The 52,518-nt window shown below is 67.9% G+C and carries 59 protein-coding genes and 1 tRNA gene (1 of these 60 cut by a window edge); 38 read left to right on the forward strand and 22 right to left on the reverse strand.

Annotation, left to right across the window (positions count from 1 at the left end; all coding sequences use genetic code 11):
* A protein-coding gene (locus tag PJB24_RS02750; RefSeq protein ID WP_273842433.1) for a DHA2 family efflux MFS transporter permease subunit crosses the window boundary here: on the reverse strand, nt 1-1,408 show its 5' portion. The gene continues 227 nt to the left of window position 1, outside the view; the window shows 1,408 of its 1,635 coding nt (coding positions 1-1,408); its start codon is at nt 1,406-1,408; its stop codon lies off the left edge, out of view.
* A gap of 171 nt (nt 1,409-1,579) precedes the next feature.
* The gene (locus tag PJB24_RS02755; protein ID WP_273842435.1) at nt 1,580-2,053 is read right to left on the reverse strand and encodes a nitroreductase/quinone reductase family protein; all 474 of its coding nucleotides are present in this window, start codon (nt 2,051-2,053) and stop codon (nt 1,580-1,582) included.
* Nucleotides 2,054-2,163: 110 nt separating this feature from the next.
* Here PJB24_RS02755 and PJB24_RS02760 point away from each other — a divergent pair, with 110 nt between their 5' ends.
* A complete protein-coding gene (locus PJB24_RS02760; RefSeq protein WP_273842437.1) occupies nt 2,164-3,252 on the forward strand; it encodes a MarR family winged helix-turn-helix transcriptional regulator in 1,089 nt (362 codons plus the stop codon).
* Here the strand turns inward: PJB24_RS02760 and selD are convergent.
* The gene (selD, locus tag PJB24_RS02765; protein WP_273842439.1) at nt 3,249-4,283 is read right to left on the reverse strand and encodes a selenide, water dikinase SelD; all 1,035 of its coding nucleotides are present in this window, start codon (nt 4,281-4,283) and stop codon (nt 3,249-3,251) included. The two genes, PJB24_RS02760 and selD, sit on opposite strands and share 4 nt — an antisense overlap.
* A 157-nt stretch (nt 4,284-4,440) precedes the next feature.
* Here selD and PJB24_RS02770 point away from each other — a divergent pair, with 157 nt between their 5' ends.
* From PJB24_RS02770 to PJB24_RS02805, 8 genes are all read left to right on the forward strand, one after another.
* Entirely contained in the window at nt 4,441-5,061 is a 621-nt protein-coding gene (locus PJB24_RS02770; RefSeq protein WP_273842441.1) for a glycerol-3-phosphate responsive antiterminator, read from the forward strand.
* 261 nt (nt 5,062-5,322) lie between these two features.
* Nucleotides 5,323-6,846, forward strand: a complete 1,524-nt coding sequence (gene glpK / locus PJB24_RS02775; protein ID WP_273842443.1) for a glycerol kinase GlpK — start codon at nt 5,323-5,325, stop codon at nt 6,844-6,846.
* Between the two features lie 11 nt (nt 6,847-6,857).
* Complete coding sequence (gene dhaK / locus PJB24_RS02780; protein ID WP_273842445.1) at nt 6,858-7,859, forward strand: dihydroxyacetone kinase subunit DhaK; 1,002 nt, start codon at nt 6,858-6,860, stop codon at nt 7,857-7,859.
* A 15-nt stretch (nt 7,860-7,874) separates the two neighbouring features.
* On the forward strand, nt 7,875-8,855 hold the full coding sequence (locus PJB24_RS02785; protein WP_273842447.1) for an MIP/aquaporin family protein: 981 nt from the start codon (nt 7,875-7,877) through the stop codon (nt 8,853-8,855).
* A gap of 139 nt (nt 8,856-8,994) precedes the next feature.
* The gene (gene dhaL / locus PJB24_RS02790) at nt 8,995-9,585 is read left to right on the forward strand and encodes a dihydroxyacetone kinase subunit DhaL (RefSeq protein ID WP_420541876.1); all 591 of its coding nucleotides are present in this window, start codon (nt 8,995-8,997) and stop codon (nt 9,583-9,585) included.
* The gene (gene dhaM / locus PJB24_RS02795) at nt 9,585-9,977 is read left to right on the forward strand and encodes a dihydroxyacetone kinase phosphoryl donor subunit DhaM (protein WP_273842453.1); all 393 of its coding nucleotides are present in this window, start codon (nt 9,585-9,587) and stop codon (nt 9,975-9,977) included. Before dhaL ends, dhaM begins: the two co-directional genes overlap by 1 nt.
* Nucleotides 9,978-10,054: 77 nt before the next feature.
* The gene (glpD, locus tag PJB24_RS02800) at nt 10,055-11,719 is read left to right on the forward strand and encodes a glycerol-3-phosphate dehydrogenase (RefSeq protein ID WP_273842455.1); all 1,665 of its coding nucleotides are present in this window, start codon (nt 10,055-10,057) and stop codon (nt 11,717-11,719) included.
* A gap of 88 nt (nt 11,720-11,807) precedes the next feature.
* Nucleotides 11,808-12,317 (forward strand): ferritin-like domain-containing protein, encoded by a 510-nt coding sequence (locus PJB24_RS02805; RefSeq protein WP_273842456.1) that lies wholly within the window; start codon nt 11,808-11,810, stop codon nt 12,315-12,317.
* A 58-nt stretch (nt 12,318-12,375) separates the two neighbouring features.
* Here PJB24_RS02805 and PJB24_RS02810 read toward each other — a convergent pair whose 3' ends face one another.
* Both PJB24_RS02810 and PJB24_RS15865 read right to left on the reverse strand, forming a co-directional pair.
* Nucleotides 12,376-12,978: a cyclin-dependent kinase inhibitor 3 family protein gene (locus PJB24_RS02810; protein WP_273842459.1), complete on the reverse strand. Its 603-nt coding sequence runs from the start codon at nt 12,976-12,978 to the stop codon at nt 12,376-12,378.
* 94 nt (nt 12,979-13,072) lie between these two features.
* Nucleotides 13,073-13,486: a COG4315 family predicted lipoprotein gene (locus PJB24_RS15865; RefSeq protein ID WP_420541867.1), complete on the reverse strand. Its 414-nt coding sequence runs from the start codon at nt 13,484-13,486 to the stop codon at nt 13,073-13,075.
* Nucleotides 13,487-13,664: 178 nt separating this feature from the next.
* Here PJB24_RS15865 and PJB24_RS02815 point away from each other — a divergent pair, with 178 nt between their 5' ends.
* From PJB24_RS02815 to PJB24_RS02875, 13 genes are all read left to right on the forward strand, one after another.
* On the forward strand, nt 13,665-14,075 hold the full coding sequence (locus PJB24_RS02815) for a hypothetical protein (RefSeq protein WP_273842460.1): 411 nt from the start codon (nt 13,665-13,667) through the stop codon (nt 14,073-14,075).
* A gap of 193 nt (nt 14,076-14,268) precedes the next feature.
* Complete coding sequence (locus PJB24_RS02820; protein WP_273842462.1) at nt 14,269-14,472, forward strand: cold-shock protein; 204 nt, start codon at nt 14,269-14,271, stop codon at nt 14,470-14,472.
* Nucleotides 14,473-14,583: 111 nt separating this feature from the next.
* Entirely contained in the window at nt 14,584-15,465 is an 882-nt protein-coding gene (locus PJB24_RS02825) for a DMT family transporter (RefSeq protein ID WP_273842464.1), read from the forward strand.
* 73 nt (nt 15,466-15,538) lie between these two features.
* Complete coding sequence (locus PJB24_RS02830) at nt 15,539-16,726, forward strand: acyl-CoA dehydrogenase family protein (protein WP_273842466.1); 1,188 nt, start codon at nt 15,539-15,541, stop codon at nt 16,724-16,726.
* 10 nt (nt 16,727-16,736) lie between these two features.
* On the forward strand, nt 16,737-17,513 hold the full coding sequence (locus PJB24_RS02835; RefSeq protein ID WP_273842468.1) for an enoyl-CoA hydratase/isomerase family protein: 777 nt from the start codon (nt 16,737-16,739) through the stop codon (nt 17,511-17,513).
* Nucleotides 17,514-17,517: 4 nt separating this feature from the next.
* On the forward strand, nt 17,518-18,414 hold the full coding sequence (locus PJB24_RS02840) for a 3-hydroxyacyl-CoA dehydrogenase family protein (RefSeq protein ID WP_273842470.1): 897 nt from the start codon (nt 17,518-17,520) through the stop codon (nt 18,412-18,414).
* Nucleotides 18,415-18,426: 12 nt separating this feature from the next.
* On the forward strand, nt 18,427-19,977 hold the full coding sequence (locus PJB24_RS02845) for a long-chain-fatty-acid--CoA ligase (protein WP_273842472.1): 1,551 nt from the start codon (nt 18,427-18,429) through the stop codon (nt 19,975-19,977).
* 213 nt (nt 19,978-20,190) lie between these two features.
* Nucleotides 20,191-21,639 carry an FAD-linked oxidase C-terminal domain-containing protein gene (locus PJB24_RS02850; protein WP_273842473.1) on the forward strand — a complete coding sequence of 483 codons (1,449 nt, stop codon included), beginning with the start codon at nt 20,191-20,193 and terminating at the stop codon, nt 21,637-21,639.
* Nucleotides 21,639-22,886: an FAD-binding oxidoreductase gene (locus tag PJB24_RS02855; RefSeq protein ID WP_273842474.1), complete on the forward strand. Its 1,248-nt coding sequence runs from the start codon at nt 21,639-21,641 to the stop codon at nt 22,884-22,886. Before PJB24_RS02850 ends, PJB24_RS02855 begins: the two co-directional genes overlap by 1 nt.
* 160 nt (nt 22,887-23,046) lie before the next feature.
* Entirely contained in the window at nt 23,047-24,348 is a 1,302-nt protein-coding gene (locus tag PJB24_RS02860) for a (Fe-S)-binding protein (RefSeq protein WP_420541877.1), read from the forward strand.
* A gap of 1 nt (nt 24,349) precedes the next feature.
* Nucleotides 24,350-25,249 carry an HpcH/HpaI aldolase/citrate lyase family protein gene (locus tag PJB24_RS02865; protein WP_273842478.1) on the forward strand — a complete coding sequence of 300 codons (900 nt, stop codon included), beginning with the start codon at nt 24,350-24,352 and terminating at the stop codon, nt 25,247-25,249.
* A gap of 77 nt (nt 25,250-25,326) precedes the next feature.
* A complete protein-coding gene (locus tag PJB24_RS02870) occupies nt 25,327-25,890 on the forward strand; it encodes a thymidine kinase (protein WP_420541878.1) in 564 nt (187 codons plus the stop codon).
* Nucleotides 25,891-25,915: 25 nt separating this feature from the next.
* Entirely contained in the window at nt 25,916-27,274 is a 1,359-nt protein-coding gene (locus tag PJB24_RS02875) for a sn-glycerol-1-phosphate dehydrogenase (RefSeq protein ID WP_273842481.1), read from the forward strand.
* 3 nt (nt 27,275-27,277) lie between these two features.
* Here PJB24_RS02875 and purK read toward each other — a convergent pair whose 3' ends face one another.
* From purK to PJB24_RS02920, 9 genes are all read right to left on the reverse strand, one after another.
* Nucleotides 27,278-28,456 carry a 5-(carboxyamino)imidazole ribonucleotide synthase gene (gene purK, locus PJB24_RS02880; RefSeq protein WP_273842483.1) on the reverse strand — a complete coding sequence of 393 codons (1,179 nt, stop codon included), beginning with the start codon at nt 28,454-28,456 and terminating at the stop codon, nt 27,278-27,280.
* Nucleotides 28,453-28,938, reverse strand: coding sequence for a 5-(carboxyamino)imidazole ribonucleotide mutase (gene purE, locus PJB24_RS02885; protein ID WP_273842486.1), 486 nt, complete (start codon nt 28,936-28,938; stop codon nt 28,453-28,455). Before purE ends, purK begins: the two co-directional genes overlap by 4 nt.
* A gap of 131 nt (nt 28,939-29,069) precedes the next feature.
* Complete coding sequence (locus tag PJB24_RS02890; protein WP_273842488.1) at nt 29,070-29,486, reverse strand: (R)-mandelonitrile lyase; 417 nt, start codon at nt 29,484-29,486, stop codon at nt 29,070-29,072.
* A 48-nt stretch (nt 29,487-29,534) separates the two neighbouring features.
* A complete protein-coding gene (locus tag PJB24_RS02895) occupies nt 29,535-30,536 on the reverse strand; it encodes an aldo/keto reductase (protein WP_273842490.1) in 1,002 nt (333 codons plus the stop codon).
* A gap of 62 nt (nt 30,537-30,598) precedes the next feature.
* Nucleotides 30,599-30,991: a nitroreductase family deazaflavin-dependent oxidoreductase gene (locus PJB24_RS02900; protein ID WP_273842492.1), complete on the reverse strand. Its 393-nt coding sequence runs from the start codon at nt 30,989-30,991 to the stop codon at nt 30,599-30,601.
* Nucleotides 30,992-31,007: 16 nt separating this feature from the next.
* The gene (locus PJB24_RS02905; protein ID WP_273842494.1) at nt 31,008-31,889 is read right to left on the reverse strand and encodes an aldo/keto reductase; all 882 of its coding nucleotides are present in this window, start codon (nt 31,887-31,889) and stop codon (nt 31,008-31,010) included.
* 38 nt (nt 31,890-31,927) lie between these two features.
* Nucleotides 31,928-32,305 (reverse strand): DUF2255 family protein, encoded by a 378-nt coding sequence (locus PJB24_RS02910; RefSeq protein WP_273842496.1) that lies wholly within the window; start codon nt 32,303-32,305, stop codon nt 31,928-31,930.
* Nucleotides 32,302-33,075 carry an SDR family NAD(P)-dependent oxidoreductase gene (locus tag PJB24_RS02915; protein ID WP_273842497.1) on the reverse strand — a complete coding sequence of 258 codons (774 nt, stop codon included), beginning with the start codon at nt 33,073-33,075 and terminating at the stop codon, nt 32,302-32,304. Before PJB24_RS02915 ends, PJB24_RS02910 begins: the two co-directional genes overlap by 4 nt.
* A 135-nt stretch (nt 33,076-33,210) precedes the next feature.
* Nucleotides 33,211-34,233, reverse strand: coding sequence for a zinc-dependent alcohol dehydrogenase family protein (locus PJB24_RS02920; protein WP_273842499.1), 1,023 nt, complete (start codon nt 34,231-34,233; stop codon nt 33,211-33,213).
* A 210-nt stretch (nt 34,234-34,443) separates the two neighbouring features.
* On the opposite strand from PJB24_RS02920, the gene PJB24_RS02925 reads away from it, so the two are divergent.
* Nucleotides 34,444-35,376 (forward strand): AraC family transcriptional regulator, encoded by a 933-nt coding sequence (locus PJB24_RS02925; protein ID WP_273842562.1) that lies wholly within the window; start codon nt 34,444-34,446, stop codon nt 35,374-35,376.
* A 12-nt stretch (nt 35,377-35,388) separates the two neighbouring features.
* On the opposite strand, the gene PJB24_RS02930 is transcribed toward PJB24_RS02925, so the two are convergent.
* Nucleotides 35,389-36,033, reverse strand: a complete 645-nt coding sequence (locus tag PJB24_RS02930; RefSeq protein WP_273842500.1) for a trimeric intracellular cation channel family protein — start codon at nt 36,031-36,033, stop codon at nt 35,389-35,391.
* A gap of 61 nt (nt 36,034-36,094) precedes the next feature.
* On the opposite strand from PJB24_RS02930, the gene PJB24_RS02935 reads away from it, so the two are divergent.
* Together PJB24_RS02935 and PJB24_RS02940 are read left to right on the forward strand one after the other, a co-directional pair.
* Nucleotides 36,095-36,898 (forward strand): cyclase family protein, encoded by an 804-nt coding sequence (locus PJB24_RS02935; protein WP_273842503.1) that lies wholly within the window; start codon nt 36,095-36,097, stop codon nt 36,896-36,898.
* A 213-nt stretch (nt 36,899-37,111) separates the two neighbouring features.
* Nucleotides 37,112-37,546: an iron chaperone gene (locus PJB24_RS02940; protein WP_273842505.1), complete on the forward strand. Its 435-nt coding sequence runs from the start codon at nt 37,112-37,114 to the stop codon at nt 37,544-37,546.
* Between the two features lie 41 nt (nt 37,547-37,587).
* Here the strand turns inward: PJB24_RS02940 and PJB24_RS02945 are convergent.
* A tRNA-Lys gene (locus tag PJB24_RS02945) sits at nt 37,588-37,660 on the reverse strand.
* Between the two features lie 262 nt (nt 37,661-37,922).
* Between PJB24_RS02945 and PJB24_RS02950 the strand changes: the two genes are divergently transcribed.
* Nucleotides 37,923-38,414, forward strand: coding sequence for a GNAT family N-acetyltransferase (locus tag PJB24_RS02950; RefSeq protein WP_273842507.1), 492 nt, complete (start codon nt 37,923-37,925; stop codon nt 38,412-38,414).
* Here the strand turns inward: PJB24_RS02950 and PJB24_RS02955 are convergent.
* Nucleotides 38,387-39,676: an acyl-CoA thioesterase/bile acid-CoA:amino acid N-acyltransferase family protein gene (locus PJB24_RS02955; RefSeq protein ID WP_273842565.1), complete on the reverse strand. Its 1,290-nt coding sequence runs from the start codon at nt 39,674-39,676 to the stop codon at nt 38,387-38,389. The genes PJB24_RS02950 and PJB24_RS02955 overlap by 28 nt on opposite strands.
* 90 nt (nt 39,677-39,766) lie before the next feature.
* On the opposite strand from PJB24_RS02955, the gene PJB24_RS02960 reads away from it, so the two are divergent.
* The 7 genes from PJB24_RS02960 to thyX all read left to right on the forward strand — a co-directional run bounded on the left by PJB24_RS02960 (nt 39,767) and on the right by thyX (nt 44,339).
* On the forward strand, nt 39,767-40,690 hold the full coding sequence (locus PJB24_RS02960) for an ATP-binding protein (RefSeq protein ID WP_273842508.1): 924 nt from the start codon (nt 39,767-39,769) through the stop codon (nt 40,688-40,690).
* Nucleotides 40,691-40,762: 72 nt separating this feature from the next.
* Entirely contained in the window at nt 40,763-41,344 is a 582-nt protein-coding gene (locus tag PJB24_RS02965) for a winged helix-turn-helix transcriptional regulator (RefSeq protein WP_273842510.1), read from the forward strand.
* Nucleotides 41,345-41,405: 61 nt separating this feature from the next.
* Nucleotides 41,406-41,960: a hypothetical protein gene (locus PJB24_RS02970; RefSeq protein WP_273842514.1), complete on the forward strand. Its 555-nt coding sequence runs from the start codon at nt 41,406-41,408 to the stop codon at nt 41,958-41,960.
* Nucleotides 41,961-42,170, forward strand: coding sequence for a hypothetical protein (locus tag PJB24_RS02975; RefSeq protein ID WP_273842516.1), 210 nt, complete (start codon nt 41,961-41,963; stop codon nt 42,168-42,170).
* 31 nt (nt 42,171-42,201) lie between these two features.
* A complete protein-coding gene (locus PJB24_RS02980) occupies nt 42,202-42,480 on the forward strand; it encodes a hypothetical protein (protein WP_273842517.1) in 279 nt (92 codons plus the stop codon).
* A gap of 12 nt (nt 42,481-42,492) precedes the next feature.
* Nucleotides 42,493-43,335 (forward strand): sigma-70 family RNA polymerase sigma factor, encoded by an 843-nt coding sequence (locus PJB24_RS02985; RefSeq protein WP_273842519.1) that lies wholly within the window; start codon nt 42,493-42,495, stop codon nt 43,333-43,335.
* An 86-nt stretch (nt 43,336-43,421) separates the two neighbouring features.
* Nucleotides 43,422-44,339 (forward strand): FAD-dependent thymidylate synthase, encoded by a 918-nt coding sequence (gene thyX / locus PJB24_RS02990; RefSeq protein ID WP_273842568.1) that lies wholly within the window; start codon nt 43,422-43,424, stop codon nt 44,337-44,339.
* A 16-nt stretch (nt 44,340-44,355) separates the two neighbouring features.
* Here the strand turns inward: thyX and metG are convergent, their stop codons facing one another.
* A complete protein-coding gene (gene metG / locus PJB24_RS02995; RefSeq protein ID WP_273842520.1) occupies nt 44,356-46,074 on the reverse strand; it encodes a methionine--tRNA ligase in 1,719 nt (572 codons plus the stop codon).
* 104 nt (nt 46,075-46,178) lie between these two features.
* Here metG and dut point away from each other — a divergent pair, with 104 nt between their 5' ends.
* From dut to PJB24_RS03015, 4 genes are read left to right on the forward strand one after another with little or no spacing between them, the layout of a single operon-like run.
* Nucleotides 46,179-46,652: a dUTP diphosphatase gene (gene dut, locus PJB24_RS03000; RefSeq protein ID WP_273842522.1), complete on the forward strand. Its 474-nt coding sequence runs from the start codon at nt 46,179-46,181 to the stop codon at nt 46,650-46,652.
* Nucleotides 46,649-47,116 (forward strand): Mut7-C RNAse domain-containing protein, encoded by a 468-nt coding sequence (locus PJB24_RS03005; protein ID WP_273842523.1) that lies wholly within the window; start codon nt 46,649-46,651, stop codon nt 47,114-47,116. The genes dut and PJB24_RS03005 overlap by 4 nt, the downstream gene beginning before the upstream one ends.
* Nucleotides 47,113-48,267: a glycosyltransferase family 4 protein gene (locus PJB24_RS03010; protein WP_273842525.1), complete on the forward strand. Its 1,155-nt coding sequence runs from the start codon at nt 47,113-47,115 to the stop codon at nt 48,265-48,267. Before PJB24_RS03005 ends, PJB24_RS03010 begins: the two co-directional genes overlap by 4 nt.
* Nucleotides 48,264-48,815: a metal-dependent hydrolase gene (locus tag PJB24_RS03015; protein ID WP_273842527.1), complete on the forward strand. Its 552-nt coding sequence runs from the start codon at nt 48,264-48,266 to the stop codon at nt 48,813-48,815. The genes PJB24_RS03010 and PJB24_RS03015 overlap by 4 nt, the downstream gene beginning before the upstream one ends.
* On the opposite strand, the gene yqeK is transcribed toward PJB24_RS03015, so the two are convergent.
* A complete protein-coding gene (gene yqeK / locus PJB24_RS03020; RefSeq protein ID WP_273842529.1) occupies nt 48,780-49,373 on the reverse strand; it encodes a bis(5'-nucleosyl)-tetraphosphatase (symmetrical) YqeK in 594 nt (197 codons plus the stop codon). The two genes, PJB24_RS03015 and yqeK, sit on opposite strands and share 36 nt — an antisense overlap.
* A gap of 25 nt (nt 49,374-49,398) precedes the next feature.
* Here yqeK and PJB24_RS03025 point away from each other — a divergent pair, with 25 nt between their 5' ends.
* A complete protein-coding gene (locus PJB24_RS03025) occupies nt 49,399-50,664 on the forward strand; it encodes a competence/damage-inducible protein A (RefSeq protein WP_273842531.1) in 1,266 nt (421 codons plus the stop codon).
* 283 nt (nt 50,665-50,947) lie between these two features.
* Here PJB24_RS03025 and PJB24_RS03030 read toward each other — a convergent pair whose 3' ends face one another.
* The 3 genes from PJB24_RS03030 to PJB24_RS03040 form a co-directional block, all read right to left on the reverse strand.
* Entirely contained in the window at nt 50,948-51,250 is a 303-nt protein-coding gene (locus PJB24_RS03030) for a hypothetical protein (protein ID WP_273842533.1), read from the reverse strand.
* Between the two features lie 121 nt (nt 51,251-51,371).
* A complete protein-coding gene (locus tag PJB24_RS03035; protein ID WP_273842535.1) occupies nt 51,372-51,776 on the reverse strand; it encodes a response regulator in 405 nt (134 codons plus the stop codon).
* 71 nt (nt 51,777-51,847) lie between these two features.
* A complete protein-coding gene (locus PJB24_RS03040; protein ID WP_273842537.1) occupies nt 51,848-52,366 on the reverse strand; it encodes a hypothetical protein in 519 nt (172 codons plus the stop codon).
* Between the last annotated feature and the right edge of the window lie 152 nt (nt 52,367-52,518).

A 52,518-nucleotide genomic window follows, 5' to 3' on the forward strand; every position in this document is an offset into this window, starting at 1 on the left:
GGCCGGCTCCCACCTCGAAGCCTCTCTTCGCGGCGTGACCGAAACCCGCCACGAAGCGGTCGCGGACCTGCGGCGGGAGCTGCGAGGAGCGGCTTGTGGCCTGGTCGTGGAGGGCTGAGGCGAGGCGGTTCTGAAGGAGGGCGCCGACGGCTGCGCCGGCGATGACGCCGCCGAGCTCCTGGGTGGTGTTGAGCACCCCGGATGCCGCACCTGCGAGCTCGGGCCTGAGGTTCCGGGTAGCGATGCTGTAGACCGGGCCCCAGACGCAGGCGAGCCCTGCGCCGCTCGCGATCAGGCCGGGCAGGAAGATCCAGCGGGGGGAGCCTGCGTGGGCGACCCAGTCTATGTAGCCCACTCCGGAGGCGAAGACCGGGAGGCCGAAGAGGAGGACGTACTTGCCGCCCATCCTGTCTGCGAGGATGCCAGCGAAGGGGGAGACGAGCATCATCGCGAGAGGTTGCGGCGCTATGGTGAGCCCGGCCGCGAGCGCGCTGTAGCCCAGGACCGACTGCAGGTAGATCGTCAGGGGGAGGTAGACGCCGAGCATCGCGAAGCCTATCGCCGCCAGGACGAGCGTCATCAGGGTGAAGTTGCGGTCCCTGAAGACGGCGAAGGGTACGAGCGGCTCGCTGTTCTGGTGGAAGCGCTGGTGGATGAGGAAGATGGCGAGGAGAGACGCGCCCGCGCAGATGATCTCGGGTATGGTTATGAAAGAGTAGACCTTCCCCCAGTCGTGGCGCTCGCCTTCGATGAGGCCGAAGACGACGCCGAGGAGTCCGGCGGTGGCTAGGAGGACTCCGGTGAGGTCGAGCCGGTGGCGGCGTCCGGGCCGGAGGTCGGGGACGAGGGCGAAGGCGAGGGCGATGACGGCGAGGCCCACGGGCACATTGACGTAGAAGATCCAACGCCACCCCAGATGGGTGACGATGAAGCCGCCCAAGGTCGGCCCGGCGAGTACTGCGAGCCCACTCACTATGCCGTTTAGAGCGAAGACGGCCCCGCGCTGTCCGGGCGGGAAGAGGCTGGTCATGAGGGGGAGACCCTGCGGGGCCAGGAGCGCGGCCCCGAGCCCCTGCAGCGCGCGGGCGGCGATGAGCTGGGCCGGGTCCCGGGCGAGGCCGCTTGCGACCGAGGCCGCGGTGAAGAGGGCGATGCCCGCGATGAACAGGTTGCGCGGCCCGAGGATATCGCCGAGCCTTCCGGCGGTGATGAGCAGCACCGCGTAGAGCAGGCTGTAGGCGTTGAGGACCCACAGAACCTCATCGAGCGAGGCCCCGATGCCGTCTATGATCCTCGGTATGGCGATGTTGACGATGGTCAGGTCGAGCAACGTCATGAAGAGGCCCAGAACGAGCACCGCCATCACCGCCCAGCGGTTGCCCCGCACCCGGCCTTTCTGGTCAGACATCTCTCTGCTGGCTCCTTCCTGATGAATGGAGTTCATCTGCTACCCTGCGGAGCCTGCGACCTGCTATGCTTGAGGGTACGCACGACCCCGACGGTCCGCTCCGCAGGGCTGTTACGGGGAACGTCCGGCCCCGGCGGGTGTGGCCGCACCCGCCGGGGCCTCTCTGTCTACTCAAACCATCTTTCCTCCCTCGATCCTGAATACCGGGCACCGCGGCGCCAGGCCCGCGAACTCCTCCGGAGACCCGGAGATGCCGTACAGGCGCCGGAAGAACGTTACGCCGCCCGGCACCTTCTCCGGGAACTCCCTGAGGATGGGGACGCGCTCCTCGACGGGCAGCTCGACCAGCCTCACGCGCTCCTCGCGGCGCCCGCGGGAGAGGATCGCCCACCCCGCCCTTCGGGCATTCTCCACCCAATCCGCCTCCCCGGTGCCGGCGACCACGTAGCGCCGGCCGTCCACCACCAGCAGGGAGACCGGCGTCGTGCGCATCCTGCCGCTCCTGCGGCCCGGGACCGAGATCAGACACATCGGCCCAACCACCAATCCCAGCCGCTGCAGAAAAGCGACCACCGGGTTGACCAGGCTCAACCAGCCGGGCAACCCCAGCTCCTCCAGACGCCTCCTCTTCCCGCTGCCCGCCATCAGCCTCCTTCCGTCACCGTGCTACACTGCAATAAGTTTAGTTGCTAATGGGAAATTAAAAAAATATTTTAGATGGTAAACTAATAGCAGCATAAACGGAGGTGAGGAAGTTGTCAAGTGGGTCACCGAAAAAACGCGAGGAGTTGCTGGTGGAGCTGGAGAGGGAGGTCCGCCAGACGAACGTGCTCGGGGAGTTCTTCTTCCGGGCCATAGCGGACAGGGTCGGGTTGAACGCGATAGATCTGCAGGTCGTGAACATACTGGACATCACCGGGCCGGTGACGGCGGGTGAGCTCGCGGAGATGACGGGGGTGACGACCGGGGCGATCACGGGTCTTATCAACCGGCTGGAGAGGGTTGGGCTGGTGCGGCGGGAGAGGGACCCGGGCGACCGCCGGCGGGTGATCGTCCGGCTGGTTCCGAACGAGGAGTTCATGCGTAAGGCCGGTCCGATCTTCGACTCCATCGGGAGGTCCTGGGCCGGGCTGGTCTCCGACTACGACGACGAGCAGCTGGCCTTCCTGGTGGACTTCCTGAGGCGGAGCAACGCGATGACCAGGGCTGAGATCTACAAGCTGCGAGGGGGGGAGGGAGGGGAGTTCGTATCACCGCTCGGTGGGGTGGAGCGCGGGAAGCTGGTGTTCGCGGCCGGGGCGTCGCGGGTGATCATCAGCGCCGACCCGGACCTGGAGGAACTTTACCGGGCGCACTTCGAGGGGCCCTCTCCCGAGGTGAGGGAGAAGGGCGGCACCGTCACCATCCGCTATCCGCGGCGCTTCAGGCCGATGGAGTGGCGCAGGAGGTCCGGGAGGGTCACGCTGAACGCCGGAATACCGTGGGAGATCGAGGTTCGGGGAGGGGCTTCGGAGCTCGTGGCGGACCTCGCGGTTCTCAAGCTCTCCTCGCTCGAGATCAAAGGCGGAGCCAGCAAGGTAGAGGTCTCTCTACCCGAACTGGAGGGCACGGTGCCGGTGCGCATCTCCGGCGGGGCGAGCGGCATAACGTTGAGCCGCCCGCAGGGGGCGGCCGCGCGGCTGGTCGTGAAGGGAGGGGTCAGCGGGCTGAATTTCGACGACCAGCACCTCGGCGCGGTGGGAGGGACGCTAAGGCTGCAGAGTAAGGGTTACGAGAGCTCGGAAGACCGCTACGAGATCGTGCTCTCCGGCGGGGCGAGCAGGCTGGACGTTGTCATCCGCTAGGGGATCACCCTGACTCCGGAGTCTTCCGTGACCTCCCCGATGATGTTCGCGAGCTCCCCGCGGGCCTTCAGCGCCTGCACCAGCTCTCCGGCTCTCTCCGCCGGGACCGAGAGCAGGAGGCCTCCGCTCGTCTGCGGGTCGTAGAGCGGCAGGAGGTCTTCCTCCGATACACCGTCCGGGTGCACCTTCTCCTGCAGATAGGTGCGGTTGTTGTTCAGGCCGCCGGGGTAACAGCCCTCTGCGGCGAGCGAAGAGGCGCGATCGAGCAACGGGACGCTACGCCGGTGCACGATCGCTCCTGTCCCGCTCGCCTCCATCATCTCCAGGAGGTGTCCGAGCAGCCCGTAGCCGGTGACGTCCGTGGCGGCGGAGACGCCGACCTCGCGGGCCGCGTCGCGGGCGCCGCGGTTGAGGCGGGTGGCCCACCGCACGGTCTCCTCGAGGTGCTTCTCCGGGAGCAGGTCGCGTTTGAGGGCGGTGGTCAGGATGCCGGTGCCCAGAGGTTTGGTAAGTACGAGAGCGTCGCCGGGGCGTGCCCCGGTGTTCCTGGTGACCCGATCCTCTTCCACCCAGCCGGTGACAGAGAGGCCGTACTTCGGTTCGTCGTCCTGTACCGAGTGCCCGCCGCAGAGCCTGGCTCCGGCCTCCTCTATCTTCGAGAGCCCACCGGCGAGGATCTCCCGCAGTATGCCGAGGTCGAGCGAGCAGGGGAAGGCGACCAGGTTCATCGCGGTAAGGGGCTCGCCGCCCATCGCGTAGACATCCGAGAGGGCGTTGGCCGCGGCGATCTGGCCGAATCGGTACGGATCGTCCACGATCGGGGTGAAGAAGTCTGCCGTCTGCAGCAAGAGACCACCCCCGAACGGGATGTAGCCTGCATCGTCGCGGCTCTCTATCCCGCTCACGAGTCCGCCGGCGTCGCCGGGAACGAGTCCCGAGAGTGCCTGCTCCAGGTCCCCCGGAGCGAACTTCGACGCTCAACCGGCCTTGGTGGAGTACCTGGTGAGCCTTATCCTCGTTCGCTCGTCCATCTCGCGGAGAGTATAACTCCCCGGCAGGAGGCTCCGCCGCCGGCGTTGACCGGCACCGATCGGTGGGTTAAGCTCGAAGCGATGCCGGTCTCATGCGCCCGGCCGTCTCTGTCGCCGACGGCTGCCGCGCTGAGCGGGGTAGTGGAGGAGAACCATGGTGAAGCAAGCCGAGAGAACGGAGCCCAAGCCGCTCGTGCGCCGGCTGCTCCTCGCGCTTTCCAAAAACCCCGTGATACCCGCGGTGCGCGCCCCGGACGAAACGCTGGAGGAACTGCTCGCCGGGGACCACCCGGCCATCTTCGTCCTCGGCGGGGATGTCTTCAAGATCGTCGAGCTCTGTCGTCGCGCCCGGCGTCGGCCCCCGGTCTGCATAAACGTGGACATGGTAGGCGGGATAGCCTCCGATGCCAGCGGGCTCGGGTTCCTCTCCGGCAGGGTGGATGGGATCATCTCAACCCACCGCCACGTCATAGAGATCGCCAGGCAGACCAACCTCATCACCATCCAGCGCCTCTTCGCCATAGACTCCAGCGCGGTCCGGAGGGGGATGAAGCTCATCCGCCAGGCCGACCCGGACGGCGTGGAGATACTGCCCGGCGTCGTATACCCGGAGATCGCCGCCGAGTACGCCGGTACCCTCAAGCCGCTCACCCTGGCCGGCGGGCTCGTCCGGGACCGGGGGACCGTGCGCGCTATCGTGGACGCCGGCGCAGCCGGCGTCTCGACCAGCACCAGGGCGCTCTGGCGCTCCCTTGACGTGGAGCCCGCGAACCTGTAAAGTGAATGCGCATAAATAGTAATCTGCGTTGCGCAGGGCGCAGAGAGAAGAGAGAGCCCCGCGCAGAGCTGCGATAGGTTTGCCGTGCGGCTGCCGCGTCGCGGCTTTGCGCGGGGCTCTCTAGCTTTAGGTGGAGAACCGCGGGGCGGTATGCTGGGTACGAGGAAAGAGGAGGTGGGGAAGGCGGATTAGGGGTGATCTTTAGACGTGTGACGGAGGCCTTTTGGTCTGGCAGCAGCGGGGAGGGAGAGGAGGAAGTGTATGCCGGGAGAATACGTACTGGCGGTCGATCAGGGGACCACTAGCTCCAGGGCGATAGTCTTCAACCACGACAGCGCCACGGTCGGTGAGGCGCAGAGGGAATTCACCCAGCACTACCCGCGTCCCGGGTGGGTCGAGCACGACGCGAACGAGATCTGGGAGGTCACGCTCGGGGTCATAAGGGACGCGCTCGAAGATGCCGGGGTCTCGGCCGGCTCGCTCGCGGGGATAGGGATAACCAACCAGCGCGAGACGGTGGTGATGTGGGATCGCAGGACAGGGGAGCCGGTGCACCGGGCCATCGTCTGGCAGGACCGGAGGGGCGCGGGGATCTGCGACGATCTCGTCGCGCGCGGCTACGAGAAGCTGGTACGGGACAAAGCCGGGCTTACGGTCGACGCCTACTTCTCCGGTTCGAAGGTCAAGTGGCTTCTGGACAACGTCGAGGGTCTGAGGGAGAAGGCCAGGTCCGGGGAGATCTGCTTCGGCACGATAGACTCCTGGCTCGTCTACAGGCTCACCGGGGGGCGAGAGCACATAACCGACTACTCGAACGCCTCGCGCACGATGCTCTACAACATCTACGACCTCAGGTGGGACGACGAGCTTTTGGAGATGCTCGACGTGCCGCGCGAGATCCTGCCCGAGGTCATGCCCTCCTCTTACGTCTACGGGAAGACCGATCCGGACGTCATGTTCGGGGCCGAGGTTCCGATCGCCGGGATCGCCGGAGACCAGCAGGCGGCGCTCTTCGGGGAGGTCGCCTACGAGAGGGGGCTCACCAAGAACACCTACGGTACGGGATCGTTCGCGCTGATGAACACCGGCACCGAGGGCATCCGCAGCGGTGGGGATCTGCTGACCACCATAGCCTGGAAGCTCGGGGACGAGCCGGTCGAGTACGCGCTGGAGGGTGCGATCTTCATCACCGGGGCTGCCGTGCAGTGGCTGCGGGACGGGCTCGGGATAATCCAGAACGCGGCCGAGACCGAAGATCTCGCCCGCAGCCTGGATTCCAACGACGACGTGTACTTCGTCCCGGCGCTCGTGGGGCTCGGGGCCCCGCACTGGGACTCCTACGCCCGGGGGACCATCGTCGGGATCACCCGCGGTACCACCAGGGCGCACCTGGCGCGGGCCGCGCTCGAGAGCATGTGCTACCAGACACGCGACGTGGTCGAGGCCATGGAGAAAGATTCCGGGATAAAGCTCCCGAGCTTCAAGGCCGACGGTGGGGCCGCGGCGAACCGCTGGATGATGCAGTTCCAGGCGGACATTCTCGGCGTTCCGGTCGAGGTCCCAGAGACGCTCGAGACCACCGCGCTCGGGGCGGCTTACCTCGCCGGGCTCGCCACCGGCTTCTGGGAGAATAAGGAAGAGCTGGTGAACCGCTGGCGCCTCAGGCGGCGCTACGAGCCGCAGATGGGCGAGGAGGAGCGTGAGCGGCTCTACGCCCGGTGGAAGGAAGCTCTCGAGCGCTCCCGGCGGTGGGCCAAAGAAGCCGTCGAGTCGCCGCTGGCCTGAGGAGGCGGAAGATGAAGAAGATCATCAACGCCCCCGAGCGCGTCGTAGAGGAGATGCTGCGGGGGATGGAGCTCGCCAACCCGGGTCTGATCCGGCTGATCCCCGAGCACAACGTCGTCGTCCGGGCCGACGCCCCCGTCGAAGGCAAGGTCGCGCTCGTCTCCGGCGGCGGTTCGGGGCACGAACCGACCCACGGCGGGTACGTCGGGCCCGGGATGCTCGACGCCGCCTGCGCCGGGGCCGTCTTCACCAGCCCCACCCCCGAGCAGATGCTCGAGGCCACCAAGGCCGTGAACGGCGGGGCCGGGGTGTTCTACGTCGTCAAGAACTACACCGGGGACGTCTTGAACTTCGAGATGGCCGGGGAGCTCGCCGAGGCCGAGGGGATAGAGACCGACTACGTCGTCACCAACGACGACGTGGCCGTCGAGGACTCCACCTACACCAGCGGGCGGCGCGGGATCGCGGGTACGATCTTCGTGCACAAGATCTGCGGCGCCGCGGCCGACGACGGCAAGAAGCTCCCCGAGATAAAGGAACTCGCCGAGAGGGTCAACGCCAACGTCCGCTCGATGGGGATGGCCCTAACCAGCTGCACGCCGCCGGAGGCCGGGGAGCCCATCTTCCAGATCGCGGACGACGAGATGGAGATCGGGATCGGCATCCACGGCGAACCCGGAGCCGAGCGCAGGAAGATAGAACCCGCCGACAGGATAGTCGATCGGATGCTCGAGAAGATCCTCGGCGACTCGGTGGACTACTCCGGTTCCGAAGTCGCCGTGATCGTCAACGGGCTCGGCGGCACGCCGTTGATGGAACTCTACGTCGCCTACCAGCACGTACACGACGTGCTGAAGAGGGAGGGTATCGAGGTCTGGAGGAGGCCTTACATCGGGGACTACATGACGTCTCTCGAGATGGCGGGCTTCTCGATAACGCTCCTGAAGCTGGATGAAGAGATGAAGCGCTACCTCGCCGCACCCTGCACGGTCGCGGCGGGCAGGCCGTTCTAGAGGAAAGGAGTAGCTATGGCACAGGCTGCAGCACCACCCAGGCGAGGCTGGCGTTCCACGGTGTGGGGCGAGCTCTCGGCCGAGTTTCTGGGCACTTTCGTTCTGATAGCCTTCGGAGACGGCGTGGTCGCGATGGCGGTCGCCGCGCTCAACCAGTCGGGCCGGGCGGAGAACGGGCACACCATCTTCCTGGCCTCCGGCGACTGGTTGCTCATAACCTGGGGCTGGGCGATGGCGGTCGCCTTCGGCGTCTACGTCGCTGGAGGGATAAGCGGGGCCCACCTGAACCCGGCGGTGACGCTCGCGCTGGCGGCGAAGAGAGACTTCCCGTGGCGCAAGGTTATACCGTACATGGTGGCTCAGGTGGTAGGGGCGTTCGTGGGCGCCGCCCTGGTGTATCTCGTCTACCACAACGCGATAGCTAGCTTCGAGCAGGCGAACCACATAACCAGGGGCGATCCGGCTTCCAACACGACCTTCTCGATCTTCGCGACCTTCCCCGCCCCGTACTTCCACGGCAGCATGGTGGGACCGCTCATCGACCAGATCGTGGGCACGATGTTCCTCGTCATGTTCGTCTTCGCGCTCACCGACGACCGCAACCAGCCCCCGCTGTCCAACATGGCCCCGTTCCTCGTCGGCATGGCGGTAGCGGCGATAGGTATGTCCTACGGGGCGAACGCGGGTTATGCGATAAACCCGGCCCGTGACTTCGGACCCAGGCTGCTGGCTTGGTTCGCCGGCTGGGGGCAGGTGGCGATGCCGGGTACGGTAAAGGGGTCGTTCAGCAACTACTTCTGGGTTCCGATAGTCGGACCGCTGGTTGGAGGGGTGATCGGCGCCTACGTCTACGACTTCTTCATCCGGAACGTGCTCCTCTCCAGAGGACAGCCGCCGACGCCGGCCGTGGAGGCCCAGGGGGAGACCAACGTTGATCAGCGCGGAGCGGACACCGGACGCGAGGCCGAGCCCCGGGGGAGGACTGTAAAGGAGTAGGATGTTCTACCGGTGCGGGGCTGGAGGCGGAGGTCCGGCGCGAGGCGGCCGGACCTCCGCCTTCCCCGGGATGTGATGGTTCCCTGAGAAAGGAGTTTTCTTGAGTTCCGCTGAGTCTACGATCGCGGTCGTGAGGGCGATGGCCGCCGCGGTGGAGGAGCACCGGCAGGAGCTGACCCGGCTCGACTCGAAGATCGGCGACGGCGACCACGGGACGAACATGCACCGGGGCTTTCAGGCCGCGCTGGAGCGTCTGGAGACAGACGCTCCGTCCACACCCTCCGACGTGCTCAAGGCCGTCTCGATGGCGCTGATCAGTAAGGTGGGCGGGGCCGCCGGCCCGCTCTACGGCACGGCTTTTCTCAGGGCTTCCTCCGCGCTCTCAGGCAAGGAAGAGCCGGATGCTTCGGACGCGGTGGAGGCGATGGAGGCGGCCCTCGCTGGCATCAAGCAGAGGGGCAAGGCCGAGGTGGGTGACAAGACTATGGTCGACGCGCTCGAGCCCGCGGTCGAGGCGGCTAGGAAGGAGGCCGGGTCCTCGGGGGACGTGGGCCGGGTGCTCCGGGCGGCGGCCGAGGCGGCAGCCCAGGGGGCGGAGTCGACTGTTCCGCTCGCCGCCCGGCGCGGGAGGGCGAGCTACCTCGGTCAGCGGGCCGCAGGGCACAAGGACCCCGGGGCGGCCTCCATGCACCTGCTGCTGGACGCCGCGGCCCTGGCTTTGGAGGCGTGATGGCAACGGGCCTGGTGCTCGTCTCCCACAGCCCCGAGATAGCTTCGGGCACGGCGGAGCTGGTGCGGCAGATGGCCGGAGATGTCGAGGTCCGGGCCGTCGGGGGGGATCCGGACGGCGCCCTCGGAACCGACCCGGACAGGATAGGGAACGCCATAGAGGAGATCGGGACGGACGAAATCCTCATCTTTATGGATATCGGGAGCGCGGTCCTCTCGGCCGAGGCGGTGATTGAGATGCTCGACGAGGGACTCAGGGAGCGGGTCCATCTGGTCGACGCCCCATTCGTCGAGGGGGCGTTCGCAGCCGGGGTGGTCGCCTCCGCAGGCGCCGACGCCCGGGAGTGCATGGAGGCGGCCCGGCAGGCCAGGACGGAGCCGAAGCTGCATTAGGGGATGTGCTTGCTCTTCCTGACCTCCGCCGGTGAGCCGGGTACAAAATGAATGTGCAGCCAGAGGAAGGAGCGGGTATGACGCGCAAGGTACCGGGTGACATAGAGCAGTACCCCTTTGATCTCATCGTCGTCGGGGCCGGGATAAACGGGGCCGGGATCGCCCGCGACGCGGCGATGCGAGGTCTACGCGTGCTGCTCCTGGACAAGGGGGACATCTCCAACGGGACCACCCAGTGGGCGACCAGGCTCATCCACGGGGGGCTCAGGTACCTGGAGTACTACGAGGTGGCTCTGGTGCGCGAGTCGCTGCACGACAGGGAGATCCTGCTGCGCATAGCCCCGCACCTGGTCAGGCCGCTCGGGTTCATGGTCCCGATCTACGAGCGCTCCAGGCGCGGGCCGCGCATGATCCGGCTGGGGATGATCGCCTACGACATCCTCTCCTACGAGAAGAGCATGCCGCGCCACAGGATGTTTGACCGGGAGGGGGCGCTTGAGCGCGAGCCGGGCCTCAACCCCGATGGTCTGCTCGGTGCCGCCTTCTACTACGACGCGCAGGCCGAGTACGCCGAGCGGCTGGCGGTCGAGAACGCCATCAGCGCGCGAGAGCACGGGGCGATGGTCATCACCTACGCGAAGGTCGAGCGGCTCTTGCGCGAGGGAAAGAACGTGGTCGGGGTGGAGTTCTCCGACCTGCTCGACGGCGGCAGGCGCCGCGTCGCCCGCGCCCCGGTCACGGTCAACGTCTCGGGGCCGTGGGTGGACGAGGTGCTGGGCAACCTCTCCCCGAAGCGCATGATCGGCGGCACCAAGGGCAGTCACCTGGTCGTCGACCCGTTCCCCGGGGCGCCCAGGAACGAGGCGCTCTACGTCGAAGCCCGCAGGGACGGGCGTCCCTACTTCATCGTGCCCTGGAACGGGCGCTACCTCATCGGCACGACCGACATCCCCTACGAGGGGGACCTCGACTACGTCTCGGCCGAGGAGTGGGAGATAGAGTACCTGCTCGAAGAGACCAACCACGTCATCCCGCAGGCGGGTCTCACCCGCCAGGACGTACTCTACACCTACGCCGGCGTCCGGCCGCTGCCCTACGAGCCCGACGCCGACGCCGGCAGCATCACGAGGAGTCACATCGTCTACGATCACGCCCGGCACGAACCGCGTCTGGAGGGCCTCATCTCGATCATAGGGGGCAAGCTCACCACCTACCGTAACCTCGGGCGTCAGACGACGGACATGGTCTACAGGAAGCTCGGGCAGAAGCCGCCGAAGAGCGCGACCTCCATCGTCCCCCTGCCCGGCGGCAGGACCGGCGACTTCGAGTCGTTCTCGGAGCGCTTCAAGGCCGAGAGCGGGCTCCTGCCCCAGATCTCCGAGCGGCTGCTCAAGCTCTACGGGGCCCGGGCGTGGGACGTGCTCGAGATGGCCGGGGAAGACCCTTCGCTCAGGGAGCCGCTCGTCACGCCCGCCACCGTGCAGAACGGGCTCATCGGGGCCGAGGTACTCTACTCCTTCGAGCGGGAGATGGCCGAGAAGCTCTCCGACGTGCTCCTCAGGAGGAGCATGGCCGCGCTCGACCGGGAGGCCGGGCTCGACGTCGACGAGGCGGCGGCGAAGGTGGCGGCGAGGCACTTCGGGTGGGACGAGGAGCGTACGGAAGGCGAGGTGGAGGAGTACCGCGATTACATCCGGCGCTACCACCCGAAGGCCCTGCAGGAAACCTCGGGACGCAGATAAGCACCCCGATCTCCAAGTTTACGCCCGGCCGTTTCCGGGAAGTTAGGTAGCGGTGTTTCAACAGTAAATCGCAGGAGGTCGGGAAGCCATGGAGACCGGACGCGGAACCCAGGGCATATTCTCTGAGGAGATGCGCCAGAAGAGAGAAGAGATAATCGAGCTCCTCAAGAAGGCATACTTCATGGAGCTTGAGACGGTGATGAACTACGTCACCAACTCCGTCAACCCTGACGGGGTGAGGGCCCAGGAGATCAAGGAATCCCTCGAGGAGGACATCCAGGAGGAGCTCGGTCACGCCCAGCAGTTCGCCGCCAGGATCAAGGAACTCTACGGGGTGGTTCCGGGCTCGATGGATTTCAAACCCGAGCAGAGCTACCTGCAGCCCCCCGAAGAGCAGACCGACGTCGTGAGCATCATAAAGGGCGTCATCGAGGCCGAGACGGGCGCGATAGAGCACTACACACGCATCGTCGAGGAGACCGAGGGTGTCGACCACGTCACCCAGGACATGGTGATAGACATCCTGCACGACGAGCAGGAGCACCGCCGGCTCTTCGAGGGGTTCCTGCGCGAGTACCAGGCAGAGGGGCTCGCCTAGAAGGGGCGGGAAAAAAGAAGCTGGGAGCGCCGGCAGGATACCGGCGCTCCTTTTGTTGCTAGTGCCGTTCTCCCTCCATCCTCTGCGCGAAGGCGTGGACGAACTCCACCTGCGAGGGGGTCTGCAGAGCACCGGGCCTCGCCAGCCTTACGGCTTCTATGGCCTCCTCCGGGGTGTGGCGTCCCAGCGCGGCGAGGACACACGCTGCGACCGTCCCGCTCCTCCCGAGCCCGGCGCGGCAGTGTAAGACCGTGTTGTTGCCTTCGCCGAGGTTTCGGATGATCTTCTGCACCAGATCTCCGAAACGTTCCGCCTCTGCTTCGCGTGGCACGTCCACGTCCCGGATCGGGAAGCGCTCTATCTTCACCCCTTGGAGCAGGGAGCTTCTCGACAGCTCGGGGACCCCGAAGGCGTGGTACTCGTGATCCTGCATGAGCGAGACGAGCAGTCGCGTGTCGTAGACCTCCTTCAGCCTGAGGAGATCCGCCCGCAGGTTGCGGTCCCAGCTCCGGCCGTCGAGCTCGGGATCCTTGAGCCCGGGGCACATGCACAGTCCGAGGTGGCCGGGAAGGGGAAGATCTTCCCGGCGGAGGAAGTCCACGTGCAGTGGATGCGAACTGGAGGTGTAGGGTTTCCCGCTCTCGTTCTGCTTCCTCTCCATCGGGGTTATGCTACACCGAGAGCCGTGGATGGTCCGGGTGCCCCCGACTGGTAGCTCTCTCCACCGTAGCCGCCTGAACTCTCACCCTTGTTCTCTACCGGGTGTCCGTTCGGAGAGAATGCGTACCACTCTCCGCCGAAGCTCTCATCCCTTCTCCCCTGACGTCTCCGGTCTTGCCGTCCGGTGCGTAATAGGGGGTGCCCGTCGCAGGTGGCTTGCAACAGGCCACCTTTCCTTGGGCTCGTGACGAGCCTGTTCCGTGGCTCGTGAGGGGCGGGCAGGTTTCGGCGCAGGCGCCCGAGCAGGCAGATCCGCCGTTCCTGTCCGCGGTGAACAGATAGAGCGTATGCCCGTTCGGGCCAGCAAGGATCCTGCCCGGCTTCGGGTTCGTGCCGACTCGGACGATGGCATTCCGCTGACCGCCGCCGTTGCCTGATGAGGATGGGGTGCTGCCACCGGATGAGGCCTGGGAGGCGGAGCCTCCGCAGCCGGTAAGCAGCAGGGTCACCGGGGATCAGTGCCGCGACAAACCACGTCCTTACAGGTTTCTTTCTGGATATCGCAGATCAGCCTTTCTCCTGGCTCGGTGTGGTTCATGGCGCGCGGTTATACGGTGGGGTGTCGGATCGGTTCAGCTGGGAGGGCGGGAGGATTGAATCGCTGCTTCCCCGGGGATAACTGCCAACGTGGAGGGCAGGAACATCTCGGAAAGGAGCGACGTGCCGGACGAGAGAGGTGAGCGGAGTCCCAGGCAGGAGACCTTCGGGCCCGGGAGGGGACCGCAGGCTCTCGCCCAGCTTCAGGCGACCGGAGCCGAGGTTCTGGGCCCCGACGGTATCAAGATCGGCAGGCTCAAGAAGGTCTACGGGAGCAACTTTTCCGTGGACCGGGGGCTGCTCAGGCGCGAGATATACGTGCCGGTGAGACACGTAAAGGAGATAGACGCCCAGGAGAACATAGTGCTCGACGTCACGGCCGAACAGGCCGGTGAGATGGGTTGGGAGAAAGGTGGGGGACGTCCGAACCCTCCGACCAGCTCTTCGGAAAGTGACAGGGTCGAGAAAGGGACCTGGGAGATCAGACGCGAACAGAGCTGAAAGCCTGCCCCTGGAAGAGGGATTAATTTTCCCGACTTTTCCCCCATCGGGTGACCCCGGGCGCGCTCTGGGGTATACTCCCAATGGTAAGTTGCAGGATACGAGGTCGCGCTGACCCGAGCGTCACCCCGATCGAGGAGACATTCCCGGTCGCCGCGGTCTCGTAAGAAGAGAAAGGTGGGCTTAAGGTAGTATGGCCCAGGGTACCGTAAAGTGGTTCAGCGCCGAGAAAGGCTACGGCTTCATCAAGCCCGACGACGGTGGTGAGGATGTCTTCGTGCATCACACCGGCATCGCGGGCTCCGGATTCAAGAGCCTGGAAGAAGGCGAGCAGGTAAGCTTCGAGACCGAGCAGGGACGCAAGGGCCTGCAGGCGAAGAACGTAACCCGGATCTGAAGCACTAAAAGCAGCGGAGGCTCGTACTCCGCGCACGCCGAAGAGAGGGACCCCAGACGGGGTCCCTCTCTTTCGTTTCTGAGAGGGTGAAAGGGACGTAGAATCCGTCCCGTGAAGGACGCGTCGCACAGGGATTTTCTCTCCGAAGCCTCGCTCCTCGCGGCGGTATTCTTCCTCGGGACCAACCCGGTTGCGGTCAAGTACGCGATCCTCGAGATCCCTCCCCTCGTCTTCGTCGCGCTGCGCTTCACGCTGGCGGGGCTTCTGCTGTGGACCTTCCGGAAGGCTGTAGGGGCCAGGGAGCCGCTCGGCGCGCGCGAGCTTCTCCGGATGGCCGGGGTGGGGGCTTTCGGTGTCGGGCTTAACAACGTGCTCTTCACGCTCGGGGTGAGCATGACGAGTGCCTCGGAGACGGCTTTGATCTACGCCACGCCCCCTCTCTGGGGGATGCTGCTCGGGTTTCTGCTCGGGCAGGAGCGCCCGACGAAAAGGGGTGTGACGGGTGTGGCTATCGCCATGGTGGGGGTGACGGTGGTCGTCTCGGGTGGGATGGGCTCCGCGGCCCCGTCCTTCGCGGGGGACCTGCTGGTAATGTGTGGAGCCGTGTGCTGGGGGGCCTACACTGTGCTCGGGATGCGGTTGTTGAGGCGCCACCCACCTCTCACCGTTGCCGCGTACACGACCCTCTCTGGCGGGCTCGCCACCCTGCCGCTCGGGGCCTTGTCGTTCTTCAGGAGTTCCGGGGGGCATCCCGGCGGGCTCGTCTGGGCTGCCGTGGCATACTCCACCTTTCTCGTCGCCGCCTACGGGTTCTTCGCCTGGCAGAGAGGGATCTTTCGCCTGGGGGCTAACCGGGTTCTCGTCTACCAGTATCTCATCACGCTCGTAGGCGTCATCTCCGGCATCCTCGCCCTCGGGGAACGCCTCGGCCCAGCGCAGATTATCGGGGGAGCCGTGATCCTCGCCGGTGTGTTCGCCGCGAGGAAACAGTAGCCGCCGGACGTGTGGCTGCCTCCGGAGAGGCTAGAATGCGCCTGGTAGGAACGGAAACTGGAGGTTTGCCTTAATGAGCGAGCGCAGGAAAGGGGGGCGGGGGCCTGATCCCGGCGACTTCCTCGACCTCGACACGCTCCTCTCCGAGGAGGAGAAGCGCGTGCGCGAGAGGGTGCGGGAGTTCGTGGATCGCAGGATTCGACCCAACATAAACGAGTGGTACGAGCGGGCCGTCTTCCCGCGCGAGCTCGCGCCGGAGCTCGGTGAGCTCGGGGTGCTCGGGATGCACCTGAAAGGATACGGCTGCCCGGGAAGGAGCGCCGTCGAGTACGGGCTCGCGTGCATGGAGCTCGAGGCCGGGGACTCGGGGCTGAGGACCTTCGTCAGCGTGCAGGGATCGCTCGCGATGAGCGCGATCCACAGGTTCGGGAGCGAGGAGCAGAAGAACGGGTGGCTGCCCCGCATGGCCAGGGGCGAGGCCATAGGCTGCTTCGGGCTCACCGAACCCGGCGCCGGGAGCGACCCGGCGAGCATGCAGACGCGGGCGCGCAAGGAAGGGTCCCATTGGATCCTGAACGGAACGAAGCGCTGGATCGGGCTCGGTTCGATCGCCGATGTAGCCGTGGTCTGGGCGAAGACCGACGACGGCATCAGGGGGTTTCTCGTCCCCACCGACACCCCCGGATTCTCCGCGACGAACATCGAGCCCAAGCTCTCGATGCGCGCCTCGGTGCAGTGCGAGCTGCATCTGGAGGAGGTGCGGCTTCCGGAGGATGCGATGCTACCGGGCGTCAAAGGGCTGCGCGGGCCCTTCTCCTGCCTCAACGAGGCCCGTTACGGGATCATCTGGGGTGCGATGGGGGCGGCGCGCGACTGCTACGAGTCGGCGCTCGCCTACGCGAAGGAGAGGGAGCAGTTCGGGAAGCCCATAGCCTCCTTCCAGCTCGTGCAGAAGAAGCTCGTGGACATGATGATCGAGATCCAGAAAGGCACGCTGCTCGCGCTGCACATCGGGCGGATGAAGGACTCGGGGACCCTGAAGCACCAGCAGATCTCCTTCGGCAAGCTGAACAACGTGCGCGCGGCGATAGAGATAGCGCGCGAGGCCCGCACCGTCTTCGGCGGGAACGGCGTGACCCTCGACCACCCTCCCCTGAGGCACGCCAGCAACCTGGAGAGCGTGCGCACCTACGAGGGGACCGACGAGGTGCACACCCTCATCCTCGGGGAGACGATAACCGGAATAGAGGCGTTCAGATAGGGGGTTTGTCTTGGCTTACGAGACCATCCTGACCGAGAACCGCGACGGCGTCGGCGTCGTCACGATAAACCGGCCCGAGGTCAGAAACGCGATGAACGCGCAGGTCACCCGGGAGCTGCGCGACGCGCTCGAGCGCTTCCGGGAGGATGACGGGATCGGGGCCGTCGTCTTCACCGGGGCCGGGGAGAGGGCCTTCGTCGCCGGGGCGGACATCGGCGACCTGAGGGAGAGGACGATGCTCGACGGGATCGCGGCCCCGATGCAGCGGCTCTACGACGAGGTGGAGGAGTTCGAGAAGCCGACCGTCGCGGCGGTCAACGGATACGCCCTGGGTGGGGGGTGCGAGCTCGCGATGGCCTGCGACATCCGGCTCGCCTCGGAGAACGCCCGCTTCGGGCTGCCGGAGACGGGGCTTTCGATCATCCCGGGGGCCGGCGGCACCCAGCGTCTGGCACGCCTGGTCGGGAAGGGAAGGGCGGTCGAGATGATCCTGACCGGACGCATCATCGACGCGGTCGAGGCTCGCGACATCGGGCTCGTCTCGCGGGTCGTGCGCCCGCAGGAGCTGATGGACGCCGCGCTCGAGACCTGCCGCACGATCCTCTCCAAGGGCCCGCTCGCTGTGCGGCTCGCCAAGCTCGCCGTCAAGCACGGCTTCGAGACCGACCAGGGCACCGGGATGCTCATCGAGCGCCTCGCGCAGGCGATCCTGCTCTCCACCGAGGACAAGCTCGAGGGGATGAGCGCCTTTCTGGAGAAGCGCGAGCCGAACTTCAAGGGGAGGTAACCCGGTGGCAGAGCCGAACATAGAGAACGTCCGCAGGATACTCGTCGTCGGTTCCGGGGCTATGGGATCCCAGATCGGGATGGTCTGCGCCCTGGCCGGCTACGAGGTCACCCTGCAGGATATCGAGGAGGAGATGCTCGGGCGGGCGCGGGAAGAGCTCGAGCGGCGCATGGGCCGCAACGTCGAGAAGGGCCGGATGGGCCGCGAAGAGGTCGAGGCGGCCTTCGGCCGGATGACCTTCACCACCGACCTGGAGGGCCCGGCCTCGGAGGCGGACTTCGTCATAGAGGCCGTCGTCGAGCGGCTCGACGTGAAGCGCGAGGTCTTCCGGCGCCTCGACCGGGCGGCGCCCGGGCATGCCGTCCTCGCGACCAACTCCTCGACGATCGTCTCCTCGCGCATCGCCGATGCGACCGGCCGCCCCGAGCTGGTCTGCAACATGCACTTCTTCAACCCGGCGCTGGTGATGCGCTGCGTCGAGGTGGTCAGAAACCCGAAGACCTCCGACGCCACGGTAAAGACCACGGCGGAGCTGGCCCGCCGGGTGGGCAAGGAACCCGTCGTCATAAACAAGGAGGTTCCCGGCTTCGTCGCCAACCGCATCCTGCACGCGATCCGCTCCGAGGCGCTCTGGCTCTATGAGAACGGGGTCGCCTCCTTCGAGGACATAGACGCCGCCTGCCGCACCGCGCTCGGGCACCCGATGGGCCCCTTCGAGCTGATGGACCTCACCGGGATAGACGTCGCCTACCACGCGGCCAACTCCCGCTACGAGGAGAGCGGCGACCCGAAAGACAGACCCGCGAAGAGCATCGTCGAGAAGTACGAGCGGGGCGAGCTCGGCCGCAAGAGCGGCAGGGGATGGTACACCTACGATGAGGAGGGGCGCAGAGTCGAATAGGAGGGACCCCTTATGTCGCTCAACCTGACGGTAATGCTGGACGAGAGCGCGAAGGTGAGGCCGCAGAAGCCCGCACTCGTCCTCGGGGAGGAGAAGGTCACCTACGCCGCTTTGCGCGAGGCGTCGATGCGCTTCGCCGCCGCGCTGTCCTCGCTCGGGATCGAGCCCGGGGACAGGGTCGCGATCATGGTGCCAAACGTCCCCCAGTTCGCCATCGCCTACTACGGCATCCTGCGAGCCGGGGCGGTGGTCGTCCCGCTGAACGTGCTCCTGCAGGGCCCAGAGGTCGCCTACCACCTGGGGGATTCCGGGGCGAAGGTGCTCGTCGCTTGGGATGGGTTCCTGGAGGCGGCCGGAAGGGGATACGAGGAGGCCTCCGGCTGCGGGCACCTGATCGTGGCGGGGGAGAAGGAGGAGGTGCCCGAGGGGGCGCTCGGCTTCAGGGAGCTTCTGGAACAGAACCCGCCGGAGTTCGAGACCGTGCAGACGATGCCCGACGACACGGCGGTCATCATCTACACCAGCGGGACCACCGGTCGGCCGAAAGGGGCCGAGCTCTCCCACTTCAACCTCTTCTACAACGCGGTGTGCAACGCGGACAAGCTCGTTCAGACCAGCGAGGAGGACGCCGGGATCGCCGCACTCCCGCTCTTTCACATCTTCGGGCAGACCGCGGTCCTCAACACCTTCGTCTACAGCGGGAACACGATCACGATGATCCCGCGCTTCGAGCCCGAGGCGGTGCTCGGTGCGATAGAGCGCGACCGCATCACCATCTTCACCGGGGTGCCCACGATGTACCAGTACCTGCTGCACCACCCGGCTGCGGACGCACACGACACCTCCTCGCTCAGGCTCGGGATCTCCGGCGGGGCCTCGATGCCGGTCGAGGTGTTGAGGAGGTTCGAGGAGAAGTTCGGGATCACGATACTCGAGGGCTACGGCCTCTCCGAGACGAGCCCGGTCGTCTGCTTCAACCGCTCCGCCGAAGAGCGCAAGGTCGGCTCCATAGGGCTTCCGATCTGGGGGATCGAGGCGAAGGTCGTAGACGAGGACGACCGCGAGGTGCCCCGCGGCGAGACCGGGGAGCTCGTGGTGCGCGGGCACGCCATCATGAAGGGCTACTACGGGAGGCCAAAGGAGACCGCGGAGGCGATGCGCGGCGGCTGGTTCCACACCGGCGATCTGGCCAGGATGGACGAGGACGGCTACATCTTCATCGTCGACCGCAAGAAGGACATGATCGTGCGCGGTGGTTACAACGTCTACCCGCGCGAGGTCGAGGAGGCGATCTACGAGCACCCGGCGGTCGCCGAGGTCGCCGTGGTCGGCGTCCCGCACGAGGAGCTCGGCGAGGAGGTCGTCGCCGTGGTCGTCCCGAAGGAGGGGGCGAGGGTGGAAGAGGAGGAGATCATAGCCTTCGCCCGCGAGCGGGTTGCCAGATACAAGTACCCCCGCCACGTCGTCTTCGTCGACGAGCTGCCCAAGAACGCAACCGGGAAGATACTCAAGCGCGAGCTCGACCCGGAGAGGCTCGGCCCCGAGGTTAGACGCAGCCGGTGATCGGGTAGGAAAGACAGAAGCCCGGCCCGGAGAGCCGGTCGAAGCCCCCTCCGGCAGATAGCCTTCACAACAACGCTCCGGGCCGGGTCCCTCCTTCGGTGGCGGCCTGCCTGGTTCCGGTGGGATGCCATCCTCTTTTCAAGATAGAATCTGGTTCGGAGCGATCGGCTCCACGCCGTCCGGCGACGCGAGGAGAAAGGGGATCGCAGGCAGATGGAACGCAGCCGGCTTATAAGGACGATGGAGTCCATCCTGGGGCCGGAGGGGGTGATCCACGAGCGCGAGCAGCTACGCACCTACGAATGCGACGGGTTGATGAACTACCGGGTCATCCCGGATCTGGTCGTCCTGCCCGAGAGCGCCGAGCAGGTGCAGAAGGTGGTGAGGGTGTGCCACGAGGAGGGCATCCCGTTCGTCGCTCGCGGGTCGGGGACCGGGCTCTCGGGCGGGGCGCTGCCGGTGGAGAAAGGCATCCTGATCGTGCTCTCCAGGATGCGACGGATACTCGAGGTCGATCTGGAGAACGAACGCGTCGTCGTCGAGCCCGGGGTGATAAACCTCTGGGTGACGCAGGCCGTCTCGGATGAGGGATACTTCTACGCGCCGGACCCCTCGAGCCAGCTCGTCTCCTCGATCGGGGGGAACTGCTCGGAGAACTCCGGCGGGGTCCACTGCCTGAAGTACGGGTTCACCACCAACCACGTAACCGGCGCGGAGGTGGTGCTGCCCGACGGGGAGATGGTCCACCTCGGGGGCGGCAAGGCCCCCGACGAGCCGGGATACGACCTGCTCGGGGCCTTCGTCGGCTCCGAGGGCACTTTAGGGATAGCGACCAAGATCACGCTGCGCGTCGTGCGCCAGCCGGAGGCGATAAGGACCCTGATCGCGGCCTTCGAGGACACCGAGAAGGCGGGAGGGGCGGTCTCGGGGATCATAGGTTCGGGCTGCGTCCCGGCGGGGATAGAGATGATGGACTCTCTGTGCCTGGAGGCGGTCGAGGCCGCCGTGCATCCCAACTACCCGGAGTGCGGGGCGCTGCTCCTGGTCGAGCTCGACGGTCCGGAGGCGGAGGTCGAGAGCCAGTTCGAGCAGGTGAAGAGGATCTGCGAGGAGAACGGCTCCTCCGAGATCCGGGTAGCCAGGGACGACGAGGAGCGGGCACTCTTCTGGAAGGGGCGCAAGGCGGCCTTCGCGGCGATGGGGCGCATCTCGAACGACTACTACGTACAGGACGGTGTGATCCCGCGCACCGAGCTTCCGGAGGTGCTGAAGAAGATCTCGGACCTCAGCTCCGAGTACGGCCTCAGGGTGGCGAACGTCTTCCACGCCGGGGACGGCAATCTGCACCCACTCGTCCTCTACGACGGGGAAGAGCAGGCCGGGAGGGCCGAGGAGCTCGCGGGAGAGATCATCCGGGTCTGCCTGGAGCACGGCGGCTCGCTCTCCGGCGAGCACGGGATCGGCGAGGACAAGAAGAAGTACATGCCGGAGATGTTCACCGCCGAGGATCTGGACGTGATGCAGCTTTTGCGCTGCGCCTTCGACCCGCACCACCTGTGCAACCCGGGCAAGGTCTTCCCGACCCCGCGGCTCTGCGGCGAGCGTCCCGGCCCCTTCAGGATGCACCCGCTGCAGGAGGCGGGTCTGGCGGAGATGTTCTGATGCAGACGCGCGATCTCTCTCTGGAGCAGCTGCAGAACGTCGTCGGCGGGGAGCACGCGCGCGAGGCCACCCGGCAGGACGCCGTGGATGGGGTGGTCCCCTCCTTCGTGGCCAGGCCTGGATCGGTCGAGGAGATCTCGGAGCTGATGCGGCTCGCGAGCGGTGCGGGGGCAGCGGTCGTGCCGCGCGGTGCGGGGACCAAGATGCACCTCGGGAACCCCCCGCACCGGGCCGAGGTCATCGTGGACATGACGAGGATGGATAGGGTGCTCGAGCACGCCGCGGCGGACCAGGTCCTGCGGGTGCAGGCGGGGGTGAAGCTCGACGAGCTGCAGGAAGAGCTCGCCGCCTCGAAACAGATGCTCGCGATAGACCCGCCGGAGCACGGCGCCACCATCGGCGGCGTCGTCGCGGCGAACGCCTCCGGGCCGCTGCGGCTGCGCTACGGGACGATCCGGGATCTCATCATCGGGATAAGGGTCGTCCTCTCCGACGGGACGGTGGCGAAGGCCGGGGGCAAGGTCGTGAAGAACGTCGCCGGCTACGACCTCTCGAAGCTCTTCACCGGTTCTCTGGGGACGCTGGGGGTGATCGCGGAGGCGAACTTCCGGCTGCACCCGATCCCCGAGGTCGCCCGCACGGTGACGGTGGCTGTGGAGGATGCCGGGGGCGCGGCGGGCGCGGCCCGGGCCGTGGCCCGCTCACAGATCGTGCCGAGCGCCGTGGAGCTCCTCTGGGACGGTGACCGCCGGGAGATCTCGGTCCTGCTCGAGAGCATCCCCGGCGGCATCGGCGCGAAGGTGGAGACGGCGAGGTTCCTGCTCAGGCCCTTCGGTGAGGTGCGCGAGGAGGAAGGGCGCGTGCTGCCCGAGATGGAGCCCGCGGAGGTCGAGCTCAAGGTGAACGCCCCGCCGGCGGAGCTCTCCGGGGTGATCGAATCGGTCACCGGGGCTGCGGAGAGGCGCGGTCTCTGGGTGAGCCTCCGGGGGCATGCGGCGAGCGGGGTTACCTTCGCCGCCGTCTCCGGCGGGGGAGAGGAGGACATCTCGGACCTCATCGCCGAGCTGCGCGAGATCCGCTCGCGCCGGGGCGGGAGCGTCGTGCTCACCCGCGCCACGGTCGGGCTCAAACGCCGGGCCGAGGTGTGGGGGTACGCGGGTGATGCGTTCGAGCTGATGCGCCGCGTCAAAGAGAAGTTCGATCCCCCGGGCACGATGAGCCCGGGACGTTTCGTGGGAGGTATCTAGCGTGACCGAGCGGCACAACGGAGGCGGCACGCCGTCCGGGAGGGCCACGGCCGGCGCCGTCGGGGCAGCGAGCCCGGAAGATCTGGGGCAGGACGTCGGCGGAGCCGGGAGCCTCTCGGCGGAGGCGACCGTCGGAACGGGACGCGGAGAGAGCGGCCGGGTGGTCTTCCCGGCCTTCGACGAGTATCACCCGCCGGATCAGGCCCTCATAGACGACTGCGTCCACTGCGGCTTCTGCCTGCCGACCTGCCCGACGTACGTGCTCTTCGGCGAGGAGATGGACTCGCCGCGCGGCAGGATATACCTGATGAACAAGGGGCTCGAGGGAGAGCCGATGAACGACGAGATGGTACGGCACTTCGACCTGTGCCTGGGGTGCATGGCGTGCGTAACCGCCTGCCCCTCCGGGGTGCAGTATGACAAGCTCATCGAGGCCACCCGCGGCCAGGTCGAGCGCCGCTACCAGCGCGCGCCGGAGGATCGGGCGTTCCGGGAGATGATCTTCAACCTCTTCCCCTACCCGGAGCGGCTGCGGCTGGTCGCGGCCCCGCTCCGGCTCTACCAGAGGGCCGGTATCAGGAACCTGGTGCGCAGGAGCGGCCTGCTGAAGCTCATGCCCGGGCGGCTGCGGGCGATGGAGGAGCTTTTGCCCGAGGTCCCTGAGCAGGAGAGGATCCCCGAGGTGACCACGCCCCTCGGCGAGAAGAGGCGTCGGGTCGGGCTCCTCACCGGGTGCGTGCAGCGGGTCTTCTTCTCGAAGGTGAACGCGGCCACGGTGCGGGTGCTCGCCGCCGAGGGCTGCGAGGTCGTCGCCCCGCCCGATCAGGGCTGCTGCGGCGCTCTCTCGACCCACGCCGGGCGTGAGGAGGAGTCGCTCGAGTTCGCCCGCCGCACGATAGACGTCTTCGAGCGCTACGACCTCGACGAGGTGATCGTCAACGCCGCCGGGTGCGGCTCGACGATGAAGGAGTACGGCTACCTGCTGCGCGACGACCCGGAGTACGCCGCCAGGGCCGAGGCTTTCAGCGCGAAGGTGAGGGACGTCTCGGAGTTCCTCGAGGAGATCGGGCCCGTCGCCGAGCGCCACCCGCTGCCGGTCACGGTCGCCTACCACGACGCCTGCCACCTCGCCCACGCGCAGGGCATCCGCAGCCAGCCCCGCCGGGCGCTCGGGAGGATACCGGGCCTCGAGGTGCGGGAGATAAGGGAGGCGGAGATCTGCTGCGGTTCGGCCGGGATCTACAACATGGTCGAGCCCGGGCCCGCCGCCGAGCTCGGCGAGCGCAAGGCGAAGAACGTGCTGCAGACCGGGGCGCAGCTTCTGGTGACGTCCAACCCGGGCTGCACGCTGCAGATCCGGGCGTCCCTGCGCCGGATGGGCCGTGACATCCCGGTCGCCCACCCGGCCGAGGTCCTGGACGCCTCCCTCCGGGGCGAACCGGTCGAGACGCTGCTGGGGTGAGATGGGGTTCGTCCGTTCGCTGCTCGCGGTTCCCGCCTCGAACCCGAGGATGATCGAGAAGGCGCTCGCCTCGGAGGCGGATGCGGTTTTCCTGGACCTGGAGGACGCCGTCGCGCCGGGGGAGAAGGAGGCGGCGCGCGGGAACGTCGTGCGGGCCTTCACCGGGATGGACTGGCGTGGTAGGACCCCCACCTTCCGCGTGAACGCGCTCGACACCCGGTGGTTCTACGGGGACGTGATCGAGGTCGTCGAGTGGGCGAGGGTTCCCTGTGCGATTATCGTCCCGAAGGTGGGAAGGGCGGAGGATCTCTACGCACTCGACGTTCTGCTCCGGGGGGTGGAGGCGGGAGCGGGTCTCGAGCCGGGCTCGGTCTCTCTCGAGGCCCAGATAGAGAGCGCCTCGGGGCTCGCCCGGGTGGAGGAGATAGCCTTCTGGGGCGGGCGGCTTGAGGCGCTGCACTTCGGACCCGGGGACTTCGCTGCGAGCGTCGGTATGCCGGGGAGGAACATCGGGATCGAGGACGCGTGGGACGAGCTCTACCCGGGACACCGCTTCCACCACGCGATGGCGCGCATCGCGACCGCGGCGAGGGCTGGAGGGCTCCGCGTCCTCGACGGCCCCGTCGCCGACTTCCGCGACGAGGAGGCGCTGCGCAGGAGCTGCCGCGTCGCCCGGGCTTTGGGTTACGACGGCAAGTGGTGCATCCATCCCGCGCAGATAGCGACCGTCAACCGCGAGTTCTCCCCCTCGGAGGAGGAGCTCGAGCGTGCCCGCCGCATCGTCGCCGCCTACGAGGAGGCCGGCCGGTCGGGGGTCGGGGCGATAGCCGTCGACGGACAGATGGTCGACGAGGCCAGCGTGAAGATGGCCCGTCGCACGCTCGAGAGGGCCGGAGAGTAGCCTGCCTGGTGCGGGAGGAGCGCGTCAGGAGGGCCCCGGAGAGGCTCTTCGAAGTTTACGGTCCCCGTCCGGGTTCTCTGACGGTCATAACCGGCTCGATGTTCTCGGGCAAGACGGAGGAGCTGATCCGGCGGGTCCGCCGCGCCCTGTACGCTCGACGCCGGGTGCAGGTCTTCAAGCACGCCCTCGACACCCGCTCGGAGAGAGCGGTCATCCGTTCCCACAACGGCGTGCTGCACGAGGCCCGCGCCGTCGCCTCCAGCGACGAGCTGCTCTCGGCCGTCGAGCCGCAGACCGACCTGGTGGCGATCGAGGAGGTGCAGTTCTTCGACGGGCGACTCGTCGAGGTCCTGGATGGTCTGGCCGATGGCGGCTACGACGTGATCGCCGCCGGGCTGGACATGGACTTCCGCGGCCGACCCTTCGGTCCCGTCCCGGCCCTGCTCGCCAGGGCTGACGAGGTTGTCAAGCTGCGCGCGATCTGCGCCCGCTGCGGCCGGGAGGCCTCCCGCTCCCAGCGCCTCATAGACGGCCGTCCCGCGCCCGCCTCCGCACCGACCATCCTCGTCGGGGCGCAGGAGAGCTACGAGGCCCGCTGCCGGCACTGTCACGAGGTTCCCGGCGAGCCGCAAGTGCCGTAGAAAATTTCGAGGGGAGGAGGTCCGTTTGGAGGAGAGACTGGATGCCGCGCTCGGGGAGGCTTCCGAGACCGATCGCGTCGTCATAGAAAAAGGAGCCCTGGGGCGGGTCGGGGAGGTCTTCGAGGGGTGCTTCGGGGCCGTGCCGGCCGTGATCGTCGCGGACGAGAGGACCTTCGAGGTCGCCGGGGAAGATGTCGAGAGGAGCCTGAAGGCCGCCGGGTGCACGCTCGCAGGACGCTTCGTCTTCCCGGTGCATCCTCCTCTCTTCCCCGACTCCGAGGGCGTCGGAGATCTCAGGGAGTGGCTCCGGGGCAGGGAGGCTGTGCCGGTCGCGGTCGGGGCCGGGACCATAAACGATATCACCAAGCGCGCCTCCCACGAGTGTGGCCGGCCGTACATGGCGGTGGCGACCGCGGCCTCGGTCGACGGGTACACCTCCTTCGGCGCCACGATAACCGAGGATGGGTACAAGCATACCCTGCCCTGCCCCGCGCCCCGGGCCGTGGTCGCGGATGTTGAGGTGCTCGCCGGGTCTCCGGAGCGGATGACCGCCTCCGGCTACGCCGATCTCCTGGGCAAGATCACCTCGGGGGCAGACTGGATCGTCGCCGACGCCCTCGGGGTGGAGGCGATCGATCGGACGAGCTTCGAGATGGTGCAGGGCCCGCTGCGTCGCTGGACCGCCTTGCCCGGCAGGCTGCGTCGGGGGGACGAGGAGGCCGTGGCCGGCCTGATGGAGGGGCTCGTGATGTCCGGGCTCGCGATGCAGCGCTACCGCTCCTCGCGCACCGCCTCCGGCGCCGAGCACCAGTTCAGCCACCTCTGGGAGATGGAGGGGCTCGGGCACGACCAGGACCCGCCGCTCTCGCATGGGTTCAAGGTCGGGGTCGGCACCGTGGCGATCGCCGCCCTCTACGAGAGGATGCTGCTGAAGGATCTCACCGACATCGACGTGGACGGGATCTGCCGCCGCTGGCCGGGGAGGGACGAGGTGGAGCGCCGGGTAAGGGAGGCGCACCCGAACCCCGTGATGGCGCGCGCCGCGGTGGAGGAGTCGCTCGCCAAGCATCCCACGGCCGGAGAGCTGCGCCGGAGGCTCGTGCGCCTCACGCGGGGGTGGGATGCGCTCAGAGGGCGGCTGCGGGAGCAGCTTCTGCCCCCCGGAGAGCTGCGCAGGCTGCTCGCGGAGGCCGGATGCCCGACGAGCCCGCGGGAGATAGGGCTCGGGTGGGAGAGCTTCCGGCAGACCTATGCGCGGGCGCAGACGATCCGCCGGCGTTATACCGTCCTCGATCTCGCGCTCGAGAGCGGGCTGCTCGAGGAGTGCGTCGAGGAACTCTTCGCCCCGGACGGGTTCTGGGGCGGGAGCTCTGCCTCTCCCTGAGGGCTACCGGACGGGACCCGTCTTCGCTACCTGGCCTTCCCAGATCCCGGCTTCCTCGATCCAGGCGAGGGCCGGATCGACGTCGTCGGCGACGAGGGTGACGTGTCCCATCTTGCGCTTCGGGCGGGACTCGGCCTTGCCGTAGATATGCACCTTCGGCGTCACGCCACCGCGGCTTCGCATCCCACCTTTCTCGATCAGCCGGATCAGGGGTTCCAGGTGCTCCCCGAGCACGTTGACCATGACGGCGGGGGTGAGCAGGGTGGTCGGGCCGAGCGGCAGATTGCAGATGGCCCTTACGTGCTGCTCGAACTGCGAGGTAACGCACGCCTCTATCGTGTAGTGGCCCGAGTTGTGCGGCCGCGGGGCGAGCTCGTTGACGTAGAGTTCGTCGCCGCCGGCCCAGAACATCTCCACCGCGACGAGTCCCGCCACGCCGAGCGACTCGGCCACGCTGAGCGCCATCTCCGTGGCCTTCTCCTGCACCTCCTGCGGCACGCGGGCCGGGACGATCGAGAGGTGCAGGATGTTGTCCACGTGTACGTTCTCCGCCGCCGGGAAGGCCGCCGCTTCCCCGTCCGGGGTGCGGGCGGCGATGACCGAGAGCTCCTTCTCGAAGGCTATGAACTTCTCCAGCACCAGGTCGACCCCCGGGCCAAAGAGTTCGGCGAAGGCGGCTTCGGCCTCGTCCTCCGAGTGGAGTACCCGCTGCCCCTTGCCGTCGTAGCCGCCGGTCGCGGTCTTGAGCACGCAGGGGGTGCCCAGCAGGTCCACCGCATCGAGCAGGTCTTTCTCGCTCTCGACCTGCCGGTAGGGCGCCACCCGCACCCCCGCCTCCTCGACGGCCCGCTTCTCGCGCAGCCGGTGCTGGGTGGTGTGGAGCAGACGGCTCCCCTGGGGTACGTACGACTCCTGCTCGAGCATCCGCGCCACGCCGGAGTCCACGTTCTCGAACTCGTAGGTTATGACGTCGGCGGATCTGGCGAGCTCTCTGGCGGCGGCGTGGTCGTCGTAGGCTGCGACGATCTGGGCGGCCGAGACCTGCCCGCACGGGGCATCGGGCGTGGGGTCGAGCGTCACGAAGCGGTAGCCCATGTGCGCCCCCGCGAGCGCCATCATGCGGCCGAGCTGGCCGCCGCCCAGCACGCCTATCGTGCTGCCCGGAAGAACGACCTTCGTCAACCGAGATCACCCCCTTCGATGACGGAGCGACGCATCCTCTCCCGGCGCTCCTCGAGCCTGTGACGGATGTCGGGATCGCTGACGGCCAGGATCTGGGCGGCCAGCAGCCCGGCGTTGGTCGCTCCGGAGCGGCCTATCGCGACGGTCGCGACCGGGACCCCTCCGGGCATCTGGACGATCGAGAGCAGCGAGTCAAGCCCGCTCAGGTTCGAGGACCTCACCGGCACCCCGATCACGGGCAGCACCGTCTTGGAGGCGACCATGCCCGGAAGGTGTGCCGCACCTCCCGCGCCCGCGATGATCACGCCGAGCCCCCTCCCGGCCGCCGTGGAGGCGTACTCGAACATGAGATCGGGCGTCCTGTGCGCCGAGACGACGCGTTTCTCGTAGGAGATTCCGAGTTCGTCGAGCACCTCGCAGGCATGCTTCATCGTCTCCCAGTCCGAGGTGCTGCCCATGATCACACCCACCCGAACGCTCATACCTCTCTTCCTCCGTCAGCAGGGATTCCGGATTTTGGGCCGGGAGACGAGGGATCCCTAGCCTCCCGGCCCAAAGTATAGAGGTTTTCGTGTGCGGACAAAGGGGACGGCGGTGCCTGCGCACCGGGAGATCAGCCTTCCGTCCGAGGGGCCGCGCCGTACTCCTCGTCGGTGACGTGCTCGCCCCAGAAGGCGGCGTTGCCCTCCTCGTCGGTCTGCTGCATCGCCACGTGGGTCATGAAGCGGTCCGGGGCCGCCCCGTGCCAGTGCTCCTCGCCCGGCTCGAAGAAGACGGAGTCTCCGGGCCTTATCACCTCGACCGGCCCTCCCCTGCGCTGGCACAGCCCCACGCCCTCTGTGACGTAGATGGTCTGCCCGTTAGGGTGGGTGTGCCACGCCGTGCGGGCCCCCGGGGTGAAGTGTACGACGCTCGCCGCCAGGCGCGAGGGACCAGAGGGCTCGGCGGCGGTGTCCAGGTAGACGTCTCCGGTGAACCACCCGGCCGGTCCCTTGCCGGAGGGCCTCCTTCCGTTTCTCGTGACCTTCATCTCCACCTCCTCGACGCGACTTTAGCAGTTCGTGCCCCGCGCTTCACGTCAGCGGTACGTCGTGCGCTCCAGCTCCTCGGGGTAGCGGGCGCCCTGGATCTCGATCCTCGAGGCCGCCTCCTCGATCTCTCGCAGATCCTCGGGGGCGAGCTCTACCTCCGTCGCGCCGATGTTCTCCTCCAAGCGCTCAAGCCTCCGGGTGCCCTGGATCGGAACGATCCAGGGCTTCTGGGCGAGCAGCCAGGCCAGTGCGATCTGGGCGGGCGTTGCGTTCTTCCGCCGCGCGATCCCGCCGAGCAGGTCCACCAGCGCCCGGTTGGCCTTTCTCGCCTCCTGCGCGAAGCGGGGGATGGTGCTGCGAATGTCGCCCTCGGCGAAGCGCGCTCCCTCGTCTATTCTGCCCGTCAGGAAGCCCTTGCCTAAGGGGCTGTAGGGGACGAAGCCGATCCCGAGCTCCTCGCACGCGGGCAGAACCTCCTCCTCCGGCCTGCGCCACCACAGCGAGTACTCGCTCTGGATCGCGGCGACCGGATGCACCGCGTGCGCCCGCCGGATCGTCCGCGCCGCCGCCTCGGAGAGGCCGAAGTGCCTGACCTTGCCCTCCCGAATCAGCTCCCCCACGGTGCCCGCGACCTCCTCGATCGGCACCTCCGGGTCGACCCGGTGCTGGTAGAGGAGGTCGATGTGGTCGGTCCCAAGGCGCTCGAGCGAGCCCTCGACCGCCCGCCGGATCTGCTCCGGGCGGCTGTCCATGCCGTTCGCCGGGCTGGGGCGTCCGTTCTCGTCGTAGCGGAAGCCGAACTTGGTGGCGATCACCACCTCGTCGCGCAGCGGGGCGAGCGCCTCACCCACCAGCTCCTCGTTGTCGAAGGGGCCGTAGACCTCCGCGGTGTCGAAGAACGTGACGCCCAGCTCCACCGCCTCGCGGATCAGGGCGATCATCTGCCGCCGGTCGCCGGGGTTGGGGCCGTAGCTCTGGCTCATGCCCATGCAGCCGAGCCCGATCTCCGAGACCTCAAGGCCGCTCCTTCCGAGTCTGCGCTTCTGCATAATGTCTCCTCTCTTTTTGGGTGCCAGCTTTGGGTGCCGGTGTCGTCGTTGCTGCATGCTCTTCAGCCGTCATCCGGGAAGTCGATCGCCACCGGCAGGGATCGCCGCTTCCAGTCTTCGAGGGTGTCAGTGGGCGTTGCATACTTGGCGACCAGCAGCTCGCGGGCGAGGCGATCCTCCGCCGTGTTCGGCTGGACGACCCGGGCCACGCCGACCCGGGTTTCGTCCCCCAGCTCGACGGTCACCTGCGGATGAGCCTGCAGGTTGCGCACCCAGTCGGACCGCTCGCCGCCTCCCGAGAGCAGGTACAGCCGTCCCTCATGGGCGGCGAACCAGATCTCGATGCGGTGCGGCCTCCCGGTGCGGCGACCGGTCGTGGTCAGGTACAGATACGGCCGATCGCTCCATCGCGCCGTCCAGTGGCTTTTGTCTGGCATGCCGCCCCTCTGCGTCATCAACCGGGTTCGCCTCTCACGCCTCCGGGATCTCACGGCCGTACGTTTCCAGGGTGATGCTCTCTGGCTCCGGTCCGCCGCGCACGCCGGTGTCGAGCGCGTCGATGGCCGCCATCTCCTCCGGTGTCAGCTCGAAGTCGAAGACGTCGAAGTTCTCGGCGATGCGCTCGGGCCGGACCGACTTCGGGATCGCGGAGCGTCCCGCCTGCAGGTGCCAGCGCAGCATCACCTGCGCCGGCGTCTTGCCGTGCTGGCGCGCGATCTCGCCGATCGTCGGATCCTCGAGTGTGCTTCTCTCGCTCTCCCGGTAGAAGGTGATCCCGCCGATCGGGGACCACGCCTGCGTCACGATGCCCAGCCCGGCATGCCGCTGCTGCAGCTCCTTCTGCTGGAAGTAGGGGTGCAGTTCGATCTGGTTGACGGCGGGCACGACGGACGCGACTTCGAGCAGCCGGTCGAGGTGCTCGGGCATGAAGTTGCTCACCCCGATGGCGCGCACCTTGCCGTCGGTGAGCAGCTCCTCCAGCGCCCGGTACGCCTCGAGCGTCAGGTCGAAGCGGCTCGGCAGCGGCTGATGGAGGATAAGCAGGTCGATAACGTCGACCCCCAGCTTCCGGCTGCTCTTCTCGAAGGCGTGGAGCGTCGCATCGTGGCCGTAGTCGCTGATCCAGACCTTGGTCTCGATGAACACCTCTTCGCGCGGCACGCCGCTGCGGCGGATCCCCTCCCCGACCTCGCGCTCGTTCATGTAGGACGCGGCGGTGTCGATCAGGCGGTAGCCGGTACGCAAAGCCGCCTCCACCGCCGCCGTGGTCTCCTCCGGCGGGGTCTGAAAGACACCGAACCCGAGCGCGGGCATCTCGACGCCGCCTTTGAGCTTCAGCAATGGTCCGCTCATATCCGGTTCTCTCCCTTCCTGGTTTGGATGGTCTGCCTTCAGGGGCGCGGCACGAGCCTGAGCGTCGTGGCACGCGCCTCGGGGGCGATCATGGGCCGGACGTAGGCCGGGTAGCGGCTGTACTTCTCGTGATAGGCGGCGTCGATCCGGTCGTTGATGGCGGGGTCCTTCTCTTCGACGAAGCCGACCTGTTTCTCGACGCCGCCGGCGCGGATGCGCCCTTCGCCCGTGGCGAGGGCGGTGCGGTACCAGCCTCCGCCGCGCCCGCGCCACGAGCGGACGTAGAGGTCGTCGCCGACGCGCACGACCCAGACCGGCACGGGCCTCCCCGGTCTCCCGCTGTGCCGGAGGGGGGATATCTCGATCTCTTCCGCCCCGCCGATCCCGTCGAGCTCGTCATCCGTCCATTCCCTCATCGCTCCTCCTCCGTAGGTGTGTGGCCGGGGGTGAGGCGGATCCCGGTGAAGCGGGCCAGCTCTTCGAGCAGTTCGTCCTGGAAGCGCTCGTCGTGGACGATCCTGGCCGGCTCCTGGCGGCGCATGTGATACCAGTAGCCGCCGGAGGTGCGCGCCTCCGGGTCGTCGCTGGTGGCGAGCCACACCTGGGTCGTGTGCCCGAGGAGCAGGTCGTCCTGAGCGCCGGGGCCGCCCATCTTCGTCGGCACCCAGCCCGGGTCAACCGCGTTGCTGAGCACGTCCGACCAGATCCGGGCTACGGCCATCGCGAGCGCGGTGACGAAGAGCTTCGAGTCCGAGTAGGAGGCCGTCGCCCGGCTGCCGCTCCAGTCCAGGCCGCCCGGGTCGGCCCTGCCGCCGCGGTGCATGCCGCTGGAGATGTAGATCAGGCGCCGGGGACGCCGGATCCGGGCGGTGAGCAGATACGGGGCAACCACGTTGACCGGCAGCACCTGCGGCCCGCCGCCGACGGCGGCGTTGTGGATCACCGCGTCCATTCGCCCGAGGCGGTTCACCTGCTCCGCGACGCCGAGCGCCTCGCCGGGATCGGAGAGATCCCCGACCACGGCCTCCGCCCCCCGCTCCATAAGCTCGCGCACCGCCTCAAGCCGCTTGCGGTTCCGGGCGTGCACGACGACCTCGTGCCCCTGCTCCAGGAGCGCCCGCGCCGCCGCCCGCCCGAGCCCGTCCGCAGAGCCCGTGACGAAGACGCGCGATGGCTGCGGGCTCACACCCGCTCCTCCTTCCCGGGGGCCGGAGAGGCCGCACGGTCCCTCTCCGTAAGACCGCGGGCGGGCGGAGGCCCGCTCACTGCGGTTCCGTTCCGCCCGTCCCGGTCGGTTCCGTGTCGCGTATCTTTCGTCACTCTACGGCCGCAGCAGCGCCTTGATCGCCCGGCGCTCGTCCATCGCGCGGTAACCCTCGGCGGCCTCCTCCAGGGGAAGCTCCAGGTCGAAGACCTTCCCCGGCTCGATCCTGCGCTGCCAGATCAGGTCGATCAGCTCGGGCAGAAAGCGCCGCACCGGAGCCGGACCGCCGTGCAGGTGCACGTGCGAGTAGAAGAGCTCCTCGCCCGGGATCTCCACCCCGTGCAGTACGCCGACGAAGCCCACGTGCCCGCCGGGCCGCGTCGATCGGATTGCCTGCATCATCGCCTCCTGCGTCCCGACCGCCTCTACGACCGAGTGCGCCCCGAGCCCGCCGGTCAGCTCCTTTATGCGCTCGACGCCCTCATCCCCGCGCTCCTCGACGATGTCGGTCGCGCCGAACTCGAGCGCGAGCTTCTGCCGGTCCTCGTGCCGGCTCATTGCGATGACCCTCTCGGCGCCCAGCTGCTTCGCGGAGAGCACCGCGAGCAGCCCGACCGCGCCGTCGCCGACGACCGCGACCGTCTTGCCCGGACCAGCCTCGGCGGCGACCGCGCCGAACCAGCCGGTGCCGAGCACGTCCGAGGCGGCGAGGAGGTGGGGGATCAGGTCGTCAGAGGGCATCCCCGGCGTCGCGACCAGCGTGCCGTCGGCGAGCGGGATGCGGGCGTACTCGGCCTGGGTTCCGATGGCTCCGATGGGTGCGCGGTTGACGCAGGAGGACTGGTAACCGCTCTGGCAGATCTCACAGGTGTTATCTGAAGCGAAGAACGAGCCGACGACGAACTGCCCCGGCTTTACGTTCCGTACCTCGCTCCCGACCTCCTCGACGACGCCGACGTACTCGTGGCCCATCGGCGTCGGCTCGCTCACCGGGTCGATGCCGCGGTAAGGCCAGAGGTCCGAGCCGCACACGCACGCCGCCGAGAGCCGGATGATGGCGTCGGTCGGCTCGACTATCTCCGGCTCCGGGCGCTCCTCGACGCGCACGTCCCGCGTCCCGTACAGAACTGTTCCTCGCATGGCCTGGCTACCTCCCGTATCGACTCCTGCCTTCGGCGGAGCGAGTCGTTGGATGAAATTCCGGGCTGGATCAGAGGCCCGGCATGAGATCACTCCGCACGCCGGCTATTTTACGGGCATTGGAGCGAAGGCCGGTATAATGATCCTCCAGAACTCTTGGACTATCCTGCAAACCTGCGGAATCGAACGGAGGGACCGGCTGTGGATCAGATGCACAGGAGGTGGGAGATGGAGAGGGAGCGCGACGTACGCCGGGAGCTCGTGGAGCGCGTCGCGCGGGCCTTGCGCGAGGACGGGGCCGTCGATCTGCCCGGCGGGCTGCGGCTGCGTAGAGCCTCCTCACCGACGGAGCCGGACCACGACATCTCGTCTCCTACGCTGTGCATCATTGCCCAGGGTGCCAAGGAGGTCTGGCTCGGTGACGACCTCTACTGCTACGATGCCGACCATTACCTCATCACCGCCGCGGCGCTGCCCATTACGACTCGGATCACGGAGGCCTCGGAGGAGCGGCCCTATCTGGGGGTGGTTTTGGATCTGGACCCCGCGCTCGTCGGTTCGGTGATGGTCGAGGCCGGCCATGCCGTATCCGGGGAGCGCGCCGCCGTGCGGGCCTTCGACGTGAGCCCGCTGGATGAGGGCCTGCTGGACGCCGTCGTGAGGCTGCTGCGGCTCCTGGAGGAGCCGGAGGAAGAGGCAAGCTTTCTCAGGCCGCTCGTCGTCCGGGAGATCGTCTTCCGGCTCCTCCGCGGGGATCAGGGGGCGCGGCTGCGCCAGATCGCCATCCGCGGCGGGCACGCCCACCGCATCGCGAGGGCTATGGAGAGGCTGCGCGAGGATCTTGCCCGGCCGCTCAGGGTCGAGGAGATCGCGCGGGAGCTCGGGATGAGCACATCGAGCTTCCACCACCACTTCAAGGCTGTCACGGCGATGAGCCCCCTGCAGTTCCAGAAGAGGATGAGGCTGCAGGAGGCCCGGCGGCTCATGCTCGGCGAGGGGCTCGACGCCGCTGGCGCCGCCCGCCGGGTCGGCTACCGCGACCCCTCGCACTTCAGCCGTGATTACAGGAGGCTCTTCGGCGAGCCGCCCGCGCGTGACGTCGAGCGGCTGCGGGAGGCGGCCATGGAGCCCGCCGGGCTGTGATTATTCCGGCGCTCACTCCCCAGGCTTGCCGCGACCGTCCGGGGGAGTCGGGAGCCCGATGCCGAAGCGAAGGCTCGCCAGCCGGATGAGAAAGCAGGCCGCCGCTGCGAAGAGCGATGCGGCCGTCGGGTCATACCCGAGCCTGGAGCCCGCCACCGTGATAGACGCCCCGATCAGGGCCGGCACCGCGTACAGCTCGCTGCGCAACACCGTCGGGATCTCGCGAACCGGCACGTCCCTGAGCATCCCTCCCCCGGTCGCGGTGACGACGCCGAGCAGAACCGCCTGAACGGCCCCCACGTTGAACTCGAGGGCTTTAGCCGCCCCGGTGACGCAGAAGAGCGAGAGCCCCGCGGCGTCGAAGACGGCGACCGGCCGGTAGAAGCGTTCTATCGTGCGGTGGAAGAAGAAGGTCGTGAGCCCGGCCAGGGCCGCTGCCGCCAGGTAGCGCCAGTCGCTGAAGGTCGCCGGGGGCAGCGCGCCGGGGAGGATGTCTCGGATGATCCCTCCTGCGAGCCCCACCACCGCGGCCAGCACCACGACGCTGTAGAGGTCCAGCCGGGCGCGCACCCCGGCCAGCCCACCGCTGAGGCCGAAGGCGAAGGTGGCGGTGAGGTCGAGGGCGGGTAGAGGGTTCGGGTCGTGGGCGTCCGGCATGCTGGTATCCTGACCCGGGAGCGGGGATTTCGCGGAACGGCGGGTGAAGAGGAGGGATCGAATGGAGCATGGGGAGGTCTTGCTCCCGGGCGGGCGCGTCCGCCTGATAGACCTGAGCAGACCGCTGGGGCCGACGCCTGGTGAGCCTGCACCCCCGCGGCTGCGCCGCATCACCCACGAGGAGGGGGCGGAGCTCTGGCGGCAGATGTTCGGGATACCGGAGAGCGCCCTGCCTTCGGGGCTCGGCTTCGCCGGGGAGATCGTGGAGGCCTCCACCCACGCCGCGACGCACGTCGACGCGCCCTTCCACTACGCCCCCGTCTCGGAGGGCAGGCGCGCGAGGACCATAGACGAGGTGCCGCTGTCGTGGTTCGTCGGGCCCGCGGTCGTAATCGACGTCTCGGACCTTCCCGACGGGTGCCTGATCCCGGCGGAGGAGCTCGAGGAGCGGCTGGAAGGGATCGGACACACCCCCTCGGCCGGGGACGTCGTCCTCCTGCGCACGGGCGCCGGCGAGCACTGGGGAGAGGAGGAGTTCTTCTGGCGCGGGTGCGGTCTGGGGAGGGAGGCGGTGCTCTCCCTGGTGGGGAGGGGCGTGCGGCTCATCGGGACCGACGCCTGGAGCCTGGACAGGCCCTACCCCATGATCGGTGCGGAGTGGAGAGAGAGGCGTGATCCCTCGCTGCTGTGGCCGGCGCACTTCGCCGGGATGGAGCGCGAGTACTGCCAGATCGAGAAGCTCGCCAACCTGGAGAGGCTCCCCCCGGTGGGGGCGACGCTGGTGTGCTTCCCGGTCAGGGTCGAGCGGGGGAGCGGGGCTTGGGCGAGAGCCGTGGCACTCGTCCCGCCCGAAGGGGACGGCTGAGACCGATCTTTCTGGGTGGCCCGTCTCCATGATTCGGTGGTGTGCCTGTCCAGGCTCTGGCGTATCATCCTTGCATGTCGGGTGGTTTGTGCGCGGGTGGGGATCGTGAGATCGCGGTCACGCGACGCGAAGGACCGCGACGGCGCAGGAGACCGGGTCACGAGTGTACTCTTCCACGCCGGCCGGTGTGGAAGACCCACTGAGGAGGAAGCGATGAGCGCGAAGAACCCCGGAGGATTCACGGCCGAGGAACGGGCCGCGATGAGGGAGCACGCCCGGGAGCGCAAGGCCGAAGAGCGTGCCAGGAAGAGCCGGGAGGAGGGCGAACGCGCCGTGCTCGCCAAAATCTCCGAGATGTCCGAGCCCGACAGGACCATGGCCGAACGTCTCCACGAGATCGTCATGCAGAACGCCCCGGAGCTCACACCCAGAACCTGGTACGGAATGCCCGCCTACGCCAGGGACGGCAGGGTCCTCTGCTTCTTCCAGAGCGCGCAGAAGTTCAAGACGCGGTACGCCACGCTCGGTTTCAGCGATGCGGCGAAGCTCGACGATGGCGCGATGTGGCCGACCTCTTTCGCGCTGAAGGAACTGTCCGCCGCCGAAGAGGCGAGGATCATCGGGCTCCTGAAAAAGGCCCTGGGCTGAAAAACGAAACCCCCGGTTCATACCGGGGGTTCTGACTTCTGTGAGCCGCCCAGGACTCGAACCTGGAACCTAGAGATTAAGAGTCTCTTGCTCTGCCAATTGAGCTAGCGGCCCGTGCAGCGGCAATTATACCAGCCGTCTCTACCGTTTGTAGGAGCTGGCCGGAGGGGTTGCGGGAGGAGAGCGCGCGGCATATAATGAATGCAGCATACAGCGGCTCACCGGGAGCACGCTAAGGGCCGGAAGAGGGTTCTCCCTTTTGTGAAGACCGGCCCTTTTTCTGTGTGGGCTTTATACTAGTTGGCTGTGGGATCTCATTCGGGAGGGAAGGACTGCCATACACGCTGAAGAGCTGAAGGAGCTGGAAGGCGAGTCGGTGCTGCTGCGTCCCCCGCGTCCCTCGGACGTGGAGGTGGTCTACGAGTGGGATCGTGACCCCGAGCTCGCGGCCTGGAACGGGCGTCCGCCGCTCTCGATCTCGCTGGAGGCCGCGCGCAGGGACTACCTGGTTCGCTGGCGGGAGCCGGGGGTCAGGACCTTCATCATCGAGGCGGGCGGGGAGCCTGTGGGGATGGCCACCCTTTACGACTTCAGGAACGGCGGGTGCGACCTCGGCATCAAGATAGGCCCCAAAACCGAGCGCGGGAAGGGGTATGCGAGCGAGGCCGTCAGGCTCCTCGTGGAGTACGCGTTCAACGAGCTCGGGCTCAGGGTGGTGCGGGGGTCCACACTCGCGCACAACCACCGCATGCAGCGGGTCTTCGAGAAGTGCGGCTTCCGCGAGGTGGGGGATGGCGCCCTGATCAGCCGCTTCGACAACCGCCGATACACCGAACTCTTCTACGAGCGGCGTAGAGAGGGCGCCTGACTCCATCCTTCTCCGAGGCTCTCCTCGAGGAACCTTATGACCTTCGGCCAGGAATCCGCGCTGGCCCGGGCGTTCGCCTCCATGCTGCCTCCGTGCAGCAACGGTCCCGTCCTGTTCGTAACCGCGGGCAGGTACGGAACGCCTATGGAGTGCCCCGCCCCCTCGTAGCACAGGTGCTCGTGGCGGAAGGGATGTCCCCGGGACTCCATGCGGGCGATCGCCAGATCGGCCAGCCGGTTCGAGGGCACCAGCCTGTCGTCGGTGCCGGAGATGAGCAGGACCGGACCCGCTATCCTCTCCACCGGGATCGCGCCGTTCGAGACGGCCCTCTCGTCCTCGAGCGGCCTCTCCTGCACGAAGCGCGGGGCGAAGCCTCTCTGCTTCAGCGCCCGCAGAAACAGCTCGGAGATCTCCCTGAGGCTGAAGTGTATCTCCACGAACGGCAGCGGCTCCCCGCCCAGCGTCCACGAGGAGCGGAGCGCCTGCCTCGGGTGCCACCTCAGGTAGATGCCGGGCCAGACCACGGAGCTCGGGACATAACCCACGACCGCGCGAATCCTCTCGCCGTAGGTCGCCCCGAGCAGCAGCGCGAGCTCTCCGCCCTTGGAGATCCCGAGCACCCCCGTCCGTCCCGGGGAGACGGCCGGGTGGCTCTCCAGCCAGGAGAGCGCCCGCTCGCAGTACTCGAGCGGGATCTCGACGAGCGCCCGGGGCAGCGTCCCGTTCCTGTAGTAGGCGAGCGCGAGGGCGGCGAAACCGTGCGAGGCCAGCAGCGCGGCCCTGTCCTCCCCGACCGTGCCGCCCACCCCGCCCAGGATGAGAACCGCCGGCGCGGGCTCTTCCCGCACGGGATGGAAGAAGGTGCCGACGAGGCCTTCCTCCGTGACCTCCTCGCGCACCACGCTGCCGTCTTCCGGGATGGCGAGCCTCTTCAAGGACGTGCTCGCCAGCGGCCATCCGTCCTCCTCGACGGTGAGGCGGACCGTGATCGGCGCGAGGGTGTGCCAGACGAACCTTACCCCCTCGGGCCTGCGCGAGCCCTCCGGGAGCATCGACCAGAAGAGCCCCATCGGATCGGGTTCCCGATAGGTGCCCGAGAGCGGACGCGCCTCTCGCAGGTTCACCTCTCCCCGCCCGTCCGCCTCGAAGCAGGCCCACGAGCTCCATCCTCTCCCGCGCTCGTCTCTCGTCCGCGCGCGCAGCGTGACCCTGCTGCGGGGGTTCAGACCGGTCACCCTGATGCTCACCGGCCTGTCCTTCATCGCCACCTGCGGGCTCGCTTCCAGTCGGCAACGGCGGAGCACGCGAGAGATTCTACTACCGGCACCGCCCGCAGAAGCGATTACAATAACATGGCGGTGATCACGCAGATAAACCTCGACGTCCGCAGAAGGGGCGCGATGAGCGGGGTGCTCACCCTCGGGAGCCTAGACCCCGCCTTCGCAGCCGCCGCCAGGCTCGATAGCGGACCCATGGTGCTCGACCTGAGGAGCGTGGAGTTCGTCGAACCCGCCGGGCTGTGCGGGCTCGCCGTGCTCCTGGAGAAGCTGCTCGAAGACTCCGGGGAAGTGGGCCTCTCGCTCTCGAGACGGGACGTCGCTGCCTACCTGGAGAGGATGGATTTCTTCAGGCTCTTCGGGGAGCGGGTGCGGGTCAACCTCGACCTCTCCCCGCTCGAGGAGCGAAGGAGGCGGGATCCCGGAACCCTGCAGGAGCTGGTCAACTTCCACACCGAGGAAGAGATCCCCGCCATCATCCAGAGGATCTCGGACATCCTCGAGAACCGGGGTTACCTGCTGCGCGAGCGGGTCGCGGTCTGCTCGGTCCTCTCCGAGGTCTGCTCGAACGCCACCGAACACAGCGCCTCCCCCTGCGGGGCCTTCGCCGCAGTGCAGGCCTACCAGCACATCGTAAGCGGCGCCCGCCGCAGGGGGGAGGAGGTCCTCATAGCCATCGCCGACGGCGGCGTCGGCATCCGCAGGACGCTCCTGCGCAACCCCGCCCTGGCGGAGCACGTCGTCACCGACAACGACGCCCTGCGCCACGCGCTCGAGATGGGCGTTTCGGGGACCGGAGAGGTTGGCCGCGGTGGCGGCCTCACCCTGGTCGCCCAGATCGCCACCCGCTCCGGCGGTTCCCTCTCGCTGCGCAGCGGCACCGGACGCGTGACCGTCTACGAGAGCCGCAGAAACTCACGCAACGTCCCCGACTTTCCCGGTACCTTCGTCCGCGTCTCCCTCCCCCGCCTCGCCACCGGGGACGGACGTAGAGGATGATCCACACCATTTCACCCTTGCTTTACGGCCACCCGGCGGGTACAATATCCTCAAATGATTTCACTGAGTACAGTGAGGACGGGATCAGTGGATGAGGGCCGGGCGCGGCGCGTCTTCGACGTGGCGGAGGCCGGGGGGCGTCTGATGGTCACCCGGCGCGCGGGCCGCGAGGTGCGCGAGGCGATCGAACGTGTGCTCGGCGAGATGCCCGACGGGCAGACGCTCTACGTGGACACCCGTGGGGTGGAGATGATGGACTACTCCTTCGCCGACGAGGCGATCGGGATCCTCATCTCGCGGGTCGCGGCGGGGGAGTACGGAGAGCGGCGGGTGGTGCTGATCGAGAGGGACCGTGACCTGCTGGAGAACGTCGAGGCCTCGCTCAGGCAGCGCTCTCTCGCTCTTCTCAGGGTGGAAGATCCCGGGGCGAATCCGGACCTCGTGGGTTCTCTCCCGGACCACCTCGTGGAGACCCTCAAAGCCATCTACGCCGGCGGGCCGATCACCAACGCCGCGCTCGCCGCCCGGCTCGGGATCAACCACACCGCCTGCAACAACCGCGCCGCCAGGCTCGCCCGGCTCGGCCTCATCCGCCGGCGCGTCGAGACCGCAGCCCCCGGAGGACGTCAGTACACCTACGAAGGGATAGCTTAGTGTCTCTATTTGACTTCAGTCTCACCAAGTTCAGTGAGGATAATAGAGAGGAGGTACGAAGGTGAGAGAGGAGCACATGATCGAGCGCGGGGGCCGCAGGTACGTGCTGTACGCCGGGCTTCTGGACGAGGCGCACTCGCGGGGTCTCAGGAGCATCGAGACGGAGTTGCTTCAGGCGCCGAGTGCGGAGAACGGCCATCTGGCGATCGTACGGGCGGTGGTGAGGACCGAGGACGGGCGGTTCAGCGGGATAGGCGATGCCAGCCCTGAGAACGTGAGCCGGGCGATCGCGCCGCATCTGATCCGGATGGCCGAGACCCGGGCTAAGGCGCGGGCTCTCCGGGATGCGATCAACGTCGGCGTCACGGCCTTCGAGGAGCTCAGCGAGGGGGAGGAGGCGGTGGAGCAGGCCCTGCAGCAGCGGGGGCAGCGTGACGAGGGGCGTGCGGAGCTTCCGGCGACCCGCAAGCAGCTCAACTATCTGGAGGCCCTCATCTCCGACGTGGTCGAGGACGGGGTTCCGAAGTTCGAGGAGATGGTCGGTAAGCGCGTCTCCGAGCTCACCCGCGAGGAGGCCTCCGAGTGGATAAGCCGCCTCTCCGGTAGGGCCGCGTAGATGGGGCGGGCGTGGGTCTCGGTGTGGGCGGAGGAGGGGGAGGTCCGCTACGAGGAGGACCTTCCCTCCTGCTGCCGGGAAGAGGCCGGCCGCACGCGTGAGGAAGGGTTCGAGTGCCCTGCGTGCGGGGCCCGGTGGGGGATTCCCATCCCCGCTGAGCCAGAAGGCTGCGGCTTCGTGGAGTTCGGAGAGCGCCGGGGGGCGGCCTGAGTTTCCTTTCGACGAGGAGGTATCAGAGGGCATGAAGAGACCCGGAAGAAGGGCGTTGCGTCCAGACACCGTGCTCGCTCCGGTCGGGAGGCCGCGGGAGGAGATCTACATAAAGGATCTTCCGGCGTGCTGTCTGCGGTCTCTCAAGGAGAGCGTCGTCCTGAAGGAAGAGCGGAGAAAGCTCGCATTACGCTGTGGAACCTGCGGGCGCGAGTGGTGGGTGACCTCCAGTCTCGACGAGCGTGTACTGCAAAGCTTCGTCACCCACGCGGGGGCGCGCGTCGGCGGCGGGAGTCATCCGGCGGCCTGAAGGAGGAGAGAGGTGGAGTATCGCGACACGCTCACGCAGTATCTTGCCAGCATCCAGGACCACGAGCTCCTCGATGCCCGACAGGAGCGCGAGCTCGCCCGCCGGGTACGCTCCGGCGACCCGGCGGCGAGGCGCAGGCTCGTAGAGTCCAACCTCCGGCTGGTCGTCTCGATAGCCAAGAAGTATCGGGGGAGGGGGGTACCATTCGAGGACCTCATCCAGGAGGGAAACTCCGGCCTCATAAAGGCCGTGGAACGTTTCGACCCCGAGATGGGAAACCGCTTCTCCACCTACGCGACCTGGTGGATCCGACAGGCCATAACCCGCTCCATCGCCGACCACGGCCGCACGGTGCGGCTGCCGGCGCACGTGGTCGATTCCCTCTTCCGGCTGCGGCGGATCGAGGCGGCCCTGAGCGTCGAGCTCGGGCGTGAGCCGACGGACGAGGAGCTCTCCGAACGTCTCGGGGTGGAACCGGCCGAGGCCCGCAGGCTGCGGGAGGTCGGCCAGCCCATAAGCAGCGTCAACGTCAGGATGTCCGAAGACGGGGCGGAGATGGGAGAGCTGCTGCCCGACGAGAGCAGCCACGCCGACTACGAGCGGGTCGAGGCCGCTGGGTGGGAGGAGGCCCTGGACGAAGCCATAGAATCCCTGCCTGAGCGGGAGGCGCGCATCCTCCGGTTGCGCCACGGGCTGGGCGGGGAAGGCAGACCCCTGACGCTGCGCGAGGTCTCCGAGCGGCTCGGCATCTCCCAGGAGCGGGCCCGGCAGGTCGAGATAAAGGCCCTGCGGACCATCCGGACCAGCCGGCACGCCGGGTTGCTGCGCCAGGCGCTGCTCTCCGAAGCCGTCTGAGGACGTAGACCTCTTGTACCGGCGTGCTCCTGTGGGTACCCTTCTCTCTCAGGCGTACGAGCGGAGAAGGGGGCCTGGCGTTGGAGGTGAAGGAACACGCGGCGGAGATATTCAGGGAGCTCGGCGGAGAGGTTCTCTCCGGCTATCCCGCCATCCACTCCCCGGTATTCAGGACCGCCTCCGGGACGCCCTACCTGCGCGCGCCGGGCGTCGTGATGGTCGCCAAGCCCCAAACGAACCTGGAGGGGCTTGCGGGGTTCCTGGAGGGGTTCGACGCCGGGTTGGGTTTCACGCAGTACGTCCGCGATCCCATCCGGCTCCCCGACTCCTCCCAGCTCTGCAAGAGCGCCGGACAGATCTGCTACATGTCCTTCGGGCCCCGGCGCACGAAGAACGATAACGCCGCCGGCTACTTCGAGCGGCTCGTCTCCTCCGGGCACGGCTCCGTTCTTGAGCACGCGAACTTCAGCTTCCTCCTCTACGGCATCAGCCGCAGCACGACCCACGAGCTGGTCAGGCACAGGGCCGGCGTCGGCTTCTCGCAGGTGAGCCAGCGCTACGTCTCCGGGAACGTCCTGCGCTTCGTCGAGAGGCCCGAATACCGCCAGGACGACGAGCTGCACCGCCTCTTCGAGGAGAGGATAGACCGGGCGCGGCGGGAGTACGAGGAGCTGGCGGAGAGGTTGATCGGGCTGCAGAGCGAAGGCGACGCCGCGCTCTCCGCGGACTACAGGACCGACGCCCGCAAGAAGGTGCAGCAGACCGCCCGCTCGCTTCTGCCGAACGAGACCGAGGCGCCGATGATCTTCACCGGCAACGTCCGTGCGCTGCGCCACATCATCGAGATGCGCGCCGACGCTCACGCCGAGAGCGAGATCCGGGCCCTCGCCGTCAGGCTCTTCCTGTGCCTCGTGATCTCCGACCCGATCCTCTTCGGCGACTACGAGATCTCGGAGCTCCCCGACGGGAGCCACACCGTCTCCACGCCCTACAGAAAAGCCTGAAAAAAGCAGAAAGGGTTCAGGAAGAGCCGAGCGCCTCGAGCAGCCGGGCTTCGGCCGAGGCGACCTCTTCGTCCTCGATCCGCCGGAAGAGGGGCTCGGCCCCCGAGGAGCGATATCTCTCCGGGAACTCGAGGTCGAGTACGCGCTCCACCGGCCCCGTGAAGAACCCCTCCAGGCGCTCTATCGCGTCCGGCACGTACGGGGCTGCGTGGTAGGCGATGGACCCCAGCAGAGCGCAGCAGGCGTACAGCGTGGTCCGCGCGCGTTCCGGGTCCTCCTTGCGGGTGCGCCAGGGGGCCTCGGCGTCGAAGAAGCGGTTCGCCCGCCGGCCGAGCGCCAGCAGCTCGGCGAAGGCCTCCCGGGGGCGGCGGGCGCGCATCCTCTCCTCGTAGCGGGCCTCGATCCGCCGGAAGTCCTCCAGCGCCTCGAGCGCCTCGGGCGGCATCTTCGGCGGCCGCTTCAGCTCCCCGCCGAAGTAGCGCTCGGTGAACGAGAGCGTGCGGTTTACGTAGTTGCCCAAAGTTCCGATGAGGTCCGAGTTGACCCGCTCCTGGAAGTCGTGCCAGGAGAAGTTCACGTCCCCGGTCTCCGGGAGGGTGGAGGCCAGGTAGAAGCGCAGCGGATCTGCGGGGAAGCGGTCGAGCGCCTCGTGCAGCCAGACGGCGAGGTTGCGGCTCGTCGACATCTGAACCGCCCGCCGCTCGCCGTCGACGACAACCTCGAGGTTCATGAACTCGTTCGCCGGAACGTCGTAGGGGAGGACCCACTCCTCCGGGCCGCCCTCCGAGGCGCCCATCAGCATCGCGGGCCACATCGTCGTGTGGAAGACCGTGTTGTCCTTGCCGATGAAGTGGATGAGCTTCGTGTCCGGCTCCTGCCAGTACTCGCGCCAGCGGTCGGGCTCGCCCACCCGCTCGGCCCACTCCTGGGTGGAGGAGACGTAGCCTATCGGGGCGTCGAACCAGACGTAGAAGCGCTTGTCCTCGAAACCCGGCTCCGGAACCGGCACACCCCACGAGATGTCCCGCGTGATCGGCCGGCGCTCGAGGCCGCCCTCGATCATGCTGAGGATGAAGTTCTTCACCGACTCGCGCCAGTGCTCCTGGTTTTCTACCCACTCCCTGAGCCTCTGCGAGAACTTCGGCAGCTCGAAGTAGAGGTGGGTCGTCTCCCGGACCTCGACCGGGCCGCCGGTGATCTTGGAGTGCGGGTCTATGAGCTCGTACGCCTCGTACCAGCTGCCGCAGTTGTCGCACTGGTCGCCTCTGGCCTCCCGGTAGCCGCAGACCGGGCAGGTCCCCTCGACGTAGCGGTCCGGCAGGAAGCGGCCCTCGGTCGGGCTGTACATCTGTTTGGAGGCCGCCTCGGAGATGTAGCCCCCGTCCTTGAGCTTACGGTAGAAGTCCTGGGTGTTCTTCGCGTGCAGCAGGGTCGAGGTGCGGGAGAAGTTGTCGAAGCTGATCCTGAAGCGGGAGAAGGTCTCTTTCATGTGCGCGTACCAGTAGTCGACAACCTGCCTCGGGCTCTTGCCCTCGCGCTCGGCGGTGAGCGTGATCGGGACGCCGTGCTCGTCGGTGCCGCAGATGTAGAGCACGTCCTCCCCGCGCATCCTCAGGTAGCGCACGAAGATGTCCGCCGGGAGGTACGCACCGACGATCTGACCGACGTGCAGCGCCCCGTTGGCGTAGGGGAGCGCCGAGGTTACCAGGTACCTGCCTTCTCTCGCTCTCTCCATGGCGCTAAGCATAGCATCTGCCAGCGTGGTTCGATAAGCCCGCTCCGTGCTAACATGCTTTTCCGTATGAACCTGCTTGAGTGTGTTCCCCCGAGGGAGACGTCGTGTCCGAGATCCAGCGCGCGAGGGTGAGCGTGCCGCGGATCGAATTCAGGAGGGTGGTGCCCGATGCCTCACCTCCCGCCCGGGCCCACGCCGGTGACGCCGGCTACGATCTCAGGGCGCTCGAGGCGGCGGAGATCCCGCCCGGAGGCCGGGTCCTGGTGCGCACCGGGATCTGCGTGGCGATCCCCACCGGGTACGCCGGGCTCGTGCTGCCGCGCAGCGGGCTCGCCGCCCGGCACGGTATCTCGCTGGTCAACGCGCCGGGCCTCATAGACTCCGGCTACCGCGGGGAGATAAAGGTGCCCCTGATCAACCACGACTCCGCCGAGGGCTTTCGCCTGGAGGCCGGGATGAGGATCGCCCAGCTCGTCGTGGTGAGGGTCCCCGAGGTCTCCTTCGTCGAGGTTGAAGAGCTGGGCGCCTCGACCGACGGGCGCGGCGAGGGAGGGTTCGGATCATCGGGGATGAGGTGAGGTTCCTCTGTGACGCGATGCTCGGCTCCCTGGCGAAGTGGCTCCGGGCGGCCGGATACGACGCGTACTACGCGAGGGAGGGGACCGACACCTCAGATCGCCACCTCGCGGAGAAGGCGCTCTCGGAGGGAAGGGTGCTCCTGAGCAGCGACGCGGACTTCCTCGAGCGGAAGCCCGTGCGCGAGGGGCGGTTGCGCTTCGTACGCATCCCGCAGAACCTGCCGGTCGAGGAGCAGCTCGCCCTGGTCGTACGCTCCTTCTCCCTAGAACGCCGCGCGCCGCGGTGCATGGAGTGCGGCGGGGATCTCACGGAGGTCTCCGCCGAAACCGTGGCCGGGCGCATCCCGCCCGGGGTGAGGCGCGAGCAGCGGCGGTTCTACGCCTGCCGCGGGTGCGGGCGTGTCTTCTGGTACGGCTCGCACTGGCGCAGGATAGGCGGGCGTCTGGAGAGGGTGTTCGGGTGAGGATCTGCCTGGTCTCTCCGTACTCCTGGTCTTTCCCCGGAGGGGTGCTCGAGCACGTGGACGCGCTCGCCACCCAGATGGAGCGCAGGGGGCACCGCGTGTGCGTGATGGCGCCGAACGACCCCCTCGACGTGCGCACCCGCCTTTTGCACCCGAAGCTCGGGCGGCACGGACCGCTGCCGCCGCGGGTCGAGCCGGTGGGGAGATCGGTGCCGGTCCCGATGAACGGCTCGCTCGCGAACCTGGCGTTCTCGCCGTCGGCGTGGGGTGCGGTGCGGAGGGCAGTGCGACGTCAGATGCCGGACGTGATGCACGTCCACGAGCCGCTCGTGCCCGTCGTCTCTTGGGCCGCGCTCGCCGCGGCCGAGGCCTATCGTATCCCCGTCGTCGGGACCTTCCACGCGAACTACCCCGAGAGGGGCGTTTATTACCGCGCCTTCCGGACCGTCAAACGGGCGGCGGATCCGATGGACCGGGCCGGCAGGATAGTGAAGGTGAGGGTGGCGGTCTCCCCGGCGGCGGCGAGGACGGCCTCCAGATATTTCCCCGGGGAGTACAGGATCGTCCCGAACGGGGTGGATACGAGGCGCTTCGCACCCCCCGCCTCCCCGAGGCGAGACCCGGACCGGGTGCTCTTCGTCGGGCGCCCGGAGGCGCGCAAGGGCCTTCCGGTGCTCCTGCGGGCGTTCGAGGAGGTGCTCGACGAGGTGCCGGGTGCGCACCTGGAGATCGTGGGCAGCCGCCCAGAGGACGTGAAGATCCCGAAGAGGTTGCTCTCGAGCGTAAGGGTGCGGGGGATGCTCGACGAGAGGGAGCTCGTCGGGGCGATGCACGCGGCGAGCGTGCTGTGCGCACCTTCGATCCGCTCGGAGTCCTTCGGGGTCGTCCTGATCGAGGCGCTCGCCGCCGGGCTCCCGGTGCTCGCGAGCGACATCCCGGGTTACGACTCGGTGATCACACGCGGCCGGGACGGCATCCTCGTGCCGCCGGGCGACCCGCGGGCGCTGGCGCGGGAGCTGGTGCGGCTTTTGCGCGACCCGGAGCTCCGCGCGCGGCTCGCAGCAGAGGGGCTCATCACGGCCCGCCGCTACGACTGGCCCCAGATCGCCTCGGAGATCGAAGAGATCTACCGCTCGCTGCTCGGGGGATGAAGGCCGGCACCCACGCCGTGTTCGGGGTTGCGGCGCTCGCGGGCGCGGCGCTGGTGGCGGGGTTCGATCCGCCGCTCTACGTCTATCCTGCGGCGGTGGTGGCGGCCTGGCTGCCGGACTTGGACAACCCCCGCAGCACCCTCGGCAACGGCCTCAGCCGGAGGAAGAGCCCGCTGCTCGATGCGCTCACGCGCCCGGTGAGCTGGGTGTTGAGGTTGGTATCGTTCGTCCTCGTCCACACCGTCGGCCACCGCACGCTCACCCATTCGCTCTTCGGGCTCGCGGTCTTCGGGGTCGTGGTGAGCTACTTCTTCGGGGGACATCCGGAGCTCGCCGCGGCGCTCGTCGCCGGCTACGCCTCGCACGTCTTCGCGGACGCGCTCAACACCCGCGGGGTGCCGCTTCTCTGGCCGCTGGGACGCCCCTTCCGGCTCCTGCCGGGGGGGATCAGATCCGGCGGCCTCGCCGAGGCGGTGGTCGCGTTCGCGGTCGCGCTTCTGGCCGCTTTGGGGCTATGGCTCCTCTACGCCCCCGGCCTCCCTCTCTAGCCAGCGCAGGGCTTCGACGCTCGCGGGGTGGGTCTGCCTGCCGCGCTTCTCGTTGTAAGAGATGGCGGTGCGCAGCGACTCGGCGGCGGCAGCGGCGAGGTCGCCCTCCGCGAGCTTTCTGAGCCGGCCCACGCTCGGGTAGTCGCGTCCGGGCTCTATCTTGTCGGCGACGTACAGGGCGAGCGCGAGCGGGCCCATCCCCGCCGCGCCGGTGGTGTGCACCCGGATGGCGTCCAACACCTCCTCGTCGGTGAGCCCGAGCCTGCGGCGGGCCATCTCGGCGGCGACCGGGCCGTGCAGGAGCTTGGGGTTCTCCCGCTCCCAACCGTCCACGGGGAGTTTCCACTCCCCGGCCAGCCTCAGGAGCTCGGCTCCGCCCATGTCGCGGGCGGCGTCGTGCAGCAGCCCGGCGAGGCGCGCCCGCGCGGGGTCGATGTTGTGCCGGTACGCCAGATCCTCCGCCGTGCGCGCCACCCGCAGCGTGTGGGCGTAGCGCTTCTCGGAGAGCAGCGAGCGGACGAACTCCTCAGCCTCCTGCGGTGTCATGTCCTTCGCCATGCGAGGGATTGTAGAATAGAAGCGCATGCACGAGAGAGAGACCATTGAGAGCGCCGAGGTTCTCGCGATCGGTACCGAGATGCTCCTCGGGGAGCTGGTGGATACGAACACCGCCTGGATCAGCCGCCGGCTCGCGGCGCTCGGCGTCGGGATCTACCGTCACACGACCGTAGGGGACAACCTCGGGCGCATCGCGGCCGCCCTGCAGGAGGCGGCCTCGCGGGCGGACCTCGTGATCACCACCGGCGGCCTCGGGCCCACCTCGGACGACCTCACCAACGAGGCGCTGGCGCGCGCCACGGGACGAAGGATGGTCGAGTACGCGGAGGCCCGCGAGCACGTCGAGCGCAAGTTCCGGGAGTTCGGGCGCAAGCCCTCGCCCTCCAACTACAAGCAGGCGCTCTTCCCCGAAGGAACCACCCTCATCCCGAACCCGCTCGGGACCGCGATGGGCGCGCTGCTCGAGAGCGACGGTACGCTCTTCGCCACGCTGCCCGGCGTCCCGCAGGAGATGCGGGGGATGTTCGAGGAGACGCTGGTACCCCTGATCCGGGAGCGCAGCGAGGGCGCTATAGTCTCCAGGACGCTGTGGTTCGTCGGGCTCGGGGAGTCGGCGCTCGCCGAGCGGGTGCAGGATCTGCTCGACGCCGAGAACCCCACCGTCGCCCCGCTCGCCGGGCAGGGCAAGGTGAGGCTGCGGATCACCGCCCGCGCCGCCACCCCCGAGGAGGCGGAGGGTCAGATAGAGCCGGTCGCACGCGAGATCCTCTCCCGACTCGGGCGCTACTACTTCGGGGAGGACGAGGAGACCCTGGAGAGCGTCGTGGGCAGGCTCCTCACCGAGAAGGGCAGGACCCTCGCTCTGGCCGAGAGCTGCACCGGGGGGCTCCTCGCCAAGCGCCTCACGGACATACCTGGATCCTCGCGCTACTTCAAGGAGGGCCTCGTGACCTACTCGAACGAGGCCAAGGAACGCCTGCTCGGCGTCCCCCGCGAGTTGCTCGTCCGGTACGGCGCCGTGAGCGAGGAGGTGGCCCGGGCGATGGCCGAGGGCGTGAGGAGGCTCGCGGGCTCCGACTACGGCCTCTCCGTGACGGGCATCGCCGGCCCGGAGGGCGGCACGCCCGAGAAACCGGTCGGTCTGGTGTGGGTCGGCCTCGCCGACGCCGGGGGCACCCGCGCGGAGAAACTCAACCTCACCGCCTGGAGCCGCTCGCGGGAAGCGATCCGGGAGCGCAGCGCCAGCGGTGCGTTCGACCTGCTGCGCCGCCGTCTTGAGGGGAAGATCTGAAAACCCACCCTTGCCCCTCACGGGACGGGGTAGTACACTTCCTCCCAGTTGGCGGCACGGAAAGGAGGTGATCCAGATAGACGCACCGAGTAGCAGTCGCGGGTATCTTCTGGGAGAGGTGGCACTGACCTAGCCCCCAAAATCCCGCGGGAACCCTGGGTCACCCCGCCTCTTCGGTAGTTGCAGGCGGCGTGCCGACGACAGGATACCTCGCGAGACTCGAAAGGGTACGGCCCCCGGAAGTTGCTTCCGGGGGTTGTTTTTTGCCTGCCTGCACCGGTTCCTAATCGTGTTGCACGTTTTCCCCCTCCGTGCGCGAGCGTACTTCGTCTATCGTCCGCAGGATGAGGTCCAGGGTCGGGTTGGGCCTCTCGGAGCGCTCGCCGAGTACGCAGACCTCCGCCGGCAGGAGCGGGTCTAGCGGCAGCCCTATCCACGAGGGCGCTCCCGGCGGGGATCGCCCGCCGGAGCAGCTGTAGATGACGAGGTCGGGCGACATCTCCCGCACCATCTCGTCCAGACGCGCGAGATCCCCGCTCGCGAGCTCGACCTCCGGGCGCAGGATCTCGATGGCCCCGGCGATCACGTCCCGGTAGACCCGGTATCTTTCGTCGAACGAGATGAGTATGCGCGTTTCGAGCCGAGCCTCTCGTGTATAGCTGTTCCGTTAATTCTACAGGTGGCTTATCTCCGGAACCTGGAGCAATTCATCCGCCCTCCGCGATCTTCATGAAGGCCGACACCATCTCTTCGATCCGTCCCGAGGCGTTGAGGATCACGCACCCGTCGCCGGTCTTTCCCGGAGCCGGTATCTCTCCGGTAGTGAGCCCGACCAGTGGTATCCCGGAGAGCCAGTCCAGCTTCTTCCCCGGCTCCCCTCGGTCCTCCGGCGGGAGGGTGTCGAGATCCAGGACGACCAGATCCGGCACCTCCCCGACCTCCTGCAGGAGCGAGCGGGCCTCGGCGAGGCAAGAGGCGTGCAGGCTGTGCCCGAAGCTGGTCTTCCACTGCAGGAGAAGGGCGAGCGCTTCGCGGAACAGTTCGTTCTCGTGGACGAGGAGGACACATCTGGTCCCGGTGGCCCCTCCCGGCGGTTTCGTGTGTGTGTTCATGGTGGATGCCTCCCTGCTCTTCGGCTCTCGCGTGCAAGCGCGCCATGACCGGTTCTCTCCGCCGGGAGGTGCTATCCGGGGTGTTCGATGTTCGGAGAGAGCGTACCGGATGGTTTCTGCTCGTCGCCGTTGGGGTGCGGAAGGAGCGGGAATTTCGACGGCAGCTTCGCTGTCGGTGCCGGGATCGCCACGAGTGTCTGGAGGGGGATATTCTCGAGTGGTGAGCTCGCCGCCCCGCTTTGCACGCCGCCGGCGAACGGGACGTGTTGCAGCGGGGTCCGAGACCCGGCCCCCCACGTGTCGACCCGCGTGGCGGGGATCGTCTCCGCCACGCGCCGACCAGGATTAGAACCCACGGTCGTGGGGCAGCCCCGGAGGCTCTCGGGTTCTCTGAGCGGGATCAGCCGTAGCATGGAAGCCGCCCGGCCCGGGGTGCTTCCGGGGGGCGTCAGGTATGCTTGCCCGGCCGGAACGTGCTTTTCGGCAGGGTACGATGTGCCCGGCGGGTGGGAGTCACCGACCGCCCCATCCTGCCGGTCGGGAGCAGCGAGCTGGGCTGTTTTCGGGGTCTGCGGCGGAGCGTGCGGCATGTTCCCCTCCGTTCTGCCGGCGGGGCCGGAGGTGTCCGGAGGAGCGGCGGGTCCCTCCGAGGGTGTCCCGTGTTGACGGGGTGTGACCGTGCGGTTCCCGGAGGGTGGTGCAGGTCCGGGGGGGGCGCCACCCTTCACGGCAGGGCCGGGGC

The sequence above is a fragment of the Rubrobacter calidifluminis genome (genome assembly GCF_028617075.1).
GTDB lineage: Bacteria > Actinomycetota > Rubrobacteria > Rubrobacterales > Rubrobacteraceae > Rubrobacter_E > Rubrobacter_E calidifluminis.

Coding starts and splice junctions, on each gene's coding strand:
- yqeK (WP_273842529.1), bottom strand. CDS start 49,373: ATGGCGAAGGACATGACACCGCAGGAGGCTGAGGAGTTCGTCCGCTCG.
- PJB24_RS02910 (WP_273842496.1), bottom strand. CDS start 32,305: ATGAGGGAATGGACGGATGACGAGCTCGACGGGATCGGCGGGGCGGAA.
- PJB24_RS03040 (WP_273842537.1), bottom strand. CDS start 52,366: ATGCCGCACGCTCCGCCGCAGACCCCGAAAACAGCCCAGCTCGCTGCT.
- dhaK (WP_273842445.1), top strand. CDS start 6,858: ATGAAGAAGATCATCAACGCCCCCGAGCGCGTCGTAGAGGAGATGCTG.
- PJB24_RS02900 (WP_273842492.1), bottom strand. CDS start 30,991: ATGACGCAGAGGGGCGGCATGCCAGACAAAAGCCACTGGACGGCGCGA.
- PJB24_RS02845 (WP_273842472.1), top strand. CDS start 18,427: ATGTCGCTCAACCTGACGGTAATGCTGGACGAGAGCGCGAAGGTGAGG.
- PJB24_RS02940 (WP_273842505.1), top strand. CDS start 37,112: ATGAGCGCGAAGAACCCCGGAGGATTCACGGCCGAGGAACGGGCCGCG.
- PJB24_RS03035 (WP_273842535.1), bottom strand. CDS start 51,776: ATGAACACACACACGAAACCGCCGGGAGGGGCCACCGGGACCAGATGT.
- purE (WP_273842486.1), bottom strand. CDS start 28,938: ATGAGCGTTCGGGTGGGTGTGATCATGGGCAGCACCTCGGACTGGGAG.
- PJB24_RS02810 (WP_273842459.1), bottom strand. CDS start 12,978: ATGGAGAGGAAGCAGAACGAGAGCGGGAAACCCTACACCTCCAGTTCG.
- PJB24_RS02905 (WP_273842494.1), bottom strand. CDS start 31,889: ATGAGCGGACCATTGCTGAAGCTCAAAGGCGGCGTCGAGATGCCCGCG.
- PJB24_RS02830 (WP_273842466.1), top strand. CDS start 15,539: ATGAGCGAGCGCAGGAAAGGGGGGCGGGGGCCTGATCCCGGCGACTTC.
- PJB24_RS02935 (WP_273842503.1), top strand. CDS start 36,095: ATGGAGCATGGGGAGGTCTTGCTCCCGGGCGGGCGCGTCCGCCTGATA.
- PJB24_RS02850 (WP_273842473.1), top strand. CDS start 20,191: ATGGAACGCAGCCGGCTTATAAGGACGATGGAGTCCATCCTGGGGCCG.
- PJB24_RS02820 (WP_273842462.1), top strand. CDS start 14,269: ATGGCCCAGGGTACCGTAAAGTGGTTCAGCGCCGAGAAAGGCTACGGC.
- PJB24_RS02975 (WP_273842516.1), top strand. CDS start 41,961: ATGGGGCGGGCGTGGGTCTCGGTGTGGGCGGAGGAGGGGGAGGTCCGC.
- PJB24_RS02755 (WP_273842435.1), bottom strand. CDS start 2,053: ATGGCGGGCAGCGGGAAGAGGAGGCGTCTGGAGGAGCTGGGGTTGCCC.
- glpK (WP_273842443.1), top strand. CDS start 5,323: ATGCCGGGAGAATACGTACTGGCGGTCGATCAGGGGACCACTAGCTCC.
- PJB24_RS02785 (WP_273842447.1), top strand. CDS start 7,875: ATGGCACAGGCTGCAGCACCACCCAGGCGAGGCTGGCGTTCCACGGTG.
- PJB24_RS02890 (WP_273842488.1), bottom strand. CDS start 29,486: ATGAAGGTCACGAGAAACGGAAGGAGGCCCTCCGGCAAGGGACCGGCC.
- PJB24_RS02955 (WP_273842565.1), bottom strand. CDS start 39,676: ATGAAGGACAGGCCGGTGAGCATCAGGGTGACCGGTCTGAACCCCCGC.
- PJB24_RS03025 (WP_273842531.1), top strand. CDS start 49,399: ATGCACGAGAGAGAGACCATTGAGAGCGCCGAGGTTCTCGCGATCGGT.
- PJB24_RS02980 (WP_273842517.1), top strand. CDS start 42,202: ATGAAGAGACCCGGAAGAAGGGCGTTGCGTCCAGACACCGTGCTCGCT.
- glpD (WP_273842455.1), top strand. CDS start 10,055: ATGACGCGCAAGGTACCGGGTGACATAGAGCAGTACCCCTTTGATCTC.
- PJB24_RS02925 (WP_273842562.1), top strand. CDS start 34,444: ATGCACAGGAGGTGGGAGATGGAGAGGGAGCGCGACGTACGCCGGGAG.
- dhaM (WP_273842453.1), top strand. CDS start 9,585: ATGGCAACGGGCCTGGTGCTCGTCTCCCACAGCCCCGAGATAGCTTCG.
- PJB24_RS02865 (WP_273842478.1), top strand. CDS start 24,350: ATGGGGTTCGTCCGTTCGCTGCTCGCGGTTCCCGCCTCGAACCCGAGG.
- PJB24_RS03015 (WP_273842527.1), top strand. CDS start 48,264: ATGAAGGCCGGCACCCACGCCGTGTTCGGGGTTGCGGCGCTCGCGGGC.
- PJB24_RS02895 (WP_273842490.1), bottom strand. CDS start 30,536: ATGCAGAAGCGCAGACTCGGAAGGAGCGGCCTTGAGGTCTCGGAGATC.
- PJB24_RS02930 (WP_273842500.1), bottom strand. CDS start 36,033: ATGCCGGACGCCCACGACCCGAACCCTCTACCCGCCCTCGACCTCACC.
- PJB24_RS02960 (WP_273842508.1), top strand. CDS start 39,767: ATGGCGGTGATCACGCAGATAAACCTCGACGTCCGCAGAAGGGGCGCG.
- PJB24_RS02855 (WP_273842474.1), top strand. CDS start 21,639: ATGCAGACGCGCGATCTCTCTCTGGAGCAGCTGCAGAACGTCGTCGGC.
- PJB24_RS02805 (WP_273842456.1), top strand. CDS start 11,808: ATGGAGACCGGACGCGGAACCCAGGGCATATTCTCTGAGGAGATGCGC.
- PJB24_RS02920 (WP_273842499.1), bottom strand. CDS start 34,233: ATGCGAGGAACAGTTCTGTACGGGACGCGGGACGTGCGCGTCGAGGAG.
- dhaL (WP_420541876.1), top strand. CDS start 8,995: ATGGCCGCCGCGGTGGAGGAGCACCGGCAGGAGCTGACCCGGCTCGAC.
- metG (WP_273842520.1), bottom strand. CDS start 46,074: ATGGAGAGAGCGAGAGAAGGCAGGTACCTGGTAACCTCGGCGCTCCCC.